Annotated in this window: 58 protein-coding genes, 1 tRNA gene and 2 pseudogenes (1 of these 61 cut by a window edge); 24 read left to right on the top strand and 37 right to left on the bottom strand. The window is 50.3% G+C overall.

Annotated elements, in window-relative coordinates:
- The 4 genes from HMPREF2560_RS03260 to HMPREF2560_RS03245 form a co-directional block, all read left to right on the top strand.
- Positions 1 to 223, top strand: the end of a protein-coding gene (locus tag HMPREF2560_RS03260; RefSeq protein WP_070606162.1) for a glutathione S-transferase family protein. 452 nt of this gene lie to the left of the window's left edge; only the last 223 of its 675 coding nucleotides appear in the window; its start codon lies off the left edge, out of view; the stop codon is at positions 221 to 223.
- A 162-nt stretch (positions 224 to 385) separates the two neighbouring features.
- Positions 386 to 1060 carry a tRNA (adenosine(37)-N6)-threonylcarbamoyltransferase complex dimerization subunit type 1 TsaB gene (gene tsaB / locus HMPREF2560_RS03255; protein ID WP_070606164.1) on the top strand — a complete coding sequence of 225 codons (675 nt, stop codon included), beginning with the start codon at positions 386 to 388 and terminating at the stop codon, positions 1058 to 1060.
- Complete coding sequence (gene rimI, locus HMPREF2560_RS03250) at positions 1057 to 1500, top strand: ribosomal protein S18-alanine N-acetyltransferase (RefSeq protein WP_070606166.1); 444 nt, start codon at positions 1057 to 1059, stop codon at positions 1498 to 1500. Before tsaB ends, rimI begins: the two co-directional genes overlap by 4 nt.
- Positions 1494 to 2261 (top strand): uracil-DNA glycosylase family protein, encoded by a 768-nt coding sequence (locus HMPREF2560_RS03245; RefSeq protein ID WP_070606168.1) that lies wholly within the window; start codon positions 1494 to 1496, stop codon positions 2259 to 2261. Before rimI ends, HMPREF2560_RS03245 begins: the two co-directional genes overlap by 7 nt.
- A gap of 71 nt (positions 2262 to 2332) precedes the next feature.
- On the opposite strand, the gene HMPREF2560_RS03240 is transcribed toward HMPREF2560_RS03245, so the two are convergent.
- Genes HMPREF2560_RS03240 through thiE form a run of 4 tightly spaced genes read right to left on the bottom strand, consistent with a single transcriptional unit; the run spans position 2333 to position 4382 of the window.
- Positions 2333 to 3121, bottom strand: a complete 789-nt coding sequence (locus HMPREF2560_RS03240) for a thiazole synthase (RefSeq protein ID WP_070606171.1) — start codon at positions 3119 to 3121, stop codon at positions 2333 to 2335.
- A gap of 54 nt (positions 3122 to 3175) precedes the next feature.
- The gene (locus HMPREF2560_RS03235) at positions 3176 to 3469 is read right to left on the bottom strand and encodes a YciI family protein (RefSeq protein WP_063068398.1); all 294 of its coding nucleotides are present in this window, start codon (positions 3467 to 3469) and stop codon (positions 3176 to 3178) included.
- Positions 3470 to 3527: 58 nt separating this feature from the next.
- The gene (thiS, locus tag HMPREF2560_RS03230) at positions 3528 to 3722 is read right to left on the bottom strand and encodes a sulfur carrier protein ThiS (RefSeq protein ID WP_049332241.1); all 195 of its coding nucleotides are present in this window, start codon (positions 3720 to 3722) and stop codon (positions 3528 to 3530) included.
- A gap of 42 nt (positions 3723 to 3764) precedes the next feature.
- Complete coding sequence (gene thiE / locus HMPREF2560_RS03225) at positions 3765 to 4382, bottom strand: thiamine phosphate synthase (protein ID WP_004518966.1); 618 nt, start codon at positions 4380 to 4382, stop codon at positions 3765 to 3767.
- Between the two features lie 207 nt (positions 4383 to 4589).
- Between thiE and HMPREF2560_RS03220 the strand changes: the two genes are divergently transcribed.
- Positions 4590 to 4973, top strand: a complete 384-nt coding sequence (locus HMPREF2560_RS03220; RefSeq protein WP_004518967.1) for a hypothetical protein — start codon at positions 4590 to 4592, stop codon at positions 4971 to 4973.
- A gap of 20 nt (positions 4974 to 4993) precedes the next feature.
- On the opposite strand, the pseudogene HMPREF2560_RS03215 reads toward HMPREF2560_RS03220, so the two are convergent.
- A pseudogene (locus tag HMPREF2560_RS03215) lies at positions 4994 to 5523 on the bottom strand (IS1595 family transposase); the annotation flags it as partial.
- Between the two features lie 218 nt (positions 5524 to 5741).
- Here HMPREF2560_RS03215 and HMPREF2560_RS03210 point away from each other — a divergent pair.
- The gene (locus HMPREF2560_RS03210; protein WP_004518970.1) at positions 5742 to 6008 is read left to right on the top strand and encodes a SemiSWEET family transporter; all 267 of its coding nucleotides are present in this window, start codon (positions 5742 to 5744) and stop codon (positions 6006 to 6008) included.
- Between the two features lie 149 nt (positions 6009 to 6157).
- Here HMPREF2560_RS03210 and mgtE read toward each other — a convergent pair whose 3' ends face one another.
- Both mgtE and HMPREF2560_RS03200 read right to left on the bottom strand, forming a co-directional pair.
- Entirely contained in the window at positions 6158 to 7615 is a 1458-nt protein-coding gene (gene mgtE / locus HMPREF2560_RS03205) for a magnesium transporter (RefSeq protein ID WP_070606173.1), read from the bottom strand.
- Between the two features lie 242 nt (positions 7616 to 7857).
- Entirely contained in the window at positions 7858 to 8751 is an 894-nt protein-coding gene (locus HMPREF2560_RS03200) for a LysR family transcriptional regulator (protein WP_070606175.1), read from the bottom strand.
- 14 nt (positions 8752 to 8765) lie between these two features.
- On the opposite strand from HMPREF2560_RS03200, the gene HMPREF2560_RS03195 reads away from it, so the two are divergent.
- Entirely contained in the window at positions 8766 to 9239 is a 474-nt protein-coding gene (locus tag HMPREF2560_RS03195; protein ID WP_003748145.1) for a CidA/LrgA family protein, read from the top strand.
- 15 nt (positions 9240 to 9254) lie between these two features.
- Positions 9255 to 9950 carry an LrgB family protein gene (locus HMPREF2560_RS03190; protein WP_070873707.1) on the top strand — a complete coding sequence of 232 codons (696 nt, stop codon included), beginning with the start codon at positions 9255 to 9257 and terminating at the stop codon, positions 9948 to 9950.
- Positions 9951 to 10030: 80 nt separating this feature from the next.
- On the opposite strand, the gene HMPREF2560_RS03185 is transcribed toward HMPREF2560_RS03190, so the two are convergent.
- The 3 genes from HMPREF2560_RS03185 to HMPREF2560_RS03180 all read right to left on the bottom strand — a co-directional run bounded on the left by HMPREF2560_RS03185 (position 10031) and on the right by HMPREF2560_RS03180 (position 12422).
- On the bottom strand, positions 10031 to 10486 hold the full coding sequence (locus tag HMPREF2560_RS03185; RefSeq protein ID WP_141748397.1) for a hypothetical protein: 456 nt from the start codon (positions 10484 to 10486) through the stop codon (positions 10031 to 10033).
- 308 nt (positions 10487 to 10794) lie between these two features.
- Positions 10795 to 10887 carry a methionine/alanine import family NSS transporter small subunit gene (locus HMPREF2560_RS10825; RefSeq protein ID WP_036472778.1) on the bottom strand — a complete coding sequence of 31 codons (93 nt, stop codon included), beginning with the start codon at positions 10885 to 10887 and terminating at the stop codon, positions 10795 to 10797.
- Positions 10887 to 12422 (bottom strand): sodium-dependent transporter, encoded by a 1536-nt coding sequence (locus HMPREF2560_RS03180; protein WP_083306148.1) that lies wholly within the window; start codon positions 12420 to 12422, stop codon positions 10887 to 10889. The genes HMPREF2560_RS10825 and HMPREF2560_RS03180 overlap by 1 nt, the downstream gene beginning before the upstream one ends.
- A 775-nt stretch (positions 12423 to 13197) precedes the next feature.
- On the opposite strand from HMPREF2560_RS03180, the gene gap reads away from it, so the two are divergent.
- Positions 13198 to 14226 carry a type I glyceraldehyde-3-phosphate dehydrogenase gene (gene gap / locus HMPREF2560_RS03170; protein ID WP_070606186.1) on the top strand — a complete coding sequence of 343 codons (1029 nt, stop codon included), beginning with the start codon at positions 13198 to 13200 and terminating at the stop codon, positions 14224 to 14226.
- A 100-nt stretch (positions 14227 to 14326) separates the two neighbouring features.
- A complete protein-coding gene (gene uvrD, locus HMPREF2560_RS03165; protein ID WP_070606188.1) occupies positions 14327 to 16534 on the top strand; it encodes a DNA helicase II in 2208 nt (735 codons plus the stop codon).
- A 255-nt stretch (positions 16535 to 16789) separates the two neighbouring features.
- Here uvrD and HMPREF2560_RS03160 read toward each other — a convergent pair whose 3' ends face one another.
- The gene (locus HMPREF2560_RS03160) at positions 16790 to 17266 is read right to left on the bottom strand and encodes a hypothetical protein (protein ID WP_063068390.1); all 477 of its coding nucleotides are present in this window, start codon (positions 17264 to 17266) and stop codon (positions 16790 to 16792) included.
- The gene (locus HMPREF2560_RS03155; protein WP_049331660.1) at positions 17263 to 17514 is read right to left on the bottom strand and encodes a helix-turn-helix domain-containing protein; all 252 of its coding nucleotides are present in this window, start codon (positions 17512 to 17514) and stop codon (positions 17263 to 17265) included. The genes HMPREF2560_RS03160 and HMPREF2560_RS03155 overlap by 4 nt, the downstream gene beginning before the upstream one ends.
- Before the next feature lie 67 nt (positions 17515 to 17581).
- Here HMPREF2560_RS03155 and dndC point away from each other — a divergent pair, with 67 nt between their 5' ends.
- Genes dndC through HMPREF2560_RS03135 form a run of 4 tightly spaced genes read left to right on the top strand, consistent with a single transcriptional unit; the run spans position 17582 to position 22564 of the window.
- Entirely contained in the window at positions 17582 to 18727 is a 1146-nt protein-coding gene (dndC, locus tag HMPREF2560_RS03150; protein ID WP_063076790.1) for a DNA phosphorothioation system sulfurtransferase DndC, read from the top strand.
- Positions 18696 to 18914: a DNA modification system-associated small protein gene (locus tag HMPREF2560_RS03145; RefSeq protein WP_009425188.1), complete on the top strand. Its 219-nt coding sequence runs from the start codon at positions 18696 to 18698 to the stop codon at positions 18912 to 18914. The genes dndC and HMPREF2560_RS03145 overlap by 32 nt, the downstream gene beginning before the upstream one ends.
- A gap of 2 nt (positions 18915 to 18916) precedes the next feature.
- Positions 18917 to 20962 carry a DNA sulfur modification protein DndD gene (gene dndD / locus HMPREF2560_RS03140; RefSeq protein WP_049258440.1) on the top strand — a complete coding sequence of 682 codons (2046 nt, stop codon included), beginning with the start codon at positions 18917 to 18919 and terminating at the stop codon, positions 20960 to 20962.
- 15 nt (positions 20963 to 20977) lie between these two features.
- Positions 20978 to 22564 (top strand): FtsK/SpoIIIE domain-containing protein, encoded by a 1587-nt coding sequence (locus HMPREF2560_RS03135; protein WP_070734908.1) that lies wholly within the window; start codon positions 20978 to 20980, stop codon positions 22562 to 22564.
- Between the two features lie 86 nt (positions 22565 to 22650).
- On the opposite strand, the gene HMPREF2560_RS03130 is transcribed toward HMPREF2560_RS03135, so the two are convergent.
- The 4 genes from HMPREF2560_RS03130 to polA all read right to left on the bottom strand — a co-directional run bounded on the left by HMPREF2560_RS03130 (position 22651) and on the right by polA (position 30515).
- Positions 22651 to 25938: a DUF2339 domain-containing protein gene (locus tag HMPREF2560_RS03130; protein WP_141748398.1), complete on the bottom strand. Its 3288-nt coding sequence runs from the start codon at positions 25936 to 25938 to the stop codon at positions 22651 to 22653.
- Between the two features lie 229 nt (positions 25939 to 26167).
- Positions 26168 to 26668, bottom strand: a complete 501-nt coding sequence (locus HMPREF2560_RS03125) for a hypothetical protein (protein WP_070606199.1) — start codon at positions 26666 to 26668, stop codon at positions 26168 to 26170.
- 328 nt (positions 26669 to 26996) lie between these two features.
- Positions 26997 to 27662, bottom strand: coding sequence for a hypothetical protein (locus tag HMPREF2560_RS03120; RefSeq protein ID WP_070606201.1), 666 nt, complete (start codon positions 27660 to 27662; stop codon positions 26997 to 26999).
- 57 nt (positions 27663 to 27719) lie between these two features.
- Positions 27720 to 30515: a DNA polymerase I gene (polA, locus tag HMPREF2560_RS03115; RefSeq protein ID WP_070606203.1), complete on the bottom strand. Its 2796-nt coding sequence runs from the start codon at positions 30513 to 30515 to the stop codon at positions 27720 to 27722.
- Between the two features lie 181 nt (positions 30516 to 30696).
- Here polA and HMPREF2560_RS03110 point away from each other — a divergent pair, with 181 nt between their 5' ends.
- The 5 genes from HMPREF2560_RS03110 (at position 30697) to HMPREF2560_RS03090 (ending at position 35546) form a co-directional block, all read left to right on the top strand.
- Positions 30697 to 31197 (top strand): hypothetical protein, encoded by a 501-nt coding sequence (locus HMPREF2560_RS03110; protein ID WP_070606205.1) that lies wholly within the window; start codon positions 30697 to 30699, stop codon positions 31195 to 31197.
- 72 nt (positions 31198 to 31269) lie between these two features.
- Positions 31270 to 32031, top strand: a complete 762-nt coding sequence (locus HMPREF2560_RS03105) for a hypothetical protein (RefSeq protein ID WP_070606663.1) — start codon at positions 31270 to 31272, stop codon at positions 32029 to 32031.
- A gap of 42 nt (positions 32032 to 32073) precedes the next feature.
- Positions 32074 to 32742, top strand: a complete 669-nt coding sequence (locus HMPREF2560_RS03100) for a PspA/IM30 family protein (protein ID WP_070606208.1) — start codon at positions 32074 to 32076, stop codon at positions 32740 to 32742.
- Between the two features lie 214 nt (positions 32743 to 32956).
- The gene (locus HMPREF2560_RS03095) at positions 32957 to 33622 is read left to right on the top strand and encodes a YqiJ family protein (protein ID WP_070606209.1); all 666 of its coding nucleotides are present in this window, start codon (positions 32957 to 32959) and stop codon (positions 33620 to 33622) included.
- A 211-nt stretch (positions 33623 to 33833) separates the two neighbouring features.
- A complete protein-coding gene (locus HMPREF2560_RS03090; RefSeq protein WP_049336014.1) occupies positions 33834 to 35546 on the top strand; it encodes a flotillin family protein in 1713 nt (570 codons plus the stop codon).
- Positions 35547 to 35917: 371 nt separating this feature from the next.
- Here HMPREF2560_RS03090 and HMPREF2560_RS03085 read toward each other — a convergent pair whose 3' ends face one another.
- From HMPREF2560_RS03085 to HMPREF2560_RS03040, 11 genes are all read right to left on the bottom strand, one after another.
- Positions 35918 to 36343, bottom strand: a complete 426-nt coding sequence (locus HMPREF2560_RS03085) for a F0F1 ATP synthase subunit epsilon (RefSeq protein WP_049331696.1) — start codon at positions 36341 to 36343, stop codon at positions 35918 to 35920.
- 10 nt (positions 36344 to 36353) lie between these two features.
- Positions 36354 to 37751 (bottom strand): F0F1 ATP synthase subunit beta, encoded by a 1398-nt coding sequence (atpD, locus tag HMPREF2560_RS03080; RefSeq protein WP_003683789.1) that lies wholly within the window; start codon positions 37749 to 37751, stop codon positions 36354 to 36356.
- Between the two features lie 38 nt (positions 37752 to 37789).
- Positions 37790 to 38665, bottom strand: coding sequence for a F0F1 ATP synthase subunit gamma (gene atpG, locus HMPREF2560_RS03075; protein ID WP_004519003.1), 876 nt, complete (start codon positions 38663 to 38665; stop codon positions 37790 to 37792).
- Positions 38666 to 38689: 24 nt separating this feature from the next.
- Positions 38690 to 40237 carry a F0F1 ATP synthase subunit alpha gene (atpA, locus tag HMPREF2560_RS03070; protein ID WP_003676111.1) on the bottom strand — a complete coding sequence of 516 codons (1548 nt, stop codon included), beginning with the start codon at positions 40235 to 40237 and terminating at the stop codon, positions 38690 to 38692.
- Between the two features lie 10 nt (positions 40238 to 40247).
- A complete protein-coding gene (locus tag HMPREF2560_RS03065; RefSeq protein ID WP_070606212.1) occupies positions 40248 to 40781 on the bottom strand; it encodes a F0F1 ATP synthase subunit delta in 534 nt (177 codons plus the stop codon).
- Positions 40782 to 40785: 4 nt separating this feature from the next.
- Positions 40786 to 41256 (bottom strand): F0F1 ATP synthase subunit B, encoded by a 471-nt coding sequence (locus HMPREF2560_RS03060; protein ID WP_003708446.1) that lies wholly within the window; start codon positions 41254 to 41256, stop codon positions 40786 to 40788.
- Positions 41257 to 41329: 73 nt separating this feature from the next.
- Positions 41330 to 41566, bottom strand: coding sequence for a F0F1 ATP synthase subunit C (gene atpE, locus HMPREF2560_RS03055; protein ID WP_004519005.1), 237 nt, complete (start codon positions 41564 to 41566; stop codon positions 41330 to 41332).
- A 65-nt stretch (positions 41567 to 41631) separates the two neighbouring features.
- Positions 41632 to 42498 carry a F0F1 ATP synthase subunit A gene (atpB, locus tag HMPREF2560_RS03050; RefSeq protein WP_049331702.1) on the bottom strand — a complete coding sequence of 289 codons (867 nt, stop codon included), beginning with the start codon at positions 42496 to 42498 and terminating at the stop codon, positions 41632 to 41634.
- Positions 42488 to 42841 (bottom strand): ATP synthase subunit I, encoded by a 354-nt coding sequence (locus tag HMPREF2560_RS10820; protein WP_049336018.1) that lies wholly within the window; start codon positions 42839 to 42841, stop codon positions 42488 to 42490. Before HMPREF2560_RS10820 ends, atpB begins: the two co-directional genes overlap by 11 nt.
- 280 nt (positions 42842 to 43121) lie before the next feature.
- Positions 43122 to 43982: a ParB/RepB/Spo0J family partition protein gene (locus HMPREF2560_RS03045; RefSeq protein ID WP_070606214.1), complete on the bottom strand. Its 861-nt coding sequence runs from the start codon at positions 43980 to 43982 to the stop codon at positions 43122 to 43124.
- 101 nt (positions 43983 to 44083) lie between these two features.
- Positions 44084 to 45868, bottom strand: coding sequence for a bifunctional chorismate-binding protein/class IV aminotransferase (locus tag HMPREF2560_RS03040; RefSeq protein WP_070606216.1), 1785 nt, complete (start codon positions 45866 to 45868; stop codon positions 44084 to 44086).
- Positions 45869 to 46035: 167 nt separating this feature from the next.
- On the opposite strand from HMPREF2560_RS03040, the gene ppk2 reads away from it, so the two are divergent.
- The gene (gene ppk2, locus HMPREF2560_RS03035) at positions 46036 to 46965 is read left to right on the top strand and encodes a polyphosphate kinase 2 (RefSeq protein WP_004519010.1); all 930 of its coding nucleotides are present in this window, start codon (positions 46036 to 46038) and stop codon (positions 46963 to 46965) included.
- 53 nt (positions 46966 to 47018) lie between these two features.
- On the opposite strand, the gene HMPREF2560_RS03030 is transcribed toward ppk2, so the two are convergent.
- The 5 genes from HMPREF2560_RS03030 to tpiA all read right to left on the bottom strand — a co-directional run bounded on the left by HMPREF2560_RS03030 (position 47019) and on the right by tpiA (position 49388).
- On the bottom strand, positions 47019 to 47453 hold the full coding sequence (locus HMPREF2560_RS03030) for a pyridoxamine 5'-phosphate oxidase family protein (protein ID WP_070606217.1): 435 nt from the start codon (positions 47451 to 47453) through the stop codon (positions 47019 to 47021).
- 54 nt (positions 47454 to 47507) lie between these two features.
- Positions 47508 to 48065: a UbiX family flavin prenyltransferase gene (locus HMPREF2560_RS03025; protein ID WP_004464450.1), complete on the bottom strand. Its 558-nt coding sequence runs from the start codon at positions 48063 to 48065 to the stop codon at positions 47508 to 47510.
- A 90-nt stretch (positions 48066 to 48155) separates the two neighbouring features.
- Positions 48156 to 48241, bottom strand: a tRNA-Leu gene (locus HMPREF2560_RS03020).
- A gap of 15 nt (positions 48242 to 48256) precedes the next feature.
- A complete protein-coding gene (secG, locus tag HMPREF2560_RS03015; RefSeq protein ID WP_070606219.1) occupies positions 48257 to 48607 on the bottom strand; it encodes a preprotein translocase subunit SecG in 351 nt (116 codons plus the stop codon).
- Positions 48608 to 48614: 7 nt separating this feature from the next.
- Complete coding sequence (gene tpiA / locus HMPREF2560_RS03010) at positions 48615 to 49388, bottom strand: triose-phosphate isomerase (protein ID WP_004519014.1); 774 nt, start codon at positions 49386 to 49388, stop codon at positions 48615 to 48617.
- Positions 49389 to 49571: 183 nt separating this feature from the next.
- On the opposite strand from tpiA, the gene HMPREF2560_RS03005 reads away from it, so the two are divergent.
- Both HMPREF2560_RS03005 and HMPREF2560_RS03000 read left to right on the top strand, forming a co-directional pair.
- Entirely contained in the window at positions 49572 to 50228 is a 657-nt protein-coding gene (locus HMPREF2560_RS03005; RefSeq protein ID WP_070606221.1) for a protein-L-isoaspartate O-methyltransferase family protein, read from the top strand.
- Between the two features lie 50 nt (positions 50229 to 50278).
- On the top strand, positions 50279 to 50608 hold the full coding sequence (locus HMPREF2560_RS03000) for a rhodanese-like domain-containing protein (RefSeq protein ID WP_070606223.1): 330 nt from the start codon (positions 50279 to 50281) through the stop codon (positions 50606 to 50608).
- 55 nt (positions 50609 to 50663) lie between these two features.
- On the opposite strand, the gene HMPREF2560_RS02995 is transcribed toward HMPREF2560_RS03000, so the two are convergent.
- The 3 genes from HMPREF2560_RS02995 to acpP all read right to left on the bottom strand — a co-directional run bounded on the left by HMPREF2560_RS02995 (position 50664) and on the right by acpP (position 53183).
- Complete coding sequence (locus tag HMPREF2560_RS02995) at positions 50664 to 51356, bottom strand: hypothetical protein (protein WP_070606224.1); 693 nt, start codon at positions 51354 to 51356, stop codon at positions 50664 to 50666.
- Positions 51357 to 51537: 181 nt separating this feature from the next.
- The gene (fabF, locus tag HMPREF2560_RS02990) at positions 51538 to 52785 is read right to left on the bottom strand and encodes a beta-ketoacyl-ACP synthase II (RefSeq protein ID WP_039861923.1); all 1248 of its coding nucleotides are present in this window, start codon (positions 52783 to 52785) and stop codon (positions 51538 to 51540) included.
- A gap of 161 nt (positions 52786 to 52946) precedes the next feature.
- Positions 52947 to 53183, bottom strand: coding sequence for an acyl carrier protein (gene acpP, locus HMPREF2560_RS02985; RefSeq protein ID WP_003679644.1), 237 nt, complete (start codon positions 53181 to 53183; stop codon positions 52947 to 52949).
- Positions 53184 to 53435: 252 nt separating this feature from the next.
- Between acpP and HMPREF2560_RS02980 the strand changes: the two genes are divergently transcribed.
- Positions 53436 to 54089, top strand: coding sequence for an IS1595 family transposase (locus HMPREF2560_RS02980; RefSeq protein ID WP_070829781.1), 654 nt, complete (start codon positions 53436 to 53438; stop codon positions 54087 to 54089).
- A 275-nt stretch (positions 54090 to 54364) separates the two neighbouring features.
- Positions 54365 to 55822, top strand: coding sequence for a DUF389 domain-containing protein (locus HMPREF2560_RS02975; RefSeq protein ID WP_070734913.1), 1458 nt, complete (start codon positions 54365 to 54367; stop codon positions 55820 to 55822).
- 44 nt (positions 55823 to 55866) lie between these two features.
- On the opposite strand, the gene HMPREF2560_RS02970 is transcribed toward HMPREF2560_RS02975, so the two are convergent.
- A complete protein-coding gene (locus HMPREF2560_RS02970) occupies positions 55867 to 56082 on the bottom strand; it encodes an aminotransferase class IV (protein ID WP_283120733.1) in 216 nt (71 codons plus the stop codon).
- Between the two features lie 52 nt (positions 56083 to 56134).
- Positions 56135 to 56328: pseudogene (locus HMPREF2560_RS11385) on the bottom strand (hypothetical protein); the annotation flags it as partial.

Genomic DNA, 56328 nt, shown 5'->3' with positions numbered 1-56328 from the left:
TTCCCACATCGACAGCGAGTTAGAAAACCGCGAATGGTTGGTCGGCAACAGCCTCAGCGGTGCCGACATCATGATGAGCTATCCGCTGCAAGCCGCAGCCGACCGCTTCGATTTTGCCGACTACCCCAATATCCGCGCTTATTTGCAGCGCATCGAAGCGCATGAAGCCTACCGCCGCGCCGTTGAAAAAGCAGGTTCGCCTTTATTGAAACTCGACAAATAAAACAAGGCCGTCTGAAACATTTTCAGACGGCCTGAAACCTTGGTTCACTTATCAAATAGCTTTGCGGCAAACGGCGTTTTTACCAACGCGCCGCCTGAATGCTTTGTTCCCCCTCGCCGTTCCACTATAATGGCAACCCATATCCTTCTAAAAAATAACACCATGCCAACCGACAACCGCCCGACTCTTGCCATCGACACCAGCACATCCTTTTTGTCCATTGCATTGGAACATCAAGGCGAAATCTGCCTGTTTCACGAAAACGTCGGCACCAAACAATCCGAACAAATCCTGCCGCAAATCGAGCGCCTCTTCAAAGAAGCGGGCATCACGGCCGCCGATTTGGGCTGCATCGTTTATGCACAAGGCCCCGGCGCATTTACCGGCCTGCGCATCGGCGCGGCGGTTGCACAAGGTTTGGCCACGCCGTTTGACACGCCCATGATCGGCATTCCCTGCCTCGATGCCGCCGCTTCGCTGCCGCCGCCATCAAGCTGCATCCTAGCGGCCACCGATGCGCGTATGGGCGAAGTGTTCTACGCATGGTTTGATACGCAAAACCACGTCCGCTTGAGCGATTACACGGTTGGCAAAGCCGCCGCCATTACCGCGCCCGAAGGCAAAACGCCTAGCAGCGGCATCGGCAATGCCTTTGCCCTCACCGACAAACCGCCTTTTGACGGTCAAGCCGATATGCCGACCGCCGCCGACTATCTTAAACTTGCCCACAGCGGCCACTATGTTGCCACCGATGCGGCACACGCCGAGCTACTCTACGTCCGCAACAAAATTGCCCTGACCGCGCAAGAGCAAGCCCAACAAAAGGCCAAACCGTGAACCTGCGCCCAGCCGTACTTGCCGACTGCCCCACCCTTGCCGCCATCGACGCACAAGGCAATCTTTCGTCGTGGACGGCGCAGCAGTTTGAATCGGCCGTTCAACACCATCCCGACAGCGTTTGGCTCAGCCAGACCGACCACCAAATTACCGGCTTTATCGTGTGGCAAACCGTATTTGACGAATCTGAGCTGCACCTGATTGCCGTCGCGCCCGAATACCGCCGCCAAGGCATTGCGTCCGCCCTGCTGCAACACTGGCAAAACGCAGTGCAACAACAAGGCGCAACCCGATTGCTACTCGAAGTCCGCTCAAGCAATGAAACCGCGCAACAGCTCTACCGCAAACACGGTTTCCAAACCTGCAGCCGCCGTAAAAACTACTACGCCCTGCCCGATGGTGGCAGCGAAGATGCCGTATTGATGGAGAAATCATGTTAAGCAGCCGCTACCTGCACCTGCACGAAGCCTTGGGTTTGGGCCCCATGTGGCTGAACCAAAACGCCAAAATCATCCATGCCGCGCCTCAAGCCGCAACATCAGCCGCGCCCGTCCGCCCCAAAACCATTGCTGCCGATACCGCGCAAGCCGTGCGCACTTTATCCGCAGGTGCCCATCAGGCACGCACTGCCGCCATTGCCACTGCGCAAACGGCCAAACCTGCCGTCCGCGTTCCCGAAGCGGTACCCAAAGCCATTGTCGAAACACAGGCAAAAACAGAAAAAGCCGCGCATTCAGACAATCTGCCCCGTCTTGACGTAACCATCAGGCCGTCTGAAATCATGGTGGTCAGCATTTGCCCGTCCACCGAAGACAGCCTGCATGGTACGCTGTTTAGCGGCGACGTCGGCACGCTTCTCGACAACATCCTCGCCGCCATCGGCCTCAAGCCCGAGCAGGCGCATAAAACCGCATGGGTCAAAACCGCGCCCGTATTCACCGCCCTGCCCGATGCCGAACACATCCGCTCCGAGCTTGCCGAAATGCAAAACGAGCTGACCGCTTCGCAAGCGCGCGCAGTATTGTTCCTCGGCAAAATCTTTGATAGCCCTGACATGATTGGGTTGATGAACGAATTGTGCGCAGAGCGGCCGCATTTCGTCATTCCCCACCCCGCCCGCCTGCTGATGCAGCCGCAACTCAAAGCGCAGGCATGGCAAATCTTAAAACCATTGAAACAGCTTTTGGCCAAGGCCGTCTGAACATTCTGTTCAAGCTGAAATCAGGTTTCCCACCAATAAAAAAGGGCGTGTTCGACACGCCCTAATGTGTATCAATATTCCGCCGAATGCCAGAAAGGCTGGCCCACCGTCGGCGTACTGGCGCGCGCTTTATCACGCGCCTCCACAGGTTCCGCCTCATAAGCCAGACGGCCCGACTCGACCGCAAGCGCAAAAGCGCGTGCCATATTGACCGGATCGCCGCTGCGGGAAACGGCGGTATTCAGCAACACGCCGTCAAAGCCCCATTCCATCACTTGCGCCGCCTGCGAAGGCAAACCCAAGCCTGCGTCGATAATCAGCGGCGTGTCGGGCAGGCGTTCGCGCAGAACTTTCAGCGCATAAGCATGAACTGCGCCCAAACCTGTGCCAATCGGCGCCGCCCACGGCATCAACGCCTGACAGCCTGCGTCGAGCAGTCGGCGACAGGCAATCAAATCCTCGGTGCAATAAGGCAGCACTTTGAAGCCGTCTTTAATCAGGATCTCCGCCGCTTCAACCAGTTGGAACACATCCGGCTGCAACGTGTCATCGTCTCCGATAAGTTCGAGTTTGATCCAGTCGGTTTCAAACACTTCGCGCGCCATTTGCGCAGTAGTCACGGCTTCCTGCACGCTTTGACAGCCTGCAGTATTGGGCAACACAGGTACGCCAATTTCTTCCAACAACGACCAAAAGCCCTGCCCGTGCGCTTCGCCGCCGCTGCCGGCGCGGCGTAACGAAACGGTAATCATCGCCGGTTGCGCGATTTGGACAGACTGCTTGAGGATTTCCGGCGTCGGATAAGCAGCCGTACCGAGCAGCAGCCGTGAAGGGAAAGTTTCTCCGTATAGGGTAAACATGATGGATTCCTTTGTAATATTATTTTTGGGGCAATAGCCTTCTGAAAAATCGGTTCAGATAGTTTCCAAATAGTTTTCAAGTCCTTCGGCAACCTTAGTCGGAATAAACTCGGTAATTGTGTATTTCGCTACACCTTCTCGGTGAAACGGGTCTTCTGCAATTAACTTTTCCACCTGCTCCCTGCCTGATGCTTTCATCAGGATAACGCCGCCCGTCCGCGGCTGTTTGCGGCCAGACATAACAAATACACCTGCTTGATAATACCGTTCAAGATACGCAATATGCTCGGACAGGTAGGTTTCAACCGCAGCCAAGTCTTTAATATATTCCAACGATACGATAAACATCTCTTTTCCTTTTCTCAGCATTAAACCAATAGCGCAGATATACGCACAGTAAAACCGCTTATCCGCCGACTACGGGGCGTACAATGTCCACTTTGTCGTTTTCGTTCAAAACCGTTTCCGCATACGCGCCTTTGGCGACAAACTGGGTATTGACGGCAACGGCAAACGGTTTCTGCGGCGCGGTTTGGGCGATAAGGTCGGCGATAGTTGTGCCGTTTAATGTGATGGCTTCATTGTTTAATATAATCTTCATGATGTTTGCTCCTCTTGTCAGACTTCTTATTTTCAGACGGCCTTATTCATCCCACAAAGCCTGAAACGCTTTAACCACGGCTTCGGGATTTTCCGCTTCGGTAACGGCGCGGACGACGGCGAGGGAGGAAACGCCGGTGGCAAGTACATCTTCAGCGTTGTTCAAATCGATGCCGCCGATGGCGACGACGGGTATGCCGCGAGCCTGTTTCACATATTCGCGCAGTTTCTCCAAGCCTTGCGGGGCGGTGGGCATTTGTTTGGTCGTGGTCGGAAAAATCGCGCCGCTGGCGACGTAGCTAGGTTGTACGGACAAGGCGCGATCGAGTTCGGCAACAGAGTGCGTACTCAAGCCCAAGCGCAAACCGGCAGCTTCAATCGCGGCTAGGTCGGCAGTGTCCATGTCTTCCTGCCCGAGATGCACGCCGTATGCACCTGCGGCAATCGCTTCGCGCCAGTGGTCGTTGATGAAAAGCTGGGTTGCACTGTTTTGACAGGCTACGACGCAACGTTCGATTTCGCGTTTCAACTCGTCGCCATGCAGGATTTTACAGCGCAGTTGCACCGTGTCGGCACCTGCTTTGACCATGCGCTCGACCCAGTCAGCAGTGGGAACAACGGCGTAAAATTTCAGGGGAGATTTGAGTGGCGGGAAGGTCATAACGGCTCCGAAAGGAATAATTCGTTGTTATATTATCAGAAAAGGCCGTCTGAATAATATTTGTTTTCAGACGGCCTGATTGAAAAAATGAATATTGCCCTATTCGGCTTTGGCTTTATAAAAATATGAACATACTGATGGGTTATCAAAATGAGTGCCATATTGGCGCCCCACATTCGGAGACCCAACCCATGAAAAAAATTTCTCTTGTTAGCCGCCCTTCCCTTACTGTTTACCACTTATTCAAATGCCGCCACGCCTAAAGCGGAAGCTTCAAAACCAGCTTCGGCACACAAACAAACCAAGCAGCGTTTTTCCGGCAAAATCACCGGCTATCAAACCGCCGAGCATTTGTTCTCCGTACGCAAGGGCGACCGCCTGCGCATCAGTAAAACCGGCAGCCCTAACGCCTATTTCAACGTATGGGCACCCAAAGACGATGAAGCCGTATTTAACGGTTCGGCACAAGGCGATAAATTTGACGGTATCGCTACCCAATCGGGCAAATATAAAGTGCAGGTCTATATGATGCGCGCCCAAGCCCGCCGTAACACTACTGCCCATTACGCCGTAAACGTCATCAAAAACTAAGGGGCTGACGTAGATTAGCCCTAAATTCCACACCAATCTCGCAGGATTTTAAGCTGTTGAGACGGTGTGCCGAAGTTAAATCGAAATTCGCATTCTTTCAAGAACAGCGGGAAAGATTTGCGATCGATTCCGTTGTATTTTCGCAAGAAACGTTTTGCCTGATTCCAAAAATTCTCAATGCCGTTAATGTGGTTCTGACGGTCGACAAATTCCTTGGAATGGTTGATGCGGTAATGGATGAAACCGCTCACGTCCAACTTGTCGTAGCTGCTCAGGCTATCCGTGTAAACAATGCTGTCCGGCATGATTTTCTTTTTGATGACAGGGAATAACGTTTCAGACTTGGCATTATCCACCACAACGGTATAGACCCGTCCGTTGCGTTTCAGAATGCCGAAGACAACCACTTTTCCTGCCGCACCTCGACCACGTCTGCCTTTACGCTGTCCGCCGAAATAGCTTTCGTCCAGCTCGACAGAGCCCTCGAAAACCTCATCGGCAGCCAAGGCCAAATGATGGATGATGACATACATATTTTGCGGTAGAATAGAGTTATTTATCCTGCGACTAGGTAGAAGGCGCGGAAAGTCCGGCAGAACTGGTCAGCCTGATTGAAAGCGGCGACTACGAAGCCCTGCTTGCCGAAGATTCGGACGAACATGGCCAAGGCCACGAACATCATTGCGGCTGCGGCTGTTCCCTCGGCTGAGTCAGCCTGCCCATATTATCTACCGCCTCGATTTTCATATTAAAAGGAGACTTACCAGCATGATAAGCAAAGCAAAATTCAATACCGTTGTCGGCAGCATAGGAGCGGCAATAGGTATTTTCGTATTTGTCGCCTATATCCCCCAAATTATCGCCAATATGCAAGGGGCAAAGGCGCAGCCGTGGCAACCCCTGTTTGCAGCAGTATCCTGTCTGATTTGGGTTTTGTACGGTTGGAGCAAAGAACCCCGGAAAGACTGGATTCTGATTATACCCAACGCAGTCGGCGTGATATTGGGATTTCTGACTTTTCTGACTTCGCTTTAAACAAGGGGCTAATCTACGTCAGCCCCAAAACTAAACGCCCTCATGATGTAAAGCTTTAAAAAACAGCAAAGGCCGTCTGAAAATTGAAATTTCAGACGGCCTTTTAAACGGTTTGAAAAGGACGTATCGAACACGTCTTTTTTTTCCTATTACAACAGGAACATGGTTGCTAATCCCAAGAAAATCAGGAAGCCGCCGGAGTCGGTTACCGCGGTAATCAGCACCGAGCTGCCCAATGCCGGGTCGCGTCCGGCTTTGTCCATCATAACGGGGATGAGGACACCGACGGTCGCGGCAAGCAAAAGGTTCAAAGTCATTGCGGCCACCATGACCAAACCGATACCGATGTTGCCGTAGAGCAGCCATGAAATCACACCCATTACCGTGCCCCAAATAATGCCGTTGACGAGGGCGACACCGACTTCTTTTTTCAGCAGGCGGCCTGCCTGTGTGCTGGTCATTTGTCCCATCGCCATGGCGCGGACGATCATGGTGATGGTTTGGTTGCCGGAGTTGCCGCCGATACCGGCGACGATGGGCATCAGTGCGGCCAGTGCGACGATTTTTTCGATACTGCCTTCAAATGCGCCAATCACGCGGCTGGCGATGAAGGCGGTACACAGGTTGATGGCAAGCCACATCCAGCGGTTTTTCACCGAGTCCCAAATCGGGGCGAACAAGTCCTCTTCTTCTTGCAAACCGGCCATGTTCAACATGTCGGCTTCGGATTCTTCACGGATCACGTCCACCATTTCGTCAATGGTGATCCTGCCGATCAGCTTTTTGTTTTCATCGACAACCGGCGCGGTCACCAAGTCATAACGTTCAAACGCCTGCGCCGCTTCTTCCACGTCGTCTTCGGGACGGAAGCGCACGACATCGGTGGCCATCACGTCTGCCACCATGTCTTCGGGATCGGCGACCAAGAGTTTGCGGATGGGCAGTACGCCTTGCAACACGTCGTTTTCATCGACCACGAAAATCTTGTCGGTATGGTCGGGCAGGCTGTCGAAACGGCGCAAGTAGCGTAACACGACCTCACACGCCACATCGGCGCGGATGCTGACCAATTCAAAGTCCATAATCGCACCGACTTGGTTGTCTTCGTAAGACATCGCCGCTTTGACCTGCTCGCGCTCTTCTTCATCACGCGTTTGCAGCGCTTCGTACACCACTTGGTGCGGCAAGTCGTCTGCCAGTTCTGCCAATTCGTCTGCGTCCAAATCATCGACAGCGGCCAACAGCTCGTCTTTGTCCATGGACTCGATCAGCATTTCGCGTACGGAGTCGGATACTTCCAGCAAGACTTCGCCGTCGTCTTCAGGGGCGACCAAAAGCCAAACGATGTTACGCTCGCGCGGCGGCAGGGATTCCAAGACGGCGGCCACGTCGGCAGGGTGCAACTCGGCCAAGAGGACGGTCAGCTCGGTAAACTTATCGCGCAGGCTTTCGTCTTCAATCGGCATGCCTGCTTCGATTTGTTCAAAGGACGGCTCGAGGATTTCGCATAAGGCGTGGATGCGGTCGATATCGTCAGAAATGCGGTCTTCTACCACATCATTGTCGGGGATATTGTCGAGATTCGGAGGGGTTTGTTCGATGCTCATAAATGCTCCGCCCGCCGGACGCGGGGAGGCATTTCGGCGGGATGATTATTGTTGTTGTGTGTCTGATGGGAAGTTCAAAGGCGAACTGGGAAGGTCCATAATTCGAGCCTGCTGAGAGGCGCAGAGTTGTAAACGGTCCATATTCTACTCTTTTTTAGGCCGTTTTACCATTTTTAACGAGGAAGGCCGTCTGAAATCGGGTGATATCAATCCCTTTTTTCAGACGGCCTGATGATTTGATTTTATTTGTTTCGCCTGCCAAACGCTTCCCTGACCACGTCCAACCAAGCCCTTAAGGCCGGTGTCGGGCGTTGGTGTTTTTTCCATGCCATGGTGAGCTGCCAGCGGATTTCAGGTTCGACCAAAGGAATGGCGGCAAAGACATCGGGATTGATTTTTCGGGCATAGTATTCGGGCAACAAGGCAATGCCCATATTGTGCGCCACCATGTCGGCGACCAAATTCCATTGCCCGGTACGGCAGACAACGTTGGGGGTAAAACCTTGATTGCGGCAGGCTGTCTGAATGGTTTCGTTGAGGGAAAAACCGGCGCCGAACAGGATGAAGGGCTCGTGTTGCAAGCTTTTGAGCATCAGCGCATCGTGTCTTGCCCGATTTTTCGGCATCAAGACCACCAGCGGATAGTCGCACAACGTGATGCTGTCGAAGTCTTCGTGAACCGGCGCGAGCAGCTGCCCGGCATCGAGTTCGTTGTTGCGCAGGGATTCCTCGATGGCGAGCGAGCCTTGTTCCAAAAACGACAATTCGATGTCCGGCCATTTTTGGTGGAAATCAAACAGCGCATGACTGAGCAAATCGCTGCCGAACAGGGCCAAACCCAAACGCAGCGTCCCGCTTTTGACATGGCGGTAATCGTCAATGCGCGCAAGCAATAAATCGCGTTCGTGCAAAAGGTTTAAAGCGTGGCGATAGACTTCTTCGCCGATTGCGGTCGGCTGCACCTGCCGCTTTTTGCGTCCGTTTTCTTTGCACAAAAGCGGCACGCCCAATTCTTCTTCCAAAGCCTGAATGATTTTGCTGACCGTCGGCTGCGTCAAATTCAACGCGGAAGCGGTGGCCGAAAAACTTTGCAGGCGGATGAGTTCGGCAAAACAATACAGGCTTTTGAAGTCCATTATTCCTCTAAGGCATGATTATTCGTTTAATAATTCATATTATGCAGAAACCAGGTTTCTATAATCAAGCCTTTCATTCAACACACACCCATATCATGGATTCCCTCACCAGATTTTTTCAGACGGCCTTGCAACTTGCCATCATCGGCGCAGTATGGGGCGTCTCCGACCTTATCGTCCGCTTCACGCATCTGCCTATTTCTTCAGGCGTATTGGGCTTGTTCCTCATGCTCGCCCTTTTGGGGCTCGGCATCATCCGCCCGGGCATGGTTGACCGCGGCGCAAAATGGGCATTGGGCGAACTCGTCTTTTTCTTCATCCCTATTATGGTTTCCGTCTTGCAATATCAAGACCTGCTGATGTCCGAAGGTTGGCAGCTGATTTTGACCATCGCCGTCGGCACCGCGCTCGTGATGATCAGCACCGCCCTGACCCTCGATTTCTGCTACCGCTGGAAACGCCGCCTCTACAAAAAACTCCACTCCTAAAAATAGAGAATAAAAATGAACTATACTGCCCTCGTCTGCTTCATCTGGACTTGCTTTGCCTATGTCGTTGCCAAAAAAATCCACCGCAAAAAACCCTTAATGATTTTCTCCCCCGTCGTTACCGTCTCCGTCAGCACCATCCTCCTGCTGCTGGCATTCGGCGTCAATTACGACACCTACCATAAATATACCCAAGGCATCGTCTTCCTGCTCACTCCGGTTACCGTTGCCTTTGCCGTCCCCATTTATGAAAACCGCGAAGTCATCCGCCGCCAACTGCCCATCCTCTCCATCGCCATTATGGTGGGCATGTTTGTCGGCGTAGTCAGCGCATTCCTCATGAGCCATATGTTCCACTTCAACAACGAAGTAACCAACAGCCTGATGGCGCGTTCCATCTCCACGCCGTTTGCCGTCGTCCTCGCCAGCGAAATCCACGGCTCCGCCTCGCTTGTTTCCCTGTTCACCATCATCACCGGCTTTGTCGGCATGATATTCGGCGACCTGTTTTTGGCCTTCACCCGCATCCGTTTCCGTACCGCCAACGGCGTAGCATTCGGCAATGCCGCCCACGGCTTCGGCACATCACGCGCCGGACAACGCCACGAAACCGAAGGCGTCATGGCCAGCCTGACCATGATTTTGGCCGGACTGTTTATGGTATTGTTTGGCCCGACCATGGTGCATTTGGTAATTTGGATGATGAGTTAGGCTTCGTCCCGATGACCATACACAAAAAGGTCGTCTGAAACATATATTAGTTTCAGACGGCCTTTTATATTATGGAACGATTACAGTTTAAAAACAGAAGCCTCTGCTAAATCATGAATGGTATCCAAAGCAGATGAAGCAATACCATGACTTGAATAGGTCGCATTGTCTGAGGAAAGACCGACAGAAGAATCAAGAGGATCAGCCTCACCAAACGCACGGCTCAAAAGTTCATCTCCACTAAAAGCCTTAGTTTCCAATATCGGCTTGGAGGCCGGCAGCGCAGGCTCGAAACCTTCCCACTCACGCGGATCAAGGCGGATGATACGCCCATTATCGTCATGACCATTATTAGACTCTATTCCTTTTGAAAAGAAGCCATTCCACTCACGCGGATCAAGACGGAAAACATGCTCATTATGACCATTATCCGACCCTATTCCTTTTGAAAAAAAGCCGTTCCACTCGCGCGGATCGAGACCGAAAACAAAATCTTTAGAATCAATTTCTGTACCTGGTTGATATACTTTAGCCACGGAACTCTCCTTAAAAATAAACAGTTGCTGTACCCAATGCCCCATCAGGTCGATGAGAGCCTTTATTCTAAAACAAAGAAAACAGCAGGCAGGGGCCAAAGAGAACAACGGTTCATTAAAACGACAATCGGACTAAAATCTTTTAAAAACAAATAGATATAATTTACACATCATAATCAATAATACATAATCAAATTTCCAGGCTACCCCGCCAATCAGGGGAATCCTTCTTTCCCACTTTCCCCGTCATGTCGCAAAAAGGCCGTCTGAAATTTAAGTTTCAGACGGCCCTTTCATTTGCTCAAGCCTTATTCTTTAGGCAGGCGCAGGACGGAGACGATGAATCCGCCCCAAATAACGATCAATGCGACAAGCATCATAATAATGGCTGAAGTACTCATTATTCGTCTCCTTCACGTTCGTGTTCATGTTCGTCTTTGACGTTGAAGTTCTGACCATGTTTCCACGGCAAGAACGACAGCAAAACCGACAATACGAGGATGGCGCCTACCATGCCCCAACCGAAAATATTGAGGAAGCTGTCAGGATAGCCGCTGTAATTCTCTTTTAAGAGGCCGGCAGTATCTTGATACAGCATATAGCCGAGCATGGCGACGGTAACCACCACGCTGGCAGTCCACACTTTGCCGACACGGATGGAAGACAGCGCGTTCAAGTGGTTGCGCAGTTCCGGCAGCTTGTGCAACAGGACAATCGCCAAAACGTAAACAAAACCGGAAGCCACAATGCCGTAAGTATTGATGAATTTGTCCAATACGTCCAACACAGGCAGGCCGGTGGTCGTACCGAACAGCAAGGTGGAAATAATCGCCATTGGAACGCCTGCAATCAGCGTTGCGCTGACACGGCCGATGTTCATTTTGTCTTGAATCGCGGCCACAATCACTTCAACGATGGAAATCATGGAAGTGACACCCGCAAACACCAGCGAGCCGAAGAACAATACGCCGATCAATGCACCCATCGGCGCTTGGTTAATGATGGTCGGGAACGCGATAAACGCCAAGCCGATACCGCTGGATGCCACTTCGCTGACTTCTTTGCCTGCAGCTTGAGCCATAAAGCCCAATGCGGCAAATACGCCGATACCGGCGAGCAACTCAAAGCTACTGTTGGCAAAGCCGACAACCAAGCCTGTGCCGCCCAAGTCGGTTTTTTTCTTCAGGTAAGAAGAATAAGTAATCATGATGCCGAAGCAGATGGAGAGCGAGAAGAAAATTTGACCATATGCGGCTACCCAGACTTTCGGATCGGACAATCGGCTCCAATCAGGCGTAAACAAAGCGTCCAAACCTTTTGCCGCTCCCGGTAGGGTCAGGGCGATGCCCACCATGATGACAAACATTACCACCAACAAAGGCATGAAGAATGTGGACGCACCGGCCACGCCTTTTTGCACGCCCAAAGCCATAATCGCCAGCGTAAACACCCACACGGCAATCAGCGGACCGGCTACTTTACCGACAAAATCCAAGCCCAAGTCTTTGGCATCGGCCATTTGCAGGAAGTCTTTGAAGAAGAATGCCTGCGGATCCGCACCCCATGCAGAAGTAAACGAATAATAGGCATAGCTTGCCGCCCAGCCGACAATCACGGCGTAGTAGATACAGATGATGACGTTGGTCAGGAAGTTCCACCAACCCACCGGCTCAAACCAACGGCCGAGGCGGCGGAAGGCCAAAGGAGGCGAACCGCGGTAACGGTGGCCGATGGCGTAGTCGAGCAGCAACAGCGGAATACCTGCCGTCAACAGCGCAACCAAGTAAGGGAGGACGAAAGCACCGCCGCCGTTGTCGAAGGCGATGTAAGGGAAACGCCAAATGTTGCCTAAGCCCACGGCCGAGCCGATGGCGGCAAACATAAAGGCACGGCGACTGCTAAACGTCGCGCGTTCGCTGGATTGAGAATTTGACACAATGAACCTCTTAAAAATCGAGTGTCGTCAAGGCCTCCCGGCCTTGCGCGTATATATTTAGAAATCAGGTCGGACAAACCGGCCGGTTAAAATAGATATTCGGACAAGGATAATATCCGGTATTTAAAGAATGCACCGCTTATGGCCATGCAAACATAATCTGACCTTATCGTAAAAAAATTTAACACTGTTGGCAAGTCAGTATTGCATTAAAATCGCAAGGAAAATCTTCATGCACTACGACTAAAATCTTCATACACTTCTTTATATACAAGCCAAACGCAACACCCAAGCCCCGTTTTTCCCTCCCCTTCCCACTGACAACCGCCCTCGCCGCAAACCGCCTTCCCCTTATCCCGTAAGGAAAAGCGGCAACCCAACGCATTCAAACCCCCGTCATCAAAATGTTTCAGACGGCCTGTTTTCCTTCCGTCCAATCCTAGCCGTTTGAAAATTTCACTATTGCATGTTGTAATCAAGAAACCATCCCTAAATTCTGTTTAATATAAACAAAAACAATCCACCTTTTCCCGTTTCCTTCACTACCATGATTTAAAACGAACATAAAACACCAAAAAATGGAATTAATAAAAATAAAATTTCAAAAAATATAAAACAACATTAAATTTAAACCTATATTTCTACTCTAATCATCTACAATCAAAAATAATCGAACCTAAAATTTTCAATAAAACATTAATTACACAGCACTACATTTTTGCTATAATTGCCGCCATTCACTCCACAACCCAAACCCAAAAGAAGAGGAAAAGCCATGGGTATCAAAGTTGCCATCAACGGTTACGGCCGCATCGGCCGCCAAGTAGTGCGCGCTATTTTCGACTACAAACTGCAAGACCAACTCGACATCGTTGCCATCAATGCCAGCGGCAGCATCGAGACCAATGCTCACCTGACCAAATTTGACACTGTTCACGGCCGCTTTGACGCCGATGTTTCCCACGATGAGAAACACCTCATCATCGACGGTAAAAAAATCCCTTACTTCTCTACCCGCAACCCAGCCGAATTGCCATGGGGCGAATTGGGCGTTGACCTGGTAATGGAATGTACCGGCGCGTTCACCAGCAAAGAGAAAGCCAAAATCCACTTGGAAAGCGGCGCGAAAAAAGTGCTGATTTCCGCTCCTGGCGGCGATGACGTTGACGCAACCGTAGTTTACGGCGTAAACGACGACGTGATTACCGACGACATGACCGTTATCTCCAACGCGTCTTGTACCACCAACTGCCTGGCACCTGTTGCCAAAGTGTTGAACGAAAACATCGGCATCGTAAACGGCGTGATGACCACCATCCACGCGCTGACCAACGACCAAACCGTAACCGACGTACGCCACAAAGACCTGCGCCGTGCGCGTAGCGGTGTGGAAAACATGATTCCGACCAAAACCGGCGCGGCAAAAGCCGTCGGTTTGGTATTGCCGGACTTGAAAGGCAAACTCGACGGCCTCGCCATCCGCGTACCGACAGTCAACGTTTCCCTGGTTGACCTGAGCTTCCAAGCAGGCCGCGACACTTCCGCCGAAGAAATCAACGCGCTGATGAAAGCCGCTTCCGAAGAAGGCCGTCTGAAAGGCGTTTTGGGTTACAACACCCTGCCGCTGGTTTCCATGGACTTCAACCACACTACCCAAGCCAGCACATTTGACTCTACGCTGACCAAAGTCACCGCAGGCAAAATGGTTAAAGTATTCGCATGGTACGACAACGAGTGGGGCTTCAGCTGCCAAATGCTGAACACCGCGCGCCGTATGTTCGGTTTGGAAGTACGTCCGTTCTAATCGGCTTCCAACACAAAGGCCGTCTGAAACATCTTTTCAGACGGCCTTTTGTATTTCCTTTAAAATATCGCATTCCCATTTATTTTCAGACGGCCTCTTCATGTTTCCCAACGAATCCGCCCCCAATCTGCTGCAAGGCTTAAACCCCGAACAACTCTCCGCCGTAACCTGGCCGCCGCAATCCGCCCTCGTTTTGGCAGGCGCAGGCAGCGGCAAAACGCGCGTGCTGACCACGCGTATCGCATGGCTTTTGCAAAGCGGACAAGCCAGCGTGCACAGCATTATGGCGGTAACGTTTACCAACAAAGCCGCCAAAGAAATGCAGACCCGTTTGGGCGCGATGATTCCCATCAACGTCCGCGCCATGTGGCTCGGCACGTTCCACGGCCTCTGCCACCGCTTTTTACGCCTGCATCACCGTGACGCAGGCCTGCCCTCTTCCTTCCAAATCCTCGACAGCGGCGACCAGCTTTCCCTGATCAAACGCCTGCTCAAAAGCCTCAACATCGCCGAAGAAATCATCGCGCCGCGTTCGCTGCAAGGCTTTATCAACGCGCAAAAAGAATCCGGTTTGCGCGCTTCCGTCTTGAGCGCGCCCGATCCGCACACACGCCGCATGATTGAGTGCTACGCCGAATACGACAAAATCTGCCAACGCGAAGGCGTGGTCGATTTTGCCGAACTCATGCTCCGCAGCTACGAAATGCTGCAAAACAACGAAATCCTGCGCCAACACTACCAAAACCGCTTCAATCACATTCTGGTCGACGAGTTCCAAGACACCAACAAGCTGCAATACGCCTGGCTGAAACTGATTGCCGGCAACAATACCGCCGTCTTTGCCGTCGGCGACGACGACCAAAGCATCTACCGCTTCCGCGGCGCGAACGTCGGCAACATGACCGCGCTGATGGAAGAATTCCACATCGACACGCCCGTCAAACTCGAACAAAACTACCGCTCCGTCGGCAACATCCTCGCCGCCGCCAACGCCGTCATCGAAAACAACGACGAACGCCTCGGCAAAAACCTGCGCACCGACGCTGAAGCAGGCGACAAAATCCGCTATTACTCCGCCTTTACCGACCTCGAAGAAGCCCAATTCATCGTAGACGAAACCAAAGCCCTCGAACGCGAAGGCTGGGATTTGGACGAAATCGCCGTCCTCTACCGCAGCAACGCCCAATCGCGCGTCATCGAACAAAGCCTGTTCCGCAGCAGCATTCCCTACAAAATCTACGGCGGCTTGCGCTTTTACGAACGCCAAGAAATCAAACACGCGCTCGCCTATCTGCGCCTCGCCGTCAATCCAGACGACGACAACGCCCTCTTGCGCGTGATTAATTTCCCACCGCGCGGCATTGGTGCACGCACCATCGAGAACCTTCAGACGGCCTCAAACGAACAAGGCATCACCCTCTGGCAGGCAGCCTGCAATGCCGGCGCAAAAGCCGCCAAAATCGCCGCCTTCGTCCGCCTGATTGAAGCCCTGCGCAACCAAGTCAGACAAATGCCCCTGTCCGAAATCATCGTCGGCATCCTCAAAGACAGCGGCCTGACCGAACACTACAAAACCCAAAAAGGCGACAACCAAGACCGTCTCGACAACTTAGACGAACTCGTCAACGCCGCCATCGAGTTCAAACCCGAAGACAGCAACTTTGAAACCCTGCCCGACAACATTTCAGACGACCCCGCCTTCCCTATCCTCGCTTTCTTGAGCAACGCCGCCCTCGAATCCGGCGAAAACCAAGCAGGCGCAGGCGAAAAAGCCGTACAACTGATGACCGTCCACGCCTCCAAAGGCTTGGAATTTAACGCCGTCTTCCTCACAGGCATGGAAGAAGGCCGCTTCCCCAGCGAAATGAGCCTTGCCGAACGCGGCGGCCTCGAAGAAGAACGCCGCCTCATGTACGTCGCCATCACCCGCGCCCGCAAACGCCTCTACATCACCATGGCACAGCAACGCATGCTGCACGGACAAACCCAATTCGGCATCGTCTCCCGCTTCGTCGAAGAAATCCCACCCGAAGTATTGCACTACCTGTCGGTCAAAAAACCCGCCTACGACAGCTACGGCAACATGCGCCAAACCACCGTACAACGGGATAAAATCCTCGACGACTTTAAACAGCCGCAAACCTACGCAGGCTTCCGTATCGGCCAAAACGTCCGCCACGCCAAATTCGGCACAGGCGTCATCATCGATGCCGTGGACAAAGGTGAATCCGCCCGACTGACCATCAACTTCGGCAAACAGGGCGTAAAAGAGCTGGATACCAAGTTTGCGAAATTGGAAGAGATGTAGAAGGGAGATGGCAGAGGCCGTCTGAAAACGGGAGGAGCAATTTTGCCGAAACCTCCGCTGTCATTCCCTCGCAGGCGGGAATCCAGAAGTAGAAATGTAGGTTGAATACTCGTATCCAACAAAAACATTGACGCGTCTATCGTTTCCGAAAAAAACGCTGTTGGAAAATGTCGGATTCGAGAATCCGACCTACGGCTGCTGCTTTTGGGGTGATGAAAAAGCAGCCTGCACTTTAAATTTCACTCGTTTCCCTGCTCATAAGATTTCAAACAATTGTGCCAACAGCACATCCTGCAGCACCACCCGCGTTTCGGCCTGCCGAAGCAGCCGTGCGAGTAGTGCATCGATTTCTACGCCCGAAACAGTTTGACGCAGGCTGGATAAAGCCTTCATGCGGTTTTTTTGTTCGAATGCATCTTCCATACCAGGTTTGACACAAAAATACCAAAACGGCTCGGTCCTCATGTGGTAGAGCGGCATGCCGAAATTTTCTTGGTGGTATGCGTTTGCCACCCACCGCTGCCATTGCTGTCTGAATATTGCCTGCCATTCTTCCAAAAGCGTATCCGAAAAATCAATTTTTTCTGTGTGCAGGCTGCCTGATTCATACAGCAGGCATAAACTGTATAGAAGGATGAATTTATGCGGGGCACGGTTGTTTGCTTGTGTAAAACTTGTATGCAGGCTGCGGAATTGTTCCGCATATTTTAATAATGCTGCCAAATCTTTCATACCGCTTCCTCCTGCAAACTTTGCAATACCTCCTCCGGTTGCCAATTCAATGCGCGGCAATAATCAATAAACTCAAAGATATCCAGCCGCCTGTCACCTGTTTCCACTTTTCCTACGAACGAATGCACCACATTCATCCGTTCCGCCAATGCACGCTGCGACAACCCCAAATCCAATCTTCTGCGGATAAGGAGTTGTCGCAAATAGGTGTGTTCGGCAGAGTGTACCGACAAACGAATATTTCTCATGCGCTCCGATTTTAGGTACAATCACGCATGCACCTGTTTTAGGTGCAAATAAGAAATATGTATAAAAATGACCGTAATACCCATACACCCTGCCAACCCGTTCGACGCTATACGCCAAAACATCACTGAAGAATATTTGAGCGAAACGCAGCACTACCCTTGGATTGTTACCTTTTCAGGCGGCAAGGACAGCACCCTTGTCGCCCATTTGGTGTTTGACATGCTGCTTTCGCTGCCGCCGATGCTGCGGACGCGGCAGGTGTTCTTCATTTCCAACGACACGCTGGTGGAAAGCCCGCTGGTAGTGAAACACATGCGCCAATCTTTGGCAGAAATTCTGCGTGCCGCTGAAATTTTCAGGCTGCCCGTCAGCGGCGAAATCACCGTGCCGAAATTGCAGGACACCTTTTGGACGCTACTCATCGGCAAAGGCTACCCCACGCCCAACCGCTCAATGCGCTGGTGCACCGACCGCCTGAAAATCCAGCCTACTAGCGGCTACATCCTGCAAAAAGTAAACGAAAACGGCAAAGCCATCATCGTACTGGGCGTGCGCAAAGACGAATCTGCCACCCGCAAAGCAAGTATCGAAAGCCACCAAAACTTGGAAAACAGCAATCTGACCCCGCACAGTGATTTGAAAAACGCGTTGGTGTACCGACCGATTGTCGATTTGAGTACCGACGACGTGTGGGAATTCCTTGCTGCCAACGACCCGCCCTGGGGAGGCGCACACAGCGATTTAATCAAGCTCTACCGCGAAGCCGCCGGCGGCGAATGTCCGATTGTGCTGTCGCAGGAAGAAGCCCCCGGTTGCGGCACCAATTCCAGCCGCTTCGGCTGCTGGACGTGCACGGTGGTCAATAAGGACAGAAGCCTGCAGGGCTTTGTGGACGCGGGGAAAACCGAATTCACACCGTTAATCGAATACCGCGACTGGCTGGTGGACATCCGCAACAAACCCGAATACCGCCAGGCCGAACGGCGCAACGGAAAACTCACGTTCAAAGGCGGCAAACACATCCCCGGCCCGTTCACCATCGCGGCGCGGCAGGAAATGCTGGCGAAGCTGCTAAAAGTGCAGGCTGCTTTCGGCGAAGAACTGATTTCGCAGGACGAAATCGACCTAATCAAGCGAATTTGGACGGAAGATCTGATTAACACTTACTCAAGGAATAAAAATGAAGACGGAAACACGGGAACAGGTGGCTGATTTGCTGCTGTGGAGTGATGAAAATGCCAGAAATCTGATGGAGAAAATCGCTGCCGAACATGGTGTATCGCCCGATGCGCTGGCCGATTTGGCGGCATGGGAGCGCGAGCAACAGGAACGGATCCGCAAACGCGGCATGACCGAAGTATTCGATGAAGTTTTTGAAAACAGGAAATATTGGGGCTGAATATGTGGATACATTCAATCAGGCTGCTTAATTTCAAATCCTACCAAGAAGCGGCCTTCTCCTTTCCCGAACCGAAAAACGGGCAGAACATTGTTTTAATCGGTGCGATGAACGGGCACGGCAAAACCACTTTGTTGGAAGCGGTTTACCTGTGCCTGTATGACGCGGATGCGGTCAGCCATTTGCAGCGGGCCGGCTTGAACAGCAAAGATGTCAATTACCCGAATTTCCTGCAGGCTGCCCTGCATCACAAAGCAGCGCCGCAATACGGCCGATACCGCATCGAGCTGGAAATTGAAATCCGCCAACGGCGGCAAGGTAAGATTTGCGGCCTGAAAATCCGCCGGAAATGGCATTTCAATGAGAAAAGGCAATTTGAACGCGAAAGCACCGAAACGCGGGCAGACGTGCTGGTTGACGACCGCTACCTGCCTGTCGATTTAGCCGAATTGGACAAATATCTCAACACTTACGCCCTGCCGTTCGATTATGCGCCGTTTTTCTTTTTCGACGGCGAAAAAATCGTGCAGGCTGCAGAACGTAGCGGCACGGGTATGTGGCTCAATACCGCCCTGAAAGGCCTATTGGGCGTAACCCTGCTGACGCGGCTTGCAGACAGCCTTGGCGATTACCGCAAACGCTGCATTTCCGAGAACGCGGGCAAAAAGATGCAGGAAGATTTGGACAAAGCCGAAAGCGCATTGACTTCTGCCCAAGTGCAATATGATGTATTCCGTGAAGAATGGGAAAAAGTACAACAGGAATGGGCGCATTGGGATGCGGAAAGAAGCAGGCTGCAACAGCAGATCGGCGGCGGCAGCGACATCCGCACTTCGCAGGATTTGCTGATGCAGCGGGAACGGCTGGAGAAGGAAATGGACGATTTCAATGCGAAGGTCAAGGCGGCGGTTAAAGCCATGCCGCTGGCCTTCCTGCCTTCAGACGGCCTGAACGCTCTAAAAATCAAACTCGAACGAGAAGCCAACCGCCTGCACCATGAAGCCGGCAGGGAGCAGATTGCGGGACGGGTAAACGATTTTTGGAGCGCGTTTGTCGGCAGCGGCAAAGTCAAAGAAGTATTGGGGCGTTCGGCTTGCGCCATTTTGGAAGACCCGCTGATGAAGGAAGCTGTAGCCGAATGCTGGAACGAATTATTTTACCCGTTGCCTGAAAATTGCGCCGAAACTATCGAGCACAACTATCTCTCGAAAAACGCCCATGCTGAAATCCAAAACGAAATCAGCCGCATACAGGGTATGCCACAAGGAAGGATAGGCAGCCTGCTGGCCGATATCGAACAGCGGCGGAGCGAACAAAAACAAGTCTTGGAAGAATTGGAGCTGCTCAAAGGCAGCAACAAAGACGAACTGGTGGAACAGCTCAAACAGGCGAACAAGCAGGCCGATATACTGAAAGAACGTTCGGGCAGCCTGAAAAGCAACGTGTTGGAAAAAGAAAAAGAATGCCGGCGCAAAAAGGATGAAGTCAGCAAACTGCAAGACAAAATCAGCGACAGCAACCCGCTGATGGTGAAGTCGCGCCGTGCGGGACAGGTAGAAAAAGTTATTGCCGCATTGACCGATGCTCTAATGCGGCAAAAGGCGGGTGAAATCGGTGAAACCGCCACCCGCATCAACCGCACCATTGCACACGATGACCGCATCCACAAAATCAGCATCGAAGCCGACGGAAGGATGGGGCTTTACGGCCGCGACGGCAGGGAAGCGCAGGTCGATTTGTCGGCCGGACAAATGCAAATTCTGATTATGTCGCTGGTGTCGGCATTGGCGGAAGTTACCCACTATCCTGCCCCCTTTGTCATCGATACCCCTTTGGCACGTTTGGATGAGGGCCACCGAGAAGGTTTGTTCAAGCATTGGAGTGGGCTGGAACAGCAGGTGATTTTGTTGTCGCAGGACACCGAAATCACCCCCGAAGTGTACCGCCGTCTCGACCCGCATATCGGCCGCACCTATCTGGTGGAAGCCGAATCACTGGACAGCGCGGGCGCATGTTCACGTGTAACTGCCGATGTTTATTTCGAATAATTAAAGGAACAATACATGTATCTGCTGCCAGACAACCGCCAGTGGGATTCCGACTATTTCCATACCCTGATTAGCGACAAACACATTATTTCCAGCAGCGAAGCCAAAGCCATACGCGAAAAACTCACCCACGCAGGTGCGTTGCCGCATCTGGACAACAACTACGAGTGGGCGGTACTCTGTATCGGCTATTGCTTTGCCAAAGGCTGGGCTCGCCAGCCGGAAAATTTGACTGCCGCCCCCGATACCAAAGGCATCGACATCCCTTCTTTCCAAACCTGCTTTCAAGACCATTCGCGGCTTTGGCTTGCCCTGTTGAGCGAAACCCTGTTCCACATCAGGCAAGGGAAACCGGCGGGAAAAGATGATTTGTACAAACTAATTGCCGACCTGTGGCATACCGGCGCGCTTGGTTTGCATGCGTTTTGGGAACGTTGCAGACAATTCAAACCCGATGACGATTTGGCACAACGGCAGGCCTTTTTGAACGAATTGGCTGAATTGGCTGTTAAAAACAGTAGCGGACGGCAACATGCAGGAGAGATTTCTAGTTCAAGCGAATTTCCCGCAGAAAATGTCGGAACACTCGATGCAGCCCGCATCAAACTTAAAACCGCACTGGACAAAACAGTCGGCAAGGGCGGCACGATACAACTAGAATACGTCGGCGTGCGCTACGACTGCTTGCGCGTACAGTTCGACTGCTATGTGGATTTGGAAAAATACCACAGCCAGATTTGCTCCGAATTAGGCATCGGCGATGACGAAATGCGCTGCGGACGCATACGCGGCGAAGCCAATACATGGCACATCAATATCCTGCGCCCGCAAGACACTTGGCGGCAATACGGGCAAAGTGAGTTTCAGACGGCCTTACAGCAATACCGCGCATCGGCACAGCAATTCAGATTGCCAGTGTGTATCGGTTTGGACGAACGCGGCGAACCCGTGTTTCAAGATTTTGCCACCGCGCCGCATGTGATGGTAGGCGGGGAAACGGGGGCTGGGAAATCGGTACTGGTGCGCTCAATGCTGGCTTCCCTGTTCGAACTCGCTCCTCAGAATGAAACGGAAATCGTCGTGTGTTATTGCAAAGTTTCTGCGGATTTCGCCGCCTTCAAAGACCGTCCGAATTTATGGCAGGGGCGCATAGTCAGCGATGCGGAAGAAGCTGCTGAAATATTGTCGTCTTTTGCTGACGAGATGGATAAACGATACCGCCTGATGGACGAATACGCTGCAAAGGATATTGCAGAAGTCCCACAGCACGCCCGTCCAAAATATGTTGTTATCGTGATTGACGAACTGGCCGACCTTATCGATGTCAGCAGTGACGCAGAAGGGCATTTGGTACGGCTGGCACAAAAAGCGCGCTCCGCAGGAATGTATCTGTTATTGGCAACGCAACGCCCCGATGCGAAAACACTCAGCGGCCGCCTACGTGACAACCTGCCGACCAAAATTGCGTTGAAAACAGGCAAACGCCAGTCTTCCGAGATTATCTTGGGCGAGCGCGGTGCTGAAAACCTGACGGCCAAAGGCGATCATTTGGTCAAATGGAACAATGAAGCAGCACGTTTTCTGCACGGGTATAATGTATAATTTGTTCAACCATCCTTTGCAAAGGTCTCAGGCCGTCTGAAACTTAAATGGGGTTTCAGACGGCCTTTTCCTTTGGGGATTAGTGATTAGGCTTTAGGTTCGCCATCATTCTCTGCTTTGGGTGGAACGGGTGCAAACCAGCCGACCAGAAGCAGCAGCAGGCCGACGATGATGAAGGAGGCGATGCGTTCGATACCGCCGCTGTTGGAAAGCTCGATCAGGAAGAGTTTGACAACTACGATGCCCATCAGTGTCGCGCCTGTCATCCAGTAGGAACGCTGTTTGCGGCGGTTACCGAGTACCATCAAGATGATGGCGGTTACTGCCCAAACGACGGAGAGGCTGGCTTGCAGGCCGAAGGATTGGAGCATGATGTCGAGACGCCAAGTGATGCCGTCGTAGAAATGCCATACGCGCATCACGCCTGCGCTGATCAGCATAAATGCCAAGGCGGCGACTGCGGTTGCCGTGGTACGGCGAAGGTCGGGCGGTAAGGCTTCGGGCAGAGATTTCAGGGCAAACCAAAGCATGCCGGCGCTGGCAAGTTCCAATGGGTTAAGCCCGGGAATATACGGCAACGGCGAAGGTTGGAACGGCGTGGAGAAGTTGGTCCACAGCATCCAACAGGCAGCGGCAAGGGCGCACAACGGCATAGCAAAATGCTGATAAATGGCTTGATGCCGTCTGAAAAATTCGCGGTGGCGCTGCGTATGGAAAACAATCCACATCGCCAGCGGCACGACCAGCCATGAAAGCTGAGTCCAAACGCCAGAGAGAAGGCCGCCGACATACAGCGCGGTCCAAAGCGTCCAAAGTCCGCCGAGTATCGTGATATTGAGTTTGTGCAACCAAATCAGATCATGGCGCGGATAGTTGTTCAAAATAATGAAGTTCAACACGGTGGCGGCGACAAGCGGCAAGGCTGCGGCGGCTGTCCATGCGTGTTCGGTATGATAGAAGACGAAATGCAGGGCAAACACGGGCAGGAATGCCAAGTTTGCCTGCAACAGCTCTTCCCATTTCAAACGTTTGGCAAACAGCAGCAAGCCGGCAAATATCGGCCACAGCCACAACTCGATAAACAGGGTTTCCTCGCCTGTCCATTGCATATAGAGGGCGTAGCTGCCTGTTGCCAACGCAGTAAGCAGGATGATCCAGCCTGAAACCTGCGCAAAGTAAACCTCGTTTCCTTCCGACTTTTCGCTTGCAACCGGCACGCGTGGATATTGCAGCGCGTAGGCAGCCGCAAAAAGCAAAGGCGTAGCGGCAATAAGGTACAGATGGCTCAGGAAGCCTTGGGATTCATAAATGATGCTGGATTGCAGCAACAGGGCGAACAATACATTGCCCAAGGTAAATGTGATAAATACATTCGGCTCATGTTTGCGCCGGCAGAATGCCCACGCCGCTGCCAAAGCAGAGAGAGCGACAATGCTGCCTTGGTCGGCCAAGAAAAGCAAAGGCAAAATAGAGATGTACAGCAAGGCGGCAGACAACACGGCCGTCTGAACGGATTTTTCCCATTGCGCCGAACCTTCGCGACGCGAGAAATACCACAGCAAGTAAATCGCTGCTCCGCCAAGCAACACCACAATCGTCGTAAACCACTGCCCTTCCAGAACGGTATCCGTGCCGAAGCCCTGATAATTGCCCAGCTGAATCAGCGCCGCCAAGAGATAAACCATCAGCGCACCCAAACGGATATGCGGACGCTGTTGGCGCAAACCGAAGAAATAAACCAGTGCGGATTCGGCACTCCACAAAATGACCGTATTGCTCGGTTCAAAATAAAGCGGAACGGCAATCGTGAGGAACAATACCGCCAACGCAAAAAACGCCTGACGCAAAATATACAAACCCTGCTGACGTTTCAGTAGCAGCGCGGCCAGTCCGTACACCGCGGCAAAACCCAATGCGGAAAGCGCATCCGCAGACGGCCAATGCTCCACCATGCGGTATTGCAGGCCGAACGCCGCCGCCATCGTGCCAAACAATAAAGTATGGTCGAGGACATGAACGCGCAGGCCGTGTGTATAAATACTCTTGCCGATTTCTTCCAAAGTCGCATTGTCGGCAATCGGCGTAACGCCGTCTTCGCTGTTTTCCGTCAGCTTACGGCGTGCGAACAGATACGCGATAAAGGTATAGAGCAGCCAGTGGTAAATCAAGAAAGGCTCGGTAGTGGCAAAATGTTGCGGCGTATAACTTCGCATGCCCCACAACGCAGCAATCGCAAAAGTAGCGGCAAAACCCGTCAGGTTCAGCGGACGCCATGCCTTAAACCAAGCAATCGCGGCCACACCGGCATTGAGCAGGGCAAGATAAGAAAACAGCACCAAATAATTGCCGCTGCCGTCTGAAGTCAGCAAAGGCGCGGCCATACCGCCGATTAAAGCAACCTGCGCCATAATCTGCGCGTTCTGCCTTACCGCCAGCCACGCCATCAGCACAACCATCGCCACCATCAGCCCGAACACGACCGACACAGGCAGCAGCGGATGCAGTTTCAACGCCGCCAAGGCCGTCAAATACATCACCGCCACGCCGAAACCCTGCAACACCAAGCCATATTCACGCTTACGGCTTTGCAGCTTCCAGCCGCCGACCACCGCCGCCAAACCCGCGCCTGCCACAGTCAGATAACGCAGCTCCACCGGCACATGAACCCGCTCGGAGGCATAGCGTAAGAGGAACGCCAAGCCGAGGAACAGCACCACAATACCGGTTTTCAACAGCGGATTACCGCGCAAGAACCAAGCAACAATCGGATTGTCGGAAAACTTATACTCTCCGCCTTCCGACTGAGCTTTATGGATAACGAATTGACGCGATGGCGCTTCTTCGCTTTCAGACGGCATCGAAGCAACAACAGCCTCATCTTTAGGCAGCCCTGCTTGTTCAGCAGCAACCGGAGCAACCGCCTCGACAACTTCTTCCACAACAGGCTCAGATGAAGCAGAAGCCTTGGTAGGTACAGGATTAATAGGTATAGAAAAAGAAGGGGCAAACGCTTCCTCAATTTTCTGCTTAACAGGCGCAGCTTCCGCCTCTGGCTCAACTCGGACATGAAGCGGCTCAGAGGCCGTCTGAACATCTGCAGCAGCCCGAGCCTCAAGCCCCTGCCCTACCTTCGCCTCATCACGGACAACCTCATGCTCCAACACCGACAAACGCCGTTTCAACAGCTCGATTTCCTGCTCCAGCTTCTGCATCCTGTCGCCTGCCGTAGCAGATTCAGCCAAACGCTCTTCTTGACGCTGTTTGGCAATCGACCAAGCAACCAGCCAAAACAACGACCCAATAATCACGCCCGTGGCCATCTCATCAAGAAAATAGCCGATAATAATAGGAATAAGCAGGCCGAAAAACTGCATGAAACACCTGTTTGATAACAATAAGAATATGCCGATTGTAACACCGGCAACATTATTCATGAAAAAAAGAGACAAAAGGCCGAGAATAAAAGCATACGGCGAATAGAATGTAGAGAATCGGAATAGAAAAAGGCCGTCTGAAAATGTTTAGGGATTTTCAGACGGCCTTAAGCATGTTTCCTTTATGTATCATGAATACATCAACAGATAAGCAATAATTTACCGAATATTATTTGCAACGCATCAGCGTACGCATCCGCCAAACTTTTTTACCTGAGCCGTCAGTCGAATAATCACGGAATCTTTGCGTCAGCACGCCTCGGTTTAACGAAAACTCAAAATTATCGTTATAAATCTGCGTACCTTGCTCCGGCTCCTCTTCCCGAATGCGTGCCGTACCTGCAATTTTATCGGTCGAATAAATTCGATAATTCAGTTTCGTATATTTCGCACCCCATTCCCATCCCTTTAATTCAATTGATTTTTTACCTATTTCAATATAAAAGCCGCTATCTTCCGACACATCGACATTATCCACAGCAGCGTTACGCTCTTTCTCATTTGCAGCATAACCCATGGCACATAAAGCCCTTACATGTTTGGGCGAAACCTTCCCTTCATACTTCCCGGCCCATTTTCCTTGAAACACTTGCGGAATATCTTGGGCTACAGCTTGGAATCCAAGAAGAAGTAAACCGGCGGTCAGAACAGATTTTAAAGTGAGCGACATTATTTTTGACCTTTCAAGAAAGAGTGTTCAAATCAATATGAATAATACAGGAAACGGAAAGAATATAAAAAGGTCGTCTGAAAACCATAAGATAGGTTTTCAGACGACCTCGGATGGGTTTTGGATTTCAAACATCGCGTGCGTGCGTACCGCACACACCCTACACCCGATGCCCAGTTTCAGTAGGTCGGATACAAGTATCCGACCTACTGCCGGCTGAAAACCTGATTTTCAAGTTTTCAGACGACCTTGGATGGGTTTCAACAACAGAGCGCGCATACTACACACACGTGGTTGGAGAGAGATACATGACTTACTCTTATCAACCCTAGCGACGATTTTGAGAGAACGCAAAAACAATCGCAAAAAAGGTTAAAATTAAGACATTTTTTAATGCCTGTAAAAATTCTGTATCAAAAAATAGCCACTGTACGCAAGCTGATATAAATAACGATTTCAGAGAAATAAAAATTAGAAATCCCATCTTGTCTAGATTTTCGTTATAGTCCCAAAATATACTTACAAGTGGACACCATAAATGTTTTGTCATTAATTTAGATAGCCAAAAAATTGGAACATATAAGATAAGCACAATGAACCATACAAAAATATTAGCGTATCCACCAGTCATTGGGATTTCAGGTAAATACATGCCAACATATTTAGCTTGATTCAAATAAACCTGATTTGTATCTAGAAAGTTATTTAATATTATTGGTATGGAAAAGGAGGCTAAGATAATGAGATAAGTAAATGTATAAAAAAATACTTCCCCAATAATTTTTTTTACTTCAGATCTCCTCTTGGCTTTTATATCATTAGGATAAGAGGACATATCTTGAGTAGGTATCCGAGCAGAATCTCTAGATATCCCTTCTTCACATTTATATCTAGATTTTTTCCATAAGCTGGTAAATATACCTATAATAATAGCTGTAACAATACCGCAAACAATGTTTAAGGCTATTGATTTCAAATCATTCGAATCAAGCATTTTACTTCCTTAAATTTGGATAAATCAAAAACGTAACAGTTGAATATTTGTGCGTTCTCAATGCGCCTCTTCCCAATTCATTCCCACGCCCACCTCAGCCACCAGCGGCACGTTCAACATCCCCTCATCCACTTTCGCCATAATCTGCGGCAGTTTTTCTTTGACCAAATCCAGTTCGGCTTCAGGTACTTCCAACACCAATTCGTCATGCACCTGCATAATCAGTTTGCTTTGCAGGTCATCTGAAACCAACCAACGGGATACGTCTATCATGGCGCGTTTGATGAGGTCGGAGGCGGTGCCTTGCATGGGGGCGTTGATGGCGGCGCGTTCGGCTCCGGCGCGGGCGTTGGCGTTTTTGTTATGGATGTCGGTCAGGTAGAGGCGGCGGCCGAACAGGGTTTCGACGAAGCCTTGGGCGGCGGCTTGTTCTTTGGTGCGCTGCATGTATTCGGCGACGCCGGGATAGCGGGCGAAGTAGCGGTCGATAAAGTTTTTGGCGGAGATGTTGTCGATGCCCAATGATTTGGCAAGGCCGTATTGGCCCATGCCGTAAATGAGGCCGAAATTGATGGTTTTGGCGTAGCGGCGTTGTTCGGACGAGACGTTTTCAGGGGCAATCCCGAACACTTCGGCGGCGGTGCGGCGGTGTACGTCTTCGCCGTTTTGGAACGCGGTAATCAGGGTTTTGTCGCCGGAGAGGTGCGCCATGATGCGCAGCTCGATTTGGGAATAGTCGGCGGAAACGATGACGCTGCCTTGCGGTGCGGTAAAGGCACGGCGCACGCGGCGGCCTTCTACGGTGCGGATGGGGATGTTTTGCAGGTTGGGGTTGTTGCTGGCGAGGCGGCCGGTAATGGCGACGGCTTGGGCGTAAGTGGTATGCACGCGACCGTCTTTGGGGGAAATCATTTCGGGCAGTTTGTCGGTGTAGGTGGATTTAAGTTTCGCCAGGCTGCGGTTTTGCAGGATGATTTTGGGCAATGGATAGTCGGGCGCGAGCTGTTCGAGCACGGCTTCGTTGGTGGAAATGCCGCCTTTGGCGGTTTTTTTCAGGCCTTTGGTGGGGATGCCCATTTTATCGAACAGGATTTCTTGCAGCTGTTTGGGCGAGTTGAGGTTGAACGGCTGTCCTGCGGCGGCGTAGGCTTCTTGTTCGAGCTTCATCAGCTCGGCGCCGAGTTCGGCGCTTTGACGGGCGAGTTCGGCGCGGTCGATTTGTACGCCGTTGCGTTCCATTTCAAACAATACCTGCGCGACGGGCAGCTCCATTTTTTCATACATTTCAAGCTGTTCGTCGTCCATTTGCACGCGTAGGTGCGCTTCGAGGCGCAGGGCGAAATCAGCGTCTTGGGCGGCGTATTCGGTCGCCTGCCCGATAGCGACATCAGCAAAATTGATTTGCTTCGCGCCTTTGCCGCACAATGATTCGTAGGTAATGGTTTCCAAGCCCAGCCAGCGTTCGGACAATTCGTCCAAGCCGTGTCCGAGATGGCTCTCGATGATGTAGGAAGCGAGCATGGAATCGCCGGCAATGCCGTTCAGCGCGATGTCGTAGTTGGCGAAAACGTGTTGGTCGTATTTGAGGTTTTGCCCGATTTTTTTCAGGACTGGGTTTTCCAAATGCGGTTTCAGACGACCTAATACGTCTTGCAAATCAAGTTGTTCGGGTGCAGCAGTCAGGCTGTGTCCTACGGGGATGTAAACCGCTTCACCTGCTTGGAACGCGATGCTGATACCGACCAGCGAGGCGTTCATCGCGTCTAGGGACGTGGTTTCCGTATCGATGCCGATTGTATCCGCCCGCGACAGTTTATCCAACAAGGCGGCAAACTGCGTTTCGGTGGTAACGGCTTGATAATCCAGTTTTTCAGGGGCCGGTGCGAGTTCGGGTTGTTTTTCAGGCTGTGTTTCAATCGCCAATGCGGCTTGTTCGCCGATATGCTCACTGCCAAATAAATCTGTGTTTTGCGCTTCGTGCATACGGCTTTCCGCCTCTTTCAGCCAAGTACGGAAGCCCCAGCGTTTGAAATCGACAACCAGTTGCGCCCATTTAGGCGTAGTGCGGCGCAGGCTTTCGAGGCCGTCTGAAAGCTCAGTGTGCAAATCCACATCGGTTTTAATCGTTACCAAATCATACGACAGCGGCAGTTGTTCCAAAGCGGCTTGCAGGTTTTCACCCACTTTGCCTTTGACTTCGCCAGCGTGTCCCATCACACCAGCCAGCGAACCGTAGGCTTCCAGCCATTTCACCGCGGTTTTCGGGCCGCATTTTTCCACGCCCGGCACGTTGTCCACCTTGTCGCCCATCAGCGCGAGATAATCGCGGATTTGGTCGGGACGCACGCCGAATTTTTCCTTAACGCCTTCAATATCCAGCGTCTCGCCACTCATCGTGTTCACCAGCGTTACGCGCTCGTTCACCAACTGCGCCATGTCCTTATCGCCAGTAGATACCACCACGTTCCACCCTGCTTCGCTAGCCATCTTAGCCAAAGTGCCGATAACGTCATCCGCTTCCACCTGCGGAATCACCAACACCGGCCAGCCCATCAGGCGCACCAAATCCGGCAAGGCTTCCGCCTGCGGGCGCAAATCGTCCGGCATCGGAGGGCGCGTCGCCTTATAGTCGGGGAACATCTCGTGGCGGAAATTCTTACCCTTCGCATCAAACACCACCGCGCAATAGTCGTGCACATAATCCGCACGCAGCCGACGCAGCATATTCAACACGCCATACATCGCCCCAGTCGGCGCACCGTCGGGCGCAGACAAATTCTGCCCCATGGCATGATAGGCGCGGTAAAGATAAGAAGAGCCGTCAACGAGAAGGAGTGTGGGTTTGTTGGACATGGGGAACCTGCTGTGTGTATGAAAATAATGTACGGATTATAAAGGAAAAGGCTGTCTGAAAACCGAAAATCAAGTTTCAGACGGCCTGATGTTTACATAAATATACGGTTTCAGGTATTGCGCCTCAGAATCCCATCTTGTATATTTGTATTCAAATGAATACAAACAAAATCAAACGAATATGAATGCAACGAACCGTATCCCAATTAGTGTGCGCATCACTCAGGAAGATGCTGATTTTATTGCCGAACTTAAAATCGAAGGAGCGAATACGCCGTCTGAAAAAATCCGCGAACTGCTCAAGCTGGCGCGCTTGGCGCATACGCAGACACGCGATTACGGCTCCGCACTGACAGCGCAGGAGCAATTTTTCCAAGCGGCAAAACACGACATCTTGCACGTTGAAAAACAGGCCGGAGTGCATTCGCATATCGTGGCGAGGTTGTTTGAACAGCTTCCCGACTTAGGCGCAACACTTGCCGCCGACCTGCCCGAAGAAGCCGACCTCGACGATTTGAAAAAATACGAGCGTGAACTGATGTGGCGCATCGTCCGCCTCACCGACAGCATCTTGCAACTCGCCGTAACCGGCAAAGGCGCGGCATACGACGACAGCGTATTGCAACAGCTTGAAAACACTTTGAAACTGGCGAAGATTGTGCAACAGGCAAATGAAGTGTGAGGCTGTCTGAACGACTCCCCTTCCCCTCATTCCTAAATACTAATGCTCAACATCGAAGGCAGAGGCAACAAGATGGAAAAATGGATAGCAGAAGCATACAAATTATTTGCATCTTACAACGTGCGCTTCCCGCTAAATATCTGCACTTGCAATAGTTGCTCTCCCGAAGATTTCCAACAGGCGCTACTGAAATATCCGTTACGCGAAATTCCTGCTGATATGTTGCAAGCGTATTTGGGCAGCGCGCCTTTAGACGATGGAGCCGCGACAGCTTTAGACATGAAGCATTTTCTGCCGCGTATTTTGCAGGCTTTGGTCAACAAAGAAGATGTCCGATCTCTTGATGAAACATTGCTCGATAAATTGCATTGTGATTTACCTGAATGCTGGACAGAAGAAGAAATCGATTGGCTAAAACGTTTCGCCGTCGCTTGGTTTGACTCGCAACTGACTACGCCACGCTACGAAGGCTGCTTGGTCGTTTGGCTGAATATGTTTCAATTTGCCGGATTGGATGTTATCGACGCACTGCTGGCATTGTGGACGGAACAGGCGGATAAAACGGCAGCTTTACGCGAATTTATCGACTTGTACTTAGAAATTCCGTATGGAAGCGACAAGCCGGATTGGTACAAAGTCTGCTATCTGCCCGAGCATTGTCCGAATAGAACGCAATTCGACGCCCAACTGTCGGCTTGGTTTACCCACCCGGATACCCGCGCCACATTCAGACGAGCTTTAGAACAAGCCCTGCTGGAAGGCAAAGAAGACGAAAACGAAACATTGTTATGGGAGCAATGTTACGACTGGTTGGCACAATCAGATGCCGGCTAAACACAAAATTTCTCATGATTTCATAAAGAAAGGAAAATCCAAATGAGCGAAACCCTATCCCGCCGAGTAGGCCGTCTGGTAAGCGGCGGTTTTCATGCCCTGATTGATGCGGCGGAAAACCTTGCACCTGAAGCGGTCATGAACGAAAGCATCCGCGAAATCGAGCGCGCAGTAGATGAAGTGCGTGCTGAATTGGGCAAAGTGTTGGCACAGAAACATCTTGCCGCCAAGAAAATGGCCGATGAAAGCAACCGCCACGAAGCCATCGATGCTAATCTGCAAGCCGCCGTAGATGCCGGTCGCGATGATCTTGCCGAAGCGGGTATCGCCGAGCAGATGGACATCGAAGCGCGTCTGCCTGTTTTGGAAAACACCATCGCCGATTGTGCCGCACAAGAAAAAGAGCTCGAAGGCTTTATTGCCGCCCTGCAGGCGAAAAAACGCGAGATGCAGCAGCAGCTGCAAGACTGGCGTGCCGCACAGCAAAGCATGGGGACAGGCAAAACAGCCGGCGGCAACGGCAGCGACCTCAACCGCATTGCCCGTGATGCCGAAAAAAGCGGCAATGCCTTCGACCGTGTGATGGGTCGCCAAAACTCAATACACAGTAGTACTGATGCGGCGCAGTTGGCAAAGCTGAAAGAACTGGAAGACTTAAGCCGCAACAACCGCATTGCCGAAAGATTGGCGGCATTGAAAGCGAAATCATAAGCCATATTGAGAAAATCTCGGTTTCAGACGGCCTCTATCTTCACGGGGCCGTCTGAAAAAAGAAAACCATACACACCTCAATAACAAAAAGATGCCGGATTGGGAAAAATCCTGTGAATTACGACCAATTAATAAAAATACCCATATCCAATCGGCTTAACTTTAAAATAAAATATATGCCGTCTGAAAATTAAAAAGAATAAGGAAATGCAATATGTGGAATTTAATCAACGCCCCCGAAACTGAAATCTTCGGCATTGCCATTGCGCTGATGGTTTTGCTCGGTGTGTTGGAAGTCATTTCCATGCTGGCAGGCGGTATCAGCGACTGGTTGGACAACCTATTGCCCGACAGTCTGACCGAAACCGCGCACGCCGAAGTCGGATTAGATGTGGCTGACGCAGGCATATTCGTACGTTTCCTGAGCTGGCTGTATGTCGGACGTATCCCGGTGTTGATGTTGATGGTGGTGTTCCTTGCCGTATACGGACTGACGGGTTATCTGTTTCAGACGGCCTTTGCCACTGTATTTGGCAGTTATCTGAATGGCACGCTGGCAGCAGTCATCGTTTGGTTTATTTCCCTACCCTTAGTACGAGTAACGGCTAGTGGTTTATACAAAATTATGCCGAAAGATGAAACCACTGCCGTTTTGCAGGAAAGTCTAATCGGCCGCGTCGGTACGGTGGTGTTGGGCGAAGCTCGGATAGGCAATGCGGCGCAGGTGCGCGTGAAAGATGCTTACGGCCAACAGCATTATGTGATGGTAGAGCCTGACTCTGAAGATGTATTAAAACAAGGAGATGCGGTATTGCTGGTGTCGTTGGACGAAAATACATTTAAGGCGATTTTAAATCCGAGCGGCAGCTTGGTGGATTAAGGCCGTCTGAAACTGCTGATTTATCGATACGGTAAAAATAGATACTTCACCGCCCTATCCTCACTATCTAGAAATTTGAAATAACAATTAGAAAAAACACCCCCTATGATTTCAACCCATATTTTTTAACCCTTTCAGACGGCCTCTTTCTCTCAAAGCCTTCTGAATCCACCGCCCCCAAAGGCATCTTAACAAGAAGAAAGGAAAAACCATGAATTTGGTCTCCATCGGCACCATCGCCGGCGTCATACTCGTCGCGCTGTTTGTACTCGGCCTCATCCTGACCCGTCTGTATCGCCGTGCCAGCAAAGAAGTCTCATTTGTCCGCACCGGTTTTGGTGGCGAAAAAGTCATTATGAACGGCGGCGCGATGGTGCTGCCCGTGTTGCACGAAATCATCCCCGTCAACATGAATACACTGCGCCTTGAAGTTCGCCGCGCTGCCCAACAAGCGCTGATTACCCGCGACCGTATGCGCGTTGACGTGATGGCTGAATTTTACGTCCGCGTTAAACCCAGCGCCGAGAGCATTGCGACCGCCGCACAAACGCTGGGTATGAAAACCATGTCTCCCGATGAGTTGAAAGACCTCGTTGAAGGTAAATTCGTTGACGCCCTGCGCGCCGTTGCCGCCGAAATGGCCATGGAAGAACTGCATGAAAAACGTGTTGATTTCGTTCAGAAAGTACAACAAGTCGTGAGTGAAGACTTGTTTAAAAACGGTCTCGAACTCGAAACCGTTTCCCTGACCGGCCTCGACCAAACCAGCTTTGAGTTCTTTAACCCGCAAAACGCCTTTGACGCGGAAGGTTTGACCAAACTGACCGAAACCATCGAAGGACGCCGCAAAAAACGTAACGAAATCGAACAAGACACCGACTTGGCAATCAAAACCAAAAACCTCGAAGCCGAGCAGCAACGCCTGAAAATCTCGCGCGAAGAAGAATACGCCAAACTCGAACAAGAGCGTGAGATTGCCGTCCGCCGCGCCGAACAAGAGGCCAGCATTGCCGAACAAGAATCTCAGAAAAAACGTGAAGCGGAAGAAGCCAAAATTGCCGCTGAACGCGAAGTGGATTTAAAACGCATTGCCGCCGAACGCGACATTAAAAACGAAGACATTAGAAAAGCCCAAGCCGTTGAGCAGGCCGAGGTTGAACGCCGCAAAGCCATCGAATTGGCCGAGCAAGACCGCGCCATCGCCGTTGCCGAAAAATCGCGTGCTGAATCCGAAGCCAAAGCCGAAGCCGACAAAGCCCGTGCCGCCGCCGTTCGCGAAGAAGAGAGCGTGATTACCGTACGCGAAACCGAACGCGCCGAGCGTGCCAAAGCGGTTGAATTGATTGCTGCCGAAGAAGCCGCGCAAAAAGATGCAATTTCGCTCACTGTTGCCGCAGAAGCTGAAAAACAAGCTGCACAAGACCGCGCTGAAGCAGTGCGCATTGCCGCCGAAGCAGAAGCCGAAAAACACCGCCTGCAAGCCAAAGGTGAGGCCGATGCCAAAATTCTGTTGGCACAAGCGCAAGAGCAACAATACAAGGTTGATGCAGAAGGTACCCGCGCTGTGAACGAAGCTGCCAACGTCCTGAGCGTTGAACAGGTTGAAATGCAAGTCCGCCTTGCCCTCTTGAAACATCTGCCTGACATCATCCGCGAATCCGTCCGCCCAATGGAAAAAATCGAAGACATCAAAATCTTGCAAGTCAATGGTCTGGGTGGCTTTGCCGGTGGTACAAATGATGCAGAAGGTGTTTCAGACGGCCAAACCACACAAGCCAGCCTTGCAGATCAAATGGTCAACAGTGCCCTGCGCTACCGCAGCCAAGCCCCATTGGTTGACGGTCTCTTGAAAGAGTTGGGACTAAATGGTGGCGACATCAACGGTCTGACCCAAGGACTGGATAAAACCATTGACCAATCATAAACGAATGCCGTAATAATGATTTAAAGGCCGTCTGAAACTTTTCAGACAGCCTTTTTTATATGCGAGCTCAGAAAAACGCTAATATTTTCAATACTGATAAATTCAATTCTATTGCAATTGCAATAAATTAGGAATCATCCAATCTATTTTTTTGAGGATAAAAAGATTGGGTGGGCTATTTTAAATGTGAATCACAAGGCTAACTACTTCAATAATGATCCACCAATAATTTAATCATAAAAACCTGTTCTACCGTTTCGATTTCAAACTTGCCATCTACTCATCTATCGACATTTCAATATCAAACCGCTTATCTTCAGGCAAATAAAAAAGCACAACATTTTGTTGTGCTTTTTCTTGATGAACCCACATTACTTGTTTTTTTGCGAACGAAGGTAATCCAAAGTTTTCAGCTGGGCAATGGCTGCTGCCAATGCTTTGTGCGCTTCGGCCAGAGATTTATCATCTTTGGCTGCAGAAACACCTGCCTCGGCTGCTTTTTTAGCTGCTTCAGCACGCGCCTGATCCATTTCTGTACTGCGGACGGCAACGTCTGCCAATACAGTAATCTTATCAGGCTGTACTTCTAAAACGCCACCGGAAACGGCAACCAGCACTTCTTCAGCTTCACCCGGAACAGTCAAACGCAATGCGCCGGGGCGTACCAAACTCATAATCGGCTCGTGTCGTGGATAAATACCAAGCTCACCTTGAACGGTCGGAACCACCACAAAGCTGGCCTCGCCCGAATAGATGTTTTGCTCGCTACTAACCACTTCAACTTGCATGGTGCTCATGCCGGCCTCCTTAGTTTAAGGTTTTCGCTTTCTCAGCCGCTTCTTCGATGCCGCCTACCATATAGAACGCTTGTTCAGGCAGATGGTCGTATTCGCCGTTCAAGATGGCTTTAAAGCCGGCGATGGTGTCACGCAATGAAACATATTTGCCTGGAGAACCGGTAAATACTTCGGCAACGTGGAACGGTTGAGACAGGAAGCGTTGGATTTTACGGGCACGCATCACAGTCAGTTTGTCTTCGTCAGACAATTCGTCCATACCCAGAATGGCGATAATGTCGCGCAATTCTTTGTATTTTTGCAGAGTAGACTGTACACCGCGCGCTACGTCGTAGTGTTCTTGACCCAATACCATCGGATCCAATTGGCGTGAAGTAGAGTCAAGCGGATCAACTGCCGGGTAAATACCCAAAGATGCAATATCACGGCTCAATACGACGGTCGCGTCCAAGTGGGCGAAAGTTGTCGCTGGAGACGGGTCAGTCAAGTCATCCGCAGGTACATATACGGCTTGGATGGAAGTAATGGAACCAGTTTGGGTAGAGGTAATACGCTCTTGCAAACGACCCATTTCTTCAGCCAATGTCGGTTGGTAACCCACTGCAGAAGGCATACGGCCCAACAGTGCAGATACTTCGGTACCGGCCAGAGTGTAACGGTAGATGTTATCAACGAAGAACAATACGTCGCGACCTTTACCGTTTTCGTCTTTTTCGTCACGGAAGTATTCGGCCATAGTCAAACCAGTCAAAGCAACGCGCAGACGGTTGCCCGGAGGTTCGTTCATCTGGCCATACACCATGGCTACTTTATCCAATACGTTGGAATCTTTCATCTCGTGGTAGAAGTCGTTACCTTCACGGGTACGTTCACCCACGCCTGCGAACACGGACAGACCGCTGTGCGCTTTGGCGATGTTGTTGATCAATTCCATCATGTTCACGGTTTTGCCCACACCGGCACCACCGAACAGACCTACTTTACCGCCCTTAGCAAACGGACACAGCAAGTCAATCACCTTAATACCGGTTTCCAACAATTCGGTAGTTGAAGACAACTCGTCGAATTTTGGAGCAGTTTGGTGAATGGCACGGCTCTTGTCGGTATCGATCGGACCTGCTTCATCAACAGGTGTACCCAATACGTCGACAATACGACCCAATGTACCTTTACCTACCGGCACAGTGATTGGCGCACCAGTATTGCTTACAGACATGCCGCGTTTCAGGCCGTCTGAACTACCCATTGCAATAGTACGGACAACGCCATCACCCAGAAGCTGTTGAACTTCCAGAGTCAGACCGTTCTCGTCCAATTTCAGGGCATCGTAAACATGCGGGATAGCGTCGCGTGGAAATTCCACGTCAACCACCGCACCAATAACTTGTACGATTTTGCCTTGGCTCATTATCGTATCCTAATTTCCTGTTCAGGCTTCAGACGACATTAAACTGCCGCTGCACCTGCTACAATTTCTGACAATTCTGTGGTAATCGCGGCTTGACGCGATTTGTTGTACACCAAGCGCAATTCTTTGATGGCATTGCCTGCGTTGTCGGTTGCGGCTTTCATCGCTACCATACGCGCGGCTTGTTCAGATGCCATGTTGTCGCTCAATGCCTGATAAACCACAGACTCTAAATAGCGGCGAACCAAATATTCCAATACGGCGATAGGACTCGGCTCGTAGAGGTATTCCCAAGTAAATGAAGAATGACCTGTTCCGTCGTCAATAACGTTTTCACCGATAGGCAGCAAAACTTCCATACGCGGCTCTTGGCGCATTGTATTGACGAAACGTGAATAAACCATATGGATACGATCTAATTCATGCTTCTCATAACGTTGGAAGATTTCGGTCAGAGGGCCGAGCAGCAATTCCATTTTTGGGGTATCGCCCAAATTGGTTGCGCTGGCAATAACATTCAAACCGATGCTTTGGCATGCAGCCAAACCTTTACTACCCAGGCACACGACTTCGACTTCGATGCCTTGTTCCTGATACTCTTGAACTTGCGCCAAAAACTTTTTCAGTACGTTTGCGTTCAAGCCACCGCACAAACCTTTGTCCGAGGTAATCAAAATGAAACCGGCACGACGCACTTCGCGGTGCGGCTCCAACAATTTGATACCATGATCGGCATTAGTCTGTGCAAGATGACTCATCACTGTACGCACTTTTTCGGCGTACGGACGCGCTAAGCGCATCCGGTCTTGAGTCTTCCGCATTTTAGAGGTCGACACCATTTGCATCGCTTTAGTGATCTTTTGGGTATTTTGAACACTACGGATTTTGGTGAGAATCTCTTTTCCGACTGCCATTTCAGACTCCTTTCATCTCAATACTTATGCTTGGTAAGCATAAGAAGATTTGAAAGATTTCATGGCTTCGGTCAATGCTTTTTCGCTTTCGTCAGACATTGCGCCTGATGCATTAATCGCTTCCAGAACCTCAGGATGTTGCGTACGTACGAAACTCAAGAATTCTGCTTCGAAAGCCAAGGCTTTGGATACCGGAACATCTGCGTAAGAACCGTTGTTGATCGCCCACAAAGTCAATGCCATTTCGGCAGTATTCAATGTGCTGAATTGTTTTTGTTTCATCAATTCAGTAACCACTTCACCGTGTTGCAGCTGTTTGCGTGTTGCTTCGTCCAAATCGGAAGCAAATTGCGAGAACGCTGCCAATTCACGGTACTGTGCCAACGCCAAACGGATACCACCACCCAGTTTTTTGATGACTTTGGTTTGTGCTGCACCACCTACGCGCGATACGGAAATACCGGCATTGATTGCAGGACGGATACCGGCGTTGAACAAGTCGGTTTCCAAGAAGATTTGGCCGTCTGTAATCGAAATTACGTTGGTTGGTACGAATGCTGATACGTCACCGGCTTGGGTTTCAATAATTGGCAACGCAGTCAGAGAACCGGTTTTGCCTTTTACTTCGCCATTGGTCAGTTTTTCAACTTCGTTTTCGCTGACGCGGGCCGCACGTTCCAACAGACGGGAGTGCAGGTAGAATACGTCGCCAGGATATGCTTCACGGCCAGGAGGACGGCGCAACAGCAGGGAAATTTGACGGTATGCAACAGCTTGTTTAGACAAATCATCGTATACGATCAGTGCATCTTCACCGCGGTCACGGAAGAATTCACCCATGGTACAACCGGAGTAAGGAGCGATGTATTGCAGCGCAGCGGCTTCAGAAGCAGTTGCAGCAACCACGATGGTATGCTCCATCGCGCCATGCTCTTCCAATTTGCGTACTACGTTGGCAATAGAAGATGCTTTTTGACCGATAGCCACATAAATACAGATTACGCCTGTACCTTTTTGGTTAACGATGGCATCCAGTGCCACGGCAGTTTTACCGGTTTGACGGTCACCAATGATCAACTCACGTTGGCCACGACCAACCGGAACCATAGAATCAATAGCTTTCAGTCCGGTTTGCATTGGTTGGTCAACCGATTTACGCGCAATCACACCTGGTGCAATTTTTTCGATTGGAGCAGTCAATGTTGTGTTGATTGGACCTTTACCATCGATAGGACGACCCAATGCATCAACCACGCGGCCAACCAGTTCGCGACCGATCGGCACTTCCAAAATACGGCCGGTACAGGTAACTGTATCGCCTTCTTTAATGTGTTCGTACTCACCCAACACTACGGCACCGACGGAGTCACGCTCCAAGTTCATGGCCAGACCGAAAGTGTTACCGGGGAATTCGAGCATCTCACCTTGCATCGCGTCTGACAAGCCATGAATGCGCACAATGCCGTCTGTAACAGAAACAACGGTACCACGGGTACGCACTTCTGCATTGACGGACAGATTTTCGATTTTGGCTTTAATCAAATCGCTAATTTCAGCAGGATTAAGCTGCATGAAAACTCTCCTAATTTGTCATAGTCGCATACAAAGCATTCAGTTTGCCTTGTATGGACAAATCCAAGACCTGATCACCCACTTCTACTTTGATGCCGCCGATTAATTCAGGGGCAACTTTAGTTACCACATCCAATTTGCTGTTGAAGCGTTTTGTCAGGATATCGGTAACATCGGCCAGCTGCTGAGAACTGAGCTCATACGCGCTGTAAATTACTGCCGATTTCGTATTGTTGTGTATCAAGGTCAAATCTTGATATTGGGCATAAATTTCCGGCAATACCAGCAAACGCTTTTGCTCGGCCAAAACGGTAATAAAATTTGCCAATTCGACATTTTTGATACCGACAAGACCTTTGAGCGTTTCTGCCTTTTCGGAAGCTCCCGTTTCCGGCTGCTCGATGAAAGCAATGACTTTCTCATCCTGAACAACCGCTGCGAGTTCTTTCAGTTCGCCCAACCAAGACTCGATTTGGTTTTTTTCCTGAGCCAGACTAAATAATGCTTTCGCATAAGGTCTGGCAATCGTTGCGAACTCTGCCATAAGATTACAGCTCCTGTTTTAAGGCACTGAGCAGATCTGCATGTTTGGAAGCATCGACTTCTTTACGCAGGATAGATTCCGCACCTTTAACAGCCAATGAAGCGACCTGTTCGCGCAACACTTCGCGTGCACGGTTAACTTCTTGCTCTACATCAGCTTTTGCTTGGGCTGCAATGCGTGCTGCTTCATGAGAAGCTTGCTCTTTGGCTTCTTCTACAATTTTTGCAGCACGTTTTTCGGCGTTGGCAACCATTTCGGTTACCTGATTACGCCCTTCGGCCATAAGTTCTGCAACTTTTTTCTCTGCCTGCTCAAAATCGCTCTTACCGCGCTCGGCGGCAGCCAAGCCCTCGGCAATTTTTGCGGCACGCTCATCCAATGCTTTGGCAATCGGAGGCCATACGAATTTCATCGTAAACCAAACCAAGCCAAAGAAAACTAGGATTTGCGCAAATAAGGTTGCATTAATATTCACGTTACTTAACCTTCGTATCTGGGTTAATCAAACAGACGGCAAGCCTGTATCTGAACGGATCGCTCCGTCTTGATTACGCACCACTAAACGGGTTAACGAAGGCAAACAACAGGGCAATAGCCACACCGATCAAGAAAGCCGCGTCGATCAGACCAGCGATCAAGAACAGTTTGGTTTGCAGAGGACCGATCAGCTCAGGTTGGCGAGCAGAAGATTCCAAGTATTTAGAACCAACCATTGCGATACCGATAGAGGCACCCAATGCGCCCAAGGCAACGATCAAACCACATGCGATAGCAATCAAACCCATTTTTAAACTCCTTAAAATAGTAAAGGTTAAACTACAAAAAACAAACTACAAAAAAAACTACTTGATTAGTGTGCATCATGCGCCTGTCCGATATATACGAACGCCAACGCCATGAAAATAAATGCCTGCAAGGTGATGACCAAAATGTGGAAAATCGCCCAAGCCAAACCGGCAATCAGGTGGAACACAAATAAAATCGGATCCAAAGTTTCGACACTGCCGGTTGACGCCCATGCACCGCCCAACAGAGCGATCAACAGGAACACCAGCTCGCCGGCATACATATTACCAAACAACCGCATACCGTGGGATACGGTTTTGGACAAAAACTCTACCAAGTTCAGCAGGAAGTTGGCCGGAGCAAGCCACGGACCGAAAGGTGCGCAGAACAACTCGTGAATCCAACCGCCAAGGCCTTTGATTTTGACATTGTAGTAAATACAGATCAGCAATACGCCAATCGCCAGAGCCAAAGTCGTATTCAAGTCAGCTGTCGGCACGACGCGCAACAGGGCATGATGATTACCGGTAATGCCTTGCCATGCCATCGGCAGCAAATCAACCGGCAGCATATCCATGGCGTTCATCAAGAGAATCCAGACAAACAAGGTCAGACCCAACGGGGCAACGGCTTTACGCGATTGTTCGTTATGGATAATGCTCTTACACATGTTATCCACGAATTCGAACAGAATTTCAACAGCCGCTTGGAAACGACCGGGAACACCGGCCGTCGCTTTTTTGGCACCGCGCCACAAAAGGAAGCTGCCGATTACGCCCAACAGAACGGCAAAAAAGATTGCATCAAGGTTAATGAACGAAAAATCAGCAATGTTTTTCAGTCCTTGACCCTGAGTAACATCCGACATACTGGTCAAGCTTTGCAAGTGGTGCTTGATGTAGTCGGCAGCGGTCATAGTTTCACCTGCCATAGTGTTTCACTCTCAACAATACTAAAAAAACCAAATGACTGACGCCAAGAAACGCCAATAAAAATGGGTAAAATACCAGTGATCGATGCCATATCGCAAAAACGACCAACATAGATACCAGCGACAGCACTACTTTTAAAACCTCTCCGCCGATAAACATCGAACTTTGCAGATCGGGATTTCGTCGGGAAAACTTTAAAAGTAAAACTGCAACTAGGGTAGGCAAAATGTACGAAAATCCTCCCGCAAAAGCAGAGAGGAAGCCGGGCAATCCGGAAAATAACGCACAAACAACTGAAATTATTAATAATACAATTACTTGCAATGGGACTATCTGATTCATTGTACTTTGCACCCCCAAAAGCAAGGCAGGCTAATATAATCAAGAAGTTTGTTAACGTCAAGCAATATGTTAATCTTTGTGAACCTTTCATAAATAAATGATTAACACATATAAAACAAATCTTTGCTGGAATGGAGTTTAACACAAATTACATGTTGTTACATAGATTTTACAGAAGATTTTGATTTGTATTGTAAACATTTATACGCTCTACGCTTTTTCAAAAATTGAGGCCGTCTGAAAAGCTTTTTTCAGACGGCCCGTTCTGTTTATAAAGCCGTTAGAACGCTTGATTGATGCCCAACTGCTTCAGCAAATATTCGAATGTTTCCGGCGTATCAAAATGCAGCACGATTTTGCCTTTTTTCTGATTACTGGTTTTGACTTCGGCATTAACGCCCAAATGCTCGGTCAATGCATCATTGATGCGGCGGATATCCGGGCTGATGGTTTTGACTGCTTCGGGCTTGGCTTTTTGATGTGCCAACTGGCTGCGGCGCTCTACCTCACGCACCGACCAACCGTTTTTTACGGCTTTCTGCGCCAACTCCAATTGGTCAACCACATGCAAGGTCAACAACGCACGGGCATGACCCATTTCCAGACGGCGTTGATAAAGCATTTCCTGAACCGGCTCAGGCAGACTCAACAGGCGAAGGCTGTTGGAGATGGCGCTACGGCTTTTACCGACGGCTTTTGCGATGGTTTCGTGAGTCAGGCCAAATTCGTCGGCAAGGCGTTTCAAACCTTGCGCTTCTTCAATCGGATTCAGGTTTTCACGTTGCAAGTTTTCAATCAAACCCATGGCCAACGCAGTTTCGTCGCTGATGGTTTTAATGACGACGGGAATTTCGGTCAAACCGGCCAACTGGGAAGCGCGCCAACGGCGTTCGCCGGCAATCAATTCATATTGAGACAGACCACGTTCGCGTACGATAACCGGCTGGATAATGCCTTGCGCTTTAATGGAGTCAGCCAGTTCCTGCAAGGCTTCGTCATCCATTTGCACGCGCGCCTGATAACGGCCGGGCTGAATATCGGCGATGGCAACCGTTGTCAGGCGGTCGCTACTGCTGCTGTCCACTGCATTGGAAATCAGCGAATCCAAACCGCGCCCCAATCCACCTTTTGCTTTTGCCATATTGTTTTCCCTTTCAGACGGCCTCATTGTTGAAATGACGTATTCTATCGGATATTGCCGCTTTACGACAATTTGAATCACTATGATTTGACTATTGCCATTTATTTACGGAGCGAAACCGCAAACATGCCCCTTAAAGCGTTACTCAAACGGATTTCTTCCGCATTTTCCAACATCGCGCGCGTGATGTGGGTTTCCTTGATTGTATCCGCACCTAAATATAGCTGCGGCTGCTTCAATACCGTTTGGCGCATTACCCCGTTCAAAATATCCAAATCCAAAGACGGCGTGAGCCATTGCCCTTGGTATTTGACGAACACGTTGCTTCTGCCGCCTTCGAGCAGGAAGCCGTCTGAATTGAAAAACAGGCTGTCGAATGCGCCCTGCCCTTCTGCTGTTTTCCATGCTTGGTCAAAAATTTCACGACGTGTGGTTTTGAAACGGCGCAGATAATCGCGTTGGTTTAATGTGTGCTCACTCAAGATGACGTATTGCTGCCCATCCAATTCAGAAACAGCCGCATGGTTCAATACAAGGCCGTCTGAAAACAAAGCGGCTTTGACTCTAAATAACCCACTTGGCAACGCATCTATATAGTGTTGAATTTGCTCTGCCGCATTTTGAGGCCAAGGCAGGTTGAGTGCTTGTGCCGAGCTGTTCAGACGGCCTAAATGCAAATCGAGCAAACGGCATTGTTTGTCTTGCACGCGCATGGTTTCAAAAATACCGAAATCAGGCCTCAAGTCATTGAGGAAACGCGCCTTCCAACCGCACTCGCGATATTCGGCTTCAGGATCGCAATCAATCACAATCCCCGAACCCACACCATAAACACCTTGATAAAGGCCGTCTGAAACCGGTTTCAGAGATAAGGTACGAATCACAACATTAAATACGCCTTCAAATCCCAAACCCGTATCGCACGGATGCAAAAAGCCGATGCTGCCTGTGTACAAACCGCGCGGTTCGGACTCAAGGGACTCAATAATCTGCATACTCATACGTTTGGGCGCGCCGGTAATACTGCCGCACGGGAAGGCTGCGCTGAGAATATCGGCAACCGAAACATCAGCTAGCGCCTGCGCCTCGATGGCACTGGTCATCTGCCAAACACTGCCGAAACGGGAAACTTTAAACGGTTCAGGCACGCGTACTTTGCCCGTTTGCGCGATTTTGCCGAGGTCGTTGCGCAACAAATCGACAATCATCACATTTTCGGCGCGGTTTTTCGGGTCGTTTTGCAATTCAACGGCGCGGCATTCATCTTGTCCGTCATGAAGAATCGGCGCAGTGCCTTTCATCGGCTCGGTTGTGATCAGGCCGTCTGAATCGATTTTGAGGAAAAGTTCGGGAGAAAAACACAAAGTCCACGCTTCCTGCCCTGCCCCGTCGGGCAGACAAGACAAAACGGCATACGGCACAGGCTGACGCAAGCGGCGGTAAAGCTGAATCGGATTGCCGTAAGTTTGCAGGTGCAGGCGTGCGGTGTAATTGATTTGATAGGTATCGCCGCGGCGGATGGCTTCGTGGATTTGGTGGATATGCTCGAGATAATCGGCTTCGGATACGGAGAATCGGGGAGTAGAGATACCTGCCTCAAGGCCGTCTAAATGATTGGCCAGCCAGCTTTCGGCATCGATTTCGGAATAATCGGCAAACCAGTGCAAGCGCAAATTGCCACTGCGCGCGGATGAAATATCCATCAGTGGCAATCCGAATTCGTAGTCTGCAAACAACACTGCATGCAGACCTTTTTTCCAACCTGCCTGCAAAACATCATCCAACGACGCCAGTTCGTTATGATGAAAAAGGCAGCTTTCCACATGATTTTGATAGAGTTTTGCACGACCGCTTACCGCATCGTCGAACAGGGCGAAATAAGGCATGATGTATGATACAAATAGGCTGATTATACGCTGTTTTTACAAAAATTATCAAACAAACCGGAAAAAATTGCTTATGTGTAATTTTATGTAGGCTAATACAGCATAAAGAGGTAAAATCAAGTCATACCACACCATATCATTTAAAACTTAATCGATAAGGAGACTTTATGGCAGACCACCAATTAGAACCGTTCGAGAATGTTGAACTGGGCGAGAAACAAGACCAGCTGCAAGTATTCGAAAAGGCTGTTTTGGAACATGAAGGACGCGGCACTGACGAAGATTCCAGCAGCGCACCGCTTCCTGCCAACTACCCGTACAAACAACGTATGCGCCGCTCTGTTTACGAAAAAGAAAAACAGAAGCTGCAAATCGAATTGTTGAAAGTACAAAGCTGGGTTAAAGATTCCGGTCAGCGTATCGTCAGCCTGTTTGAAGGCCGCGACGCAGCCGGTAAAGGCGGTACCATCAAACGCTTCATGGAACACCTGAATCCGCGCGGTGCACGCGTGGTTGCTTTGGAAAAACCGACTACTACCGAACGCGGCCAATGGTATTTCCAACGCTACATCCAAAACCTGCCAACCGCAGGCGAAATGGTATTCTTCGACCGCTCATGGTACAACCGTGCCGGCGTAGAACGCGTAATGGGCTTCTGCGAACCTAACGAATACCTGCTCTTCATGCGTCAAACCCCTGAATTGGAACGTATGCTTGTTGCCAGCGGCATCCATCTGTTCAAATTCTGGTTCTCCGTATCCCGTGAAGAACAACTCCGTCGCTTCATCTCCCGTCGTGACGACCCGCTGAAACACTGGAAACTGTCCCCTGTGGACATCCAGTCGCTCGACCGCTGGGACGACTACACCGAAGCCAAAAACGCCATGTTCTTCCACACCCATACCGGCGACGCGCCTTGGGTCATCATCCGCTCCGACGACAAAAAACGTGCACGTTTGAACTGTATCCGCTACTTCCTGCACCAGCTGGACTATCCGGGCAAAGACGTGAAAGCCATCGGCAAAGTGGACGAGAAAATCGTTTTGGTTCCTGATACACGTTACAAAGACAAAACTGTCGAGCTCGGACACGATTAATTTGTAACATTACCAAAGGCCGTCTGAAATTTCATCTTTCAGACGGCCTTTTCTTAATCCTCGCGATTCCAGTACGTTTTTTGTGCGAATACCAATTTATTGTCAGTGAATTTCACACTGTCCAAATTCAATGCCCAAACATCGCTTCTCATCACTCTGGCAGCAGGATGCGCTTTATAATACAAAGACTGCGCCGCTTTCAAATCCGCTTCATCCTCAATCAAAGCGGCAGTCGCCGCAAACTGAATACCGCTGATTTTCGTGATACTGTCAGGTTGTCCGGCAATGGTACCGGCTACTTTGGCAGAACGGCTCATCATTCCGCCATGTTTCGTTTGCAAAGATGTCAGCACAATTAGGCGGGCATTGGCTTCATCAAACACATAAAAACAACAAGCCGCCCAAACTTCGCCCTCTGCCGCAGTGGCAATACTGACGACATGATGATTGCTCAAAAATTTAACGATATTGGTAGGAATCGCTTGCATGATTTTTATCCTCTTTCTCAGTGTATTAAATTTATTTTCAGGCCGTCTGAAATATCAGCCCTGCCAGCGCGGCACATCGTTTTGAATAATACCGAACAAGTCCAAAGCGTGAGAGACGCTGTGTGTAATCATATCTTCGATGGATTCAGGCTTCTGATATAAAGCCGGAACGGGAGGAAACACGATACCGCCCATCTCTGTCACACGGCGCATATTTTCAATGTGCGCCAAGTTTAACGGCGCTTCACGCACCATCAACACCAGCTTGCGCCGCTCTTTCAACGTTACATCCGCCGCACGGCTGAGCAAATTATCGGCAAATCCATGAGCAACCGAAGCCAAGGTCTTCATTGAACACGGCGCAATCAACATTCCATCCGTCAAAAACGATCCGCTGGCAATACTTGCCCCGACATTACGGACGGAATGCACGACATCTGCCAAAGCATAAACGTCCTCTTTGGTGTAGTCCGTTTCCAAAGCGCGGGTCATCTCCGCCCCTTGCGAAACCACCAAATGCGTTTCTACCTGATGCTCACGCAAAAGCTGCAAAGCCTTCACGCCATACTGAAAACCGCTGGCACCGCTGATGCCGACAACCAAACGCTTCATTGTATTTCCCTGTCTCAGCCTAAAGATAAATGAAAGGCAGATTCTCAAGACGAAAAAATAACCGCTAAAAAGCGGTTAGATTTTCTAATGTGGTGCCGACAGCGAGATTTGAACTCGCACAGCCTACGGCCACTACCCCCTCAAGATAGCGTGTCTACCAATTCCACCATGTCGGCATAAATTAAATTGTCTTACTGCTGCTGAGGATTCGGTGCAACAGGAGTTGTATTGTTTTGTGCAGGCTTAGGAGCCTGTTGGGTCTGCTTCACATCGCTGAAGTCTAAACCGTGCTTATTGGAGTGGGTGTGAATATACACCATTGCCATGCAGGTCGCAAAGAAAAATGTTGCAGCAACGGCAGTCGAGCGGCTGAGGAAGTTGGCATTACCGGCAGAACCGAATACGCCTTGCGCGCTACCGCTGCCGGAACCGAACGTTGCGCCGGCATCCGCACCTTTACCGTGTTGCAGCAATACTAACACGATTACAAATAGAGCGGAAATAATATTAATAATCCAGATAAGGGTTTTAAAGGCTTCCATATGTTTTCTACGAGGCTTGTGCTGCATTGATGATGGCGGTAAAGGAGTCATATGATAATGACGCGCCACCAACCAATGCGCCGTCTACATGAGGTACTGCGAAGATGTCGGCTGCGTTATCCGCTTTCACACTTCCGCCGTAAAGAACGCGGATTTTAACATCGCTTCCGCACAAAGACAAGATTTCTTTGTAGATAAATGCGTGCATGTCGGCGATTTGTTCGACAGTAGCGACTTTGCCTGTACCGATCGCCCAAACCGGCTCGTAGGCAACGGCGATGTTTTTGGTGTTCAAACCTTGCAGGATGGAAAGCTGGTGGGCAATGACTTCGTGTTCTTTACCGGCTTCGCGTTCTTCCAAGCTTTCGCCGACACACAACAATGGAATCAGGCCGACGTTGAGGACGTTTTCCATTTTGCGGCGTTGGATTTCGTTTTTCTCGCCGAAATAAAGGCTGCGCTCGGAGTGGCCGATTAGGACGATGTCTGTACCGATGTCGGCAAGCATTTCGGCGGACACTTCGCCGGTGTATGCACCGTTATTCGGGAAACGGCTCACGTCTTGCGCACAGGTCAAGATGCGGTTGTTCAAAACAATCTGCATGGCGTTGTGCAGTTGCAACAAATAAACGGTCGGAGCGGCCAGGCCGATTAACACGCGTTCTGCGGTTGGCATGACACGGAAGCGGTGCATAAGTGCATTGTTGTTTTGGAGTCGGCCGTTCATTTTCCAGTTGCCGATAACCCATTTTTGGTCCCACATTCCGATTTGGTGATACATCTTTATTGCTCCGTGTGTTGGTTGTTGCTTGCTGTAGCGTTGTGTAATGTGAAAGTTTAGTGGATATATGTGCGCTTGGCAATTATTAACGGGCCTCCGGGGCCGTCTGAAAGATGGCACACTCTCCGACAAGGATTTATAATGTATGCTTCGATAAAATTAAGAATTGAACGGAGCACAAATATGGACTTTGAAAAAGCGCGTTTCAATATGGTTGAACAGCAGATTCGTCCGTGGGATGTCTTAGACTTCGACATTTTGGATGCTTTGGAGGAGATCGGGCGCGAACATTTCGTCGGCGAGGCTTTTCAAGGCTTGGCCTATGCGGATATGGAGCTGCCGCTGGCCAATGGTCATAAGATGTTGGAACCCAAAGTCGTTGCCCGCCTGGCTCAAGGTTTGAAATTGAAAAAAGACGAAACCGTCTTAGAAATCGGTACAGGCTCAGGCTATGCAACCGCCCTGCTGTCCAAACTGGCCGGCAACGTCGTGACCGACGACATCGATGTCGAGCAGCAGCAACGCGCCAAAAAAGTTTTGGACGAATTGGGCTTTACCAACGTCAATTATGTGCAAAACAACGGCCTGACCGAAGCATCGCAAGGCGCGCCTTTCGATGCGATTTATGTGGGCGGCGCAGTAGACAGCGTACCTGAAATTCTGAAAGAGCAACTGAAAGACGGCGGCCGTATGGTGGTCATCATCGGCCGCAAACCGGTACAACACGCGCTTTTGCTGACGCGTAACGGCAATGAGTTTTCCGAAAAGGTATTGTTCGACACCGTCGTAGCACACTTGGAAGACAAATCGGCCAATCCGTTTGGCGATTTCGATTTTTAAACAACAGGCCGTCTGAAAATTCAGACGGCCTCATGCTTTTACCCAACCCTATGACCGACATCATCCAACTCTCGCCCACCGAATTGAAACAATGGCAGGACGAAGGCCGCGCATTTCATCTGCTCGACGTCCGCACCGATGAAGAACACTCCATCTGCACCCTACCCGCCGCCATTCATATCCCGATGAACCTCATCCCCCTGCGCCAAAACGAGCTGCCCGACGACGATTTGCCCATCGTCATTTACTGCCACCACGGCATCCGCAGCCTGCACACGGCAATATATTTGGAAGACGCCGGATTTGAAAACCTCTACAACCTGCAGGGCGGTATTGATGCTTGGGCAATGCAGGTTGACAGCAAAATGATGCGGTATTGAATCGGTTTTATCAATAAAAGGCCGTCTGAAGCAGGATTTCAGACGGCCTTTGCAATTATTTCACAAACCGTGCATCTGCCATAAACGGCCGTGTAGCGGCTGGTTTGGCGGAATAGAAGCGGGAGAACGTGCTGTCGATTTTGGTCTGTATCGGCTTACCGTCCAATGTTGCCGATGCTTCCAATTTCACGCCACCGCCACTGGTTTCGCCTAATTTCATATTTGGCAACGTCAGTTTGGCAATATTGAGTTTCACATTTCCCACTTTGGTATCGGGAGACATCAGCTGTTTGCCGACCGGACGGATTTTTTCACCCTCATCATGAGGCGCGGCACCACCGTTATCGTCAACCACACCGATATTAATCAATCTGGCAGACGCCAAATCCATCTTGCCGTTTTTGACCGGAATACCGACAAACAGTTTTACGCCGCGATGAATGAACGTATTGTCCCGCCACTGAGTTTGGCCCTCTTTCGGCGGTTTGGTTTCTGCCGCCACCGAATAAGTGCGGCCCATAATCATCAATTTATAACCTGGAATTTTTTTCGAACCGAATCCATCAGTGATATCTTCGACCAGTTGCGGCGCAGTCAGGGTTTCGTTTGCCAAAATACGGGCTGAAGTTTCTGCCAAATGGGCAGGCTTGCCGTCTATGGTCAATGCCTGTTCATGGCCGAAATCAGACGCAAATGCAGGCACGGTGGCCAGTGCAGCGGCCAATGCTAGAATACGGATAGTTTTCATTGCAGACTCCTGATAAAAATGTAATTGGGTTGATTACCCGATAAAATCCGGGCGATATTGATAGGAATCGGTATTTTTATACAAATGATACAGATTATCAAGAATATTTGGATTTTAAAATAAAAAAGGCCGTCTGAAATCCAGTTTCAGACGGCCTTTTCAATCTACTTAAAACCTTCTATCAGTCTTTGAAGCGTTTGAATACCAATGTGCCGTTGGTACCGCCAAAGCCGAAGGAATTGGAGATGGCAACGTCGATTTTCGCATCGCGTGCTTCGTTGGCGCAGTAGTCCAGATCGCAACCGGCTTCAACGTCTTGTTCAAAGATGTTGATGGTTGGTGGAGATTTTTGCTCGTGTACTGCCAACACACTATACAACGCTTCCACGCCACCGGCTGCGCCGAGCAAGTGGCCGGTCATAGATTTGGTAGAGTTAACGATGACTTTGCGCGCATGATCGCCTAAAGCGCGTTTGATGGCTTTGGTTTCATTGGCATCGCCTAAAGGAGTCGATGTACCGTGTGCGTTGACGTAATCAACGTCTTCAGGATTCAGGCCGGCATCTTTCAGCGCACGAGTAACCGCCAATGCAGGGCCTTCTTCGTTAGGCGCGGTAATGTGGTAAGCATCGGAGCTCATACCGAAGCCGACGATTTCGGCGTAAATTTTCGCACCGCGTTTTTTCGCGTGTTCCAATTCTTCCAACACCAGCACTCCAGCGCCTTCGCCGATAACGAAACCGTCACGGCCTTTGTCCCACGGACGGGAAGCGGTAGCAGGGTCGTCGTTGCGAGTGGAAAGTGCCTTCATGGCGGCAAAACCGCCAACGCCCAAAGTGCTGATCGCACCTTCTGCGCCACCGGCAATCATAACGTCTGCGTCGCCGTATTTAATCAGTCGTGCAGAGTCGCCGATAGAATGCGCGCCGGTCGTACAGGCAGAAACCATACCGTAGCTCGGGCCGCGGTAGCCTTTGAGAATGGTGACGTGGCCGGAAATCAGGTTAATCAGCGAGCCTGGAATAAAGAAAGGATTGATTTTGCGCGCGCCGCCTTCGATAACGGCTTTGCCGGTCGCTTCGATGCTGGGCAGGCCGCCGATACCGGAGCCGATGTTGACACCGACGCGGTCTTTGTCGAGGGTTTCCAAATCGTCCAAGCCTGAATCGTTGATGGCTTGCAGGGCGGCGGCGATACCGTAGTGGATAAACACGTCCATACGGCGCGCTTCTTTCGCGCTGATGTATTGGCCGATATCGAAATCGCGTACTTCGCCGGCGATTTGGCTGTTGATGTCGGATGCGTCAAAGCGGGTAATCCGTCCGATGCCGCTTTTGCCTGCGAGCAGATTGCTCCATGCGGTGGCGACGTCGTTGCCGACCGGTGATACTTGGCCAAGACCTGTGATGACTACTCTTCTCTGACTCATGATAATCTCGCTGTTGGTTGTCGGGATTTTCGCGGCAGCCTTGCTCTTTTTCTTTGTGAAACGGGCAAAACTCATGCCGTCTGAAATTTCAGGGGTTTAATAATAAGGTAAAAGCCTCTATTGCGATGGCGCAGCAGAGGCTGGATGTTTGGTGCGACCGATTAGCCTTGGTGGGCGTTGATGTAGTCGATAGCCAATTGTACGGTAGTGATTTTTTCAGCGTCTTCGTCAGGGATTTCGCAGCCGAAAGCTTCTTCCAAAGCCATCACCAGTTCTACGGTGTCCAGAGAGTCAGCACCCAAATCGTCTTGGAAAGAAGATTCGTTTTTCACTTCGGCTTCGTTTACGCCCAGTTGTTCAGCAACAATTTTTTTAACTTGTTGTTCGATGTTTGACATGTCAGTCGTTCCTTTTCGCCTTGCGGCAGGTTGTTTAAGGGAAATAATTCGTCGGTATTGTACCGAATTCGGATAGAGTTTTCCATCTAATCCTGCATTTTAGCACAGATTATTCAGTAAAAACCTGTTGTTGTGCATATTAGCATAGCCTGATTTTAACCTACAAGCGGGAATTTGTTTTGTTACGTATTAACATTAACATTATTAAAAAAAGGGGCTGTACTAGATTAGCAGATATGTTACCCTCGAAATATGAAGATAACACACTGCAAATTAAAGAAAAAAGTACAGAAAGAACTGCTTCGTTTTTTTGTACTCGAAGTTACCGCCCGTTCCGCTGCCGATATTTTGGGCATTCAGCCCAACTCCGCTATTCTGTTCTACTGCAAAATTCGTATGGTTATCCGCCATTATCTGGCCTTGGTTGCCGATGAGGTTTTTGAGGGCCCTGTCGAGTTGGACGAAAGCTATTTCGGCGGACGGCGTAAAGGCAGACGTGGTCACGGGGTGGCAGGAAAAGTGGTTGTCTTCGGCATTCTGAAACGCAACGGACGGGTCTATACCGTTGTGGTGGATAATGCCAAGTCTGAAACGTTATTCCCTGTCATCAAAAAGAAAATCATGCCGGACAGCATTGTTTACACGGATAGCCTGAGCAGCTACGACAAGTTGGACGTGAGCGGTTTCATCCATTACCGCATCAACCATTCCAAGGAATTTGCCGACCGTCAGAACCACATTAACGGCATTGAAAATTTTTGGAATCAGGCAAAACGCGTCTTGCGCAAATACAACGGAATCGATCGCAAATCTTTCCCGCTGTTCTTGAAAGAATGCGAATTTCGATTTAACTTCGGCACACCGTCTCAACAGCTTAAAATCCTGCAAAAATGGTGTGGAATTTAGGGCTAATCTACTAGTACAGACCCTTAAAAAATTTTGATGGCGGTTGCTGCTGAAAAAGTAGGAATTAGATTTGAGAGAAGGTTTTTTGCATATGCTGGTTTCGTGAAGGCCTACGCAGGATCAGCGTTGTCAGCGTTTTCATGTGTATGCTAACCTTCTGCAAGGTATCTGCTTAATCATATTTGAAATCAGTATTAAAGCATAATTATCAGTATCCGAAATTCCAGTTAATTAAATATTCAGAGACAATCGTTAAGATTGATTTAAGGATGAAAATGCAAGACCAAGAAAACATTAAAAACCAAGAAGAACAAGAAAATCAGCCAAAAGAAGACAATGGTGCCATGACCAAGTTGCAAGATGTGTTCAATCTTGCGCATGACCAGGCCCATCCCGATAAAATTGATGCCGTCATCCGCGCCAATACTCGGGTGTCCGGAACCAATATGTGGGTATTGATGTTTGCCATTGCCGTGGCGAGTATCGGTCTGAATGTAAACAGCACGGCGGTAGTGATCGGCGCGATGTTGATTTCGCCGTTGATGGGGCCGATTGTAGGTATGGGTTACGGTTTGGCGGTAGGGGATACTGCGCTGATCCGTCAAGCCGTGCGCAATATTATTATATTCGTCGTCATCAGCTTGATTACCGCTACGTTGTATTTCCTGTTAACCCCGCTTAAAGAGGCGCAAAGCGAGCTTTTGGCGCGTACTCAGCCGACCCTTTGGGATGTGTTGATTGCCTTCTTCGGTGGTAGTGCGGGTATTGTGGCGCTGACTCGAAAAGAAGGAGGCAATGCCATACCGGGTGTGGCGATTGCTACCGCATTGATGCCGCCCCTGTGTACTGCGGGCTACGGACTGGCACATGGCAACTGGCACTACTTTCTCGGTGCTTCATATCTTTTTGCCATCAACTGCGTGTTCATCGCTTTTTCGACCTTGTTGTTTTCTAAGCTGCTCAAGCTGCCGCGCAGGGGGTTGGTAACGGAATCCAAACGCCGGTTGCAAAGCATCATTATTACTGCCGTCGTGTTGGCTGTGATGATTCCGAGCGGCTATATGGCATCAGGGCTGGTGCGTCAGGAGATCTTCAACACCAGAGCCAATGCCGCCATTGCCACTGCGCAGCAACAGGAAGGTTTTTTCGTGCTGCGTAAGATGTTGAACCACAGAGAAAATAAAGTCGGTCTGATTGTCAATGGAACGGGCAATGCCGAGAAAATTTCCGCCTTGCTGGTGAAAAGCCTTAACGCGTCGGGGGTGAAAGAGCCGAAGGTCAACGTGGTCTATGCGGGAGGGAACGATGCCAAAATCGAAGAATTGCTGGCAAGCCGAAACAACCCGGTTCAGCAGCAAAATGAGCTGAAAGAGCAGCAGGCCTATATCGATACCATACTGGCAGGCAAAGCCTCCGATATCGACGATGCAGCGGTACTCAAGGAATTAAAAGCCCAATATCCGGAAGCGGAAAAAATCGTTGTCGGACGCGGCTTGGCTTGGGATAAAGCGCAAACAACGCCTGTTTCCGAACAGTCTGAAAGCCAAAAAAACGCAGAACCGAAGACAGATACATATGACGATATCGTCGTTGTCTCTCTCGAATTGGAGCAGCCACTACCTGCCAAAGATCACGAGCGGATACAGGCGTGGTTAAGCCAGCGTTATGAGGGTAAGGTAGTGCGCATATTGCAAACGCACAAGTCTCAGACAGATAAACCGTCTAACGAATAATCGCCTTCAGGCTTTATCCATTTCCGAGAAATCATTGATTGTTCCTAGTACACCAAATCCGCCTCAAACACGCCTCTCAAGGCGTTGGAGAGGCGGATTTTTTCTGCGCGTTCGAGCATATCGCGGGTGATGTGCGTTTCGATGACTGCGTCCGCGCCCAAGTAGGTTTGCAGCTGCTTCAACACGGCTTGGCGCATGATGCCGTTGAGGATATCCAAATCCAGAGACGGGGTGAGACGGGTGTTTTTGTGCATGTTCATGTTTCAGTATTCTCCTGAAAATACTGTAAACAACGCTACTAGTTTCTACAGCATCGAGTTGATAACGTTCGCCCGCATCGGCAAGGTTTTCGGCGCCGAGGACGAGTTTGAGCTTCTCAAAGTCGATTTGGTCTTCGCAAAAGACTTCAGGAAAGATTTGTTTGAGTTTTAATATGTTGTTTTGTTTGAAATTATTTTCTAAATCGTGTATAATTTCGGTTCGGTTCGGTTCGGTTCGGTTCGGTT

This window comes from Neisseria sp. HMSC078H04 (genome assembly GCF_001838135.1).
Lineage (GTDB): Bacteria > Pseudomonadota > Gammaproteobacteria > Burkholderiales > Neisseriaceae > Neisseria.
The sequence above is the reverse complement of the archived record's forward strand: the minus strand, read 5'-3'. Positions and strand labels throughout refer to the sequence as shown.

Coding starts and splice junctions, on each gene's coding strand:
- HMPREF2560_RS03065 (WP_070606212.1), bottom strand. CDS start 40,781: ATGGCAGAGTTCGCAACGATTGCCAGACCTTATGCGAAAGCATTATTT.
- HMPREF2560_RS03155 (WP_049331660.1), bottom strand. CDS start 17,514: ATGAGAAATATTCGTTTGTCGGTACACTCTGCCGAACACACCTATTTG.
- mgtE (WP_070606173.1), bottom strand. CDS start 7,615: ATGAGCATCGAACAAACCCCTCCGAATCTCGACAATATCCCCGACAAT.
- HMPREF2560_RS02980 (WP_070829781.1), top strand. CDS start 53,436: ATGAAGATAACACACTGCAAATTAAAGAAAAAAGTACAGAAAGAACTG.
- HMPREF2560_RS03125 (WP_070606199.1), bottom strand. CDS start 26,668: ATGTCGCTCACTTTAAAATCTGTTCTGACCGCCGGTTTACTTCTTCTT.
- HMPREF2560_RS10825 (WP_036472778.1), bottom strand. CDS start 10,887: ATGAGTACTTCAGCCATTATTATGATGCTTGTCGCATTGATCGTTATT.
- HMPREF2560_RS02970 (WP_283120733.1), bottom strand. CDS start 56,082: ATGAACATGCACAAAAACACCCGTCTCACCCCGTCTCTGGATTTGGAT.
- HMPREF2560_RS03210 (WP_004518970.1), top strand. CDS start 5,742: ATGATAAGCAAAGCAAAATTCAATACCGTTGTCGGCAGCATAGGAGCG.
- HMPREF2560_RS03105 (WP_070606663.1), top strand. CDS start 31,270: ATGGAAAAATGGATAGCAGAAGCATACAAATTATTTGCATCTTACAAC.
- HMPREF2560_RS03100 (WP_070606208.1), top strand. CDS start 32,074: ATGAGCGAAACCCTATCCCGCCGAGTAGGCCGTCTGGTAAGCGGCGGT.
- dndD (WP_049258440.1), top strand. CDS start 18,917: ATGTGGATACATTCAATCAGGCTGCTTAATTTCAAATCCTACCAAGAA.
- HMPREF2560_RS03120 (WP_070606201.1), bottom strand. CDS start 27,662: ATGCTTGATTCGAATGATTTGAAATCAATAGCCTTAAACATTGTTTGC.
- HMPREF2560_RS02975 (WP_070734913.1), top strand. CDS start 54,365: ATGCAAGACCAAGAAAACATTAAAAACCAAGAAGAACAAGAAAATCAG.
- HMPREF2560_RS03085 (WP_049331696.1), bottom strand. CDS start 36,343: ATGAGCACCATGCAAGTTGAAGTGGTTAGTAGCGAGCAAAACATCTAT.
- fabF (WP_039861923.1), bottom strand. CDS start 52,785: ATGAGTCAGAGAAGAGTAGTCATCACAGGTCTTGGCCAAGTATCACCG.
- polA (WP_070606203.1), bottom strand. CDS start 30,515: ATGTCCAACAAACCCACACTCCTTCTCGTTGACGGCTCTTCTTATCTT.
- thiE (WP_004518966.1), bottom strand. CDS start 4,382: ATGACCTTCCCGCCACTCAAATCTCCCCTGAAATTTTACGCCGTTGTT.
- HMPREF2560_RS03130 (WP_141748398.1), bottom strand. CDS start 25,938: ATGCAGTTTTTCGGCCTGCTTATTCCTATTATTATCGGCTATTTTCTT.
- HMPREF2560_RS03190 (WP_070873707.1), top strand. CDS start 9,255: ATGAACTATACTGCCCTCGTCTGCTTCATCTGGACTTGCTTTGCCTAT.
- HMPREF2560_RS03200 (WP_070606175.1), bottom strand. CDS start 8,751: ATGGACTTCAAAAGCCTGTATTGTTTTGCCGAACTCATCCGCCTGCAA.
- HMPREF2560_RS03005 (WP_070606221.1), top strand. CDS start 49,572: ATGGACTTTGAAAAAGCGCGTTTCAATATGGTTGAACAGCAGATTCGT.
- dndC (WP_063076790.1), top strand. CDS start 17,582: ATGACCGTAATACCCATACACCCTGCCAACCCGTTCGACGCTATACGC.
- acpP (WP_003679644.1), bottom strand. CDS start 53,183: ATGTCAAACATCGAACAACAAGTTAAAAAAATTGTTGCTGAACAACTG.
- atpB (WP_049331702.1), bottom strand. CDS start 42,498: ATGGCAGGTGAAACTATGACCGCTGCCGACTACATCAAGCACCACTTG.
- tsaB (WP_070606164.1), top strand. CDS start 386: ATGCCAACCGACAACCGCCCGACTCTTGCCATCGACACCAGCACATCC.
- HMPREF2560_RS02995 (WP_070606224.1), bottom strand. CDS start 51,356: ATGAAAACTATCCGTATTCTAGCATTGGCCGCTGCACTGGCCACCGTG.
- tpiA (WP_004519014.1), bottom strand. CDS start 49,388: ATGTATCACCAAATCGGAATGTGGGACCAAAAATGGGTTATCGGCAAC.
- atpE (WP_004519005.1), bottom strand. CDS start 41,566: ATGGGTTTGATTGCTATCGCATGTGGTTTGATCGTTGCCTTGGGCGCA.
- HMPREF2560_RS03095 (WP_070606209.1), top strand. CDS start 32,957: ATGTGGAATTTAATCAACGCCCCCGAAACTGAAATCTTCGGCATTGCC.
- atpA (WP_003676111.1), bottom strand. CDS start 40,237: ATGCAGCTTAATCCTGCTGAAATTAGCGATTTGATTAAAGCCAAAATC.
- uvrD (WP_070606188.1), top strand. CDS start 14,327: ATGTTTCCCAACGAATCCGCCCCCAATCTGCTGCAAGGCTTAAACCCC.
- HMPREF2560_RS03030 (WP_070606217.1), bottom strand. CDS start 47,453: ATGCAAGCGATTCCTACCAATATCGTTAAATTTTTGAGCAATCATCAT.
- HMPREF2560_RS03000 (WP_070606223.1), top strand. CDS start 50,279: ATGACCGACATCATCCAACTCTCGCCCACCGAATTGAAACAATGGCAG.
- HMPREF2560_RS03145 (WP_009425188.1), top strand. CDS start 18,696: ATGAAGACGGAAACACGGGAACAGGTGGCTGATTTGCTGCTGTGGAGT.
- atpD (WP_003683789.1), bottom strand. CDS start 37,751: ATGAGCCAAGGCAAAATCGTACAAGTTATTGGTGCGGTGGTTGACGTG.
- atpG (WP_004519003.1), bottom strand. CDS start 38,665: ATGGCAGTCGGAAAAGAGATTCTCACCAAAATCCGTAGTGTTCAAAAT.
- HMPREF2560_RS03090 (WP_049336014.1), top strand. CDS start 33,834: ATGAATTTGGTCTCCATCGGCACCATCGCCGGCGTCATACTCGTCGCG.
- HMPREF2560_RS10820 (WP_049336018.1), bottom strand. CDS start 42,841: ATGAATCAGATAGTCCCATTGCAAGTAATTGTATTATTAATAATTTCA.
- thiS (WP_049332241.1), bottom strand. CDS start 3,722: ATGAAGATTATATTAAACAATGAAGCCATCACATTAAACGGCACAACT.
- HMPREF2560_RS03135 (WP_070734908.1), top strand. CDS start 20,978: ATGTATCTGCTGCCAGACAACCGCCAGTGGGATTCCGACTATTTCCAT.
- HMPREF2560_RS03025 (WP_004464450.1), bottom strand. CDS start 48,065: ATGAAGCGTTTGGTTGTCGGCATCAGCGGTGCCAGCGGTTTTCAGTAT.
- HMPREF2560_RS03235 (WP_063068398.1), bottom strand. CDS start 3,469: ATGTTTATCGTATCGTTGGAATATATTAAAGACTTGGCTGCGGTTGAA.
- HMPREF2560_RS03195 (WP_003748145.1), top strand. CDS start 8,766: ATGATTATTCGTTTAATAATTCATATTATGCAGAAACCAGGTTTCTAT.
- ppk2 (WP_004519010.1), top strand. CDS start 46,036: ATGGCAGACCACCAATTAGAACCGTTCGAGAATGTTGAACTGGGCGAG.
- HMPREF2560_RS03110 (WP_070606205.1), top strand. CDS start 30,697: ATGAATGCAACGAACCGTATCCCAATTAGTGTGCGCATCACTCAGGAA.
- HMPREF2560_RS03040 (WP_070606216.1), bottom strand. CDS start 45,868: ATGCCTTATTTCGCCCTGTTCGACGATGCGGTAAGCGGTCGTGCAAAA.
- HMPREF2560_RS03160 (WP_063068390.1), bottom strand. CDS start 17,266: ATGAAAGATTTGGCAGCATTATTAAAATATGCGGAACAATTCCGCAGC.
- gap (WP_070606186.1), top strand. CDS start 13,198: ATGGGTATCAAAGTTGCCATCAACGGTTACGGCCGCATCGGCCGCCAA.
- HMPREF2560_RS03045 (WP_070606214.1), bottom strand. CDS start 43,982: ATGGCAAAAGCAAAAGGTGGATTGGGGCGCGGTTTGGATTCGCTGATT.
- secG (WP_070606219.1), bottom strand. CDS start 48,607: ATGGAAGCCTTTAAAACCCTTATCTGGATTATTAATATTATTTCCGCT.
- HMPREF2560_RS03240 (WP_070606171.1), bottom strand. CDS start 3,121: ATGTTTACCCTATACGGAGAAACTTTCCCTTCACGGCTGCTGCTCGGT.
- HMPREF2560_RS03245 (WP_070606168.1), top strand. CDS start 1,494: ATGTTAAGCAGCCGCTACCTGCACCTGCACGAAGCCTTGGGTTTGGGC.